General features: G+C 40.0%; 53 protein-coding genes (1 of these 53 running past the window's edge). 18 read left to right on the top strand and 35 right to left on the bottom strand.

Going from position 1 to position 57,671, the window contains the following annotated elements; all coding sequences use genetic code 11:
* Both F3D68_RS04025 and putA read right to left on the bottom strand, forming a co-directional pair.
* A protein-coding gene (locus tag F3D68_RS04025; protein WP_151193182.1) for a class II aldolase/adducin family protein crosses the window boundary here: on the bottom strand, positions 1-646 show its 5' portion. 65 nt of this gene lie to the left of the window's left edge; 646 of the gene's 711 nt are visible here — the first part of the coding sequence; the start codon lies at positions 644-646; its stop codon lies off the left edge, out of view.
* 15 nt (positions 647-661) lie between these two features.
* A complete protein-coding gene (gene putA / locus F3D68_RS04020; RefSeq protein WP_151193181.1) occupies positions 662-4,123 on the bottom strand; it encodes a bifunctional proline dehydrogenase/L-glutamate gamma-semialdehyde dehydrogenase PutA in 3,462 nt (1,153 codons plus the stop codon).
* A gap of 188 nt (positions 4,124-4,311) precedes the next feature.
* Between putA and cls the strand changes: the two genes are divergently transcribed.
* Both cls and F3D68_RS04010 read left to right on the top strand, forming a co-directional pair.
* On the top strand, positions 4,312-5,703 hold the full coding sequence (cls, locus tag F3D68_RS04015; protein ID WP_151193180.1) for a cardiolipin synthase: 1,392 nt from the start codon (positions 4,312-4,314) through the stop codon (positions 5,701-5,703).
* 2 nt (positions 5,704-5,705) lie between these two features.
* Positions 5,706-6,455, top strand: a complete 750-nt coding sequence (locus F3D68_RS04010; RefSeq protein WP_151193179.1) for an endonuclease/exonuclease/phosphatase family protein — start codon at positions 5,706-5,708, stop codon at positions 6,453-6,455.
* Between the two features lie 199 nt (positions 6,456-6,654).
* On the opposite strand, the gene rpmE is transcribed toward F3D68_RS04010, so the two are convergent.
* From rpmE to F3D68_RS03990, 4 genes are all read right to left on the bottom strand, one after another.
* Positions 6,655-6,873, bottom strand: a complete 219-nt coding sequence (gene rpmE, locus F3D68_RS04005; RefSeq protein WP_117003200.1) for a 50S ribosomal protein L31 — start codon at positions 6,871-6,873, stop codon at positions 6,655-6,657.
* Between the two features lie 308 nt (positions 6,874-7,181).
* Positions 7,182-7,919, bottom strand: coding sequence for an FAD-binding oxidoreductase (locus F3D68_RS04000; protein WP_151193178.1), 738 nt, complete (start codon positions 7,917-7,919; stop codon positions 7,182-7,184).
* A 65-nt stretch (positions 7,920-7,984) separates the two neighbouring features.
* Positions 7,985-8,554: a Maf family protein gene (locus F3D68_RS03995; RefSeq protein ID WP_151193177.1), complete on the bottom strand. Its 570-nt coding sequence runs from the start codon at positions 8,552-8,554 to the stop codon at positions 7,985-7,987.
* Positions 8,555-9,310 (bottom strand): VacJ family lipoprotein, encoded by a 756-nt coding sequence (locus tag F3D68_RS03990; protein ID WP_151193176.1) that lies wholly within the window; start codon positions 9,308-9,310, stop codon positions 8,555-8,557.
* A gap of 203 nt (positions 9,311-9,513) precedes the next feature.
* Here F3D68_RS03990 and F3D68_RS03985 point away from each other — a divergent pair, with 203 nt between their 5' ends.
* Positions 9,514-11,040 carry a DHA2 family efflux MFS transporter permease subunit gene (locus F3D68_RS03985; protein ID WP_151193175.1) on the top strand — a complete coding sequence of 509 codons (1,527 nt, stop codon included), beginning with the start codon at positions 9,514-9,516 and terminating at the stop codon, positions 11,038-11,040.
* 140 nt (positions 11,041-11,180) lie between these two features.
* On the opposite strand, the gene F3D68_RS03980 is transcribed toward F3D68_RS03985, so the two are convergent.
* The 6 genes from F3D68_RS03980 to F3D68_RS03955 form a co-directional block, all read right to left on the bottom strand.
* Positions 11,181-12,434, bottom strand: a complete 1,254-nt coding sequence (locus tag F3D68_RS03980) for an MFS transporter (RefSeq protein WP_151193174.1) — start codon at positions 12,432-12,434, stop codon at positions 11,181-11,183.
* Between the two features lie 19 nt (positions 12,435-12,453).
* Positions 12,454-14,625 (bottom strand): AMP-binding protein, encoded by a 2,172-nt coding sequence (locus F3D68_RS03975; RefSeq protein WP_151193173.1) that lies wholly within the window; start codon positions 14,623-14,625, stop codon positions 12,454-12,456.
* Between the two features lie 86 nt (positions 14,626-14,711).
* A complete protein-coding gene (gene radA, locus F3D68_RS03970; RefSeq protein WP_151193172.1) occupies positions 14,712-16,067 on the bottom strand; it encodes a DNA repair protein RadA in 1,356 nt (451 codons plus the stop codon).
* Between the two features lie 42 nt (positions 16,068-16,109).
* Positions 16,110-16,418, bottom strand: coding sequence for a PilZ domain-containing protein (locus F3D68_RS03965; protein ID WP_151193171.1), 309 nt, complete (start codon positions 16,416-16,418; stop codon positions 16,110-16,112).
* A gap of 1 nt (position 16,419) precedes the next feature.
* Positions 16,420-17,055, bottom strand: a complete 636-nt coding sequence (locus F3D68_RS03960) for a DedA family protein (protein ID WP_151193170.1) — start codon at positions 17,053-17,055, stop codon at positions 16,420-16,422.
* A gap of 154 nt (positions 17,056-17,209) precedes the next feature.
* Positions 17,210-17,851, bottom strand: a complete 642-nt coding sequence (locus F3D68_RS03955) for a LysE family translocator (RefSeq protein WP_151193169.1) — start codon at positions 17,849-17,851, stop codon at positions 17,210-17,212.
* Between the two features lie 196 nt (positions 17,852-18,047).
* Here F3D68_RS03955 and F3D68_RS03950 point away from each other — a divergent pair, with 196 nt between their 5' ends.
* Both F3D68_RS03950 and F3D68_RS03945 read left to right on the top strand, forming a co-directional pair.
* Positions 18,048-19,100, top strand: coding sequence for a methionine ABC transporter ATP-binding protein (locus F3D68_RS03950; RefSeq protein ID WP_151193168.1), 1,053 nt, complete (start codon positions 18,048-18,050; stop codon positions 19,098-19,100).
* A complete protein-coding gene (locus tag F3D68_RS03945; protein WP_151193167.1) occupies positions 19,078-20,535 on the top strand; it encodes a MetQ/NlpA family ABC transporter substrate-binding protein in 1,458 nt (485 codons plus the stop codon). The genes F3D68_RS03950 and F3D68_RS03945 overlap by 23 nt, the downstream gene beginning before the upstream one ends.
* A 107-nt stretch (positions 20,536-20,642) precedes the next feature.
* Here F3D68_RS03945 and F3D68_RS03940 read toward each other — a convergent pair whose 3' ends face one another.
* A complete protein-coding gene (locus tag F3D68_RS03940) occupies positions 20,643-21,362 on the bottom strand; it encodes a hypothetical protein (protein ID WP_151193166.1) in 720 nt (239 codons plus the stop codon).
* A 6-nt stretch (positions 21,363-21,368) separates the two neighbouring features.
* Positions 21,369-22,388 carry a tryptophan--tRNA ligase gene (locus F3D68_RS03935; protein ID WP_151193165.1) on the bottom strand — a complete coding sequence of 340 codons (1,020 nt, stop codon included), beginning with the start codon at positions 22,386-22,388 and terminating at the stop codon, positions 21,369-21,371.
* Between the two features lie 139 nt (positions 22,389-22,527).
* On the opposite strand from F3D68_RS03935, the gene accD reads away from it, so the two are divergent.
* Together accD and F3D68_RS03925 are read left to right on the top strand one after the other, a co-directional pair.
* Entirely contained in the window at positions 22,528-23,391 is an 864-nt protein-coding gene (accD, locus tag F3D68_RS03930; protein WP_117003185.1) for an acetyl-CoA carboxylase, carboxyltransferase subunit beta, read from the top strand.
* A 2-nt stretch (positions 23,392-23,393) separates the two neighbouring features.
* Positions 23,394-24,614 (top strand): bifunctional folylpolyglutamate synthase/dihydrofolate synthase, encoded by a 1,221-nt coding sequence (locus F3D68_RS03925; RefSeq protein WP_151193164.1) that lies wholly within the window; start codon positions 23,394-23,396, stop codon positions 24,612-24,614.
* 153 nt (positions 24,615-24,767) lie between these two features.
* On the opposite strand, the gene F3D68_RS03920 is transcribed toward F3D68_RS03925, so the two are convergent.
* Entirely contained in the window at positions 24,768-25,091 is a 324-nt protein-coding gene (locus F3D68_RS03920) for a DUF4286 family protein (protein ID WP_151193163.1), read from the bottom strand.
* A gap of 153 nt (positions 25,092-25,244) precedes the next feature.
* Between F3D68_RS03920 and tsaE the strand changes: the two genes are divergently transcribed.
* Entirely contained in the window at positions 25,245-25,679 is a 435-nt protein-coding gene (tsaE, locus tag F3D68_RS03915; RefSeq protein WP_224728224.1) for a tRNA (adenosine(37)-N6)-threonylcarbamoyltransferase complex ATPase subunit type 1 TsaE, read from the top strand.
* On the opposite strand, the gene F3D68_RS03910 is transcribed toward tsaE, so the two are convergent.
* Together F3D68_RS03910 and F3D68_RS03905 are read right to left on the bottom strand one after the other, a co-directional pair.
* On the bottom strand, positions 25,676-26,299 hold the full coding sequence (locus tag F3D68_RS03910) for an NAD(P)H-dependent oxidoreductase (protein WP_151193162.1): 624 nt from the start codon (positions 26,297-26,299) through the stop codon (positions 25,676-25,678). The two genes, tsaE and F3D68_RS03910, sit on opposite strands and share 4 nt — an antisense overlap.
* A gap of 119 nt (positions 26,300-26,418) precedes the next feature.
* On the bottom strand, positions 26,419-26,817 hold the full coding sequence (locus F3D68_RS03905) for an RrF2 family transcriptional regulator (RefSeq protein ID WP_151193161.1): 399 nt from the start codon (positions 26,815-26,817) through the stop codon (positions 26,419-26,421).
* Between the two features lie 116 nt (positions 26,818-26,933).
* On the opposite strand from F3D68_RS03905, the gene hmpA reads away from it, so the two are divergent.
* From hmpA to rsfS, 7 genes are all read left to right on the top strand, one after another.
* A complete protein-coding gene (gene hmpA, locus F3D68_RS03900; protein WP_151193160.1) occupies positions 26,934-28,145 on the top strand; it encodes an NO-inducible flavohemoprotein in 1,212 nt (403 codons plus the stop codon).
* Between the two features lie 49 nt (positions 28,146-28,194).
* Positions 28,195-28,371 carry a hypothetical protein gene (locus F3D68_RS11195; RefSeq protein ID WP_191092693.1) on the top strand — a complete coding sequence of 59 codons (177 nt, stop codon included), beginning with the start codon at positions 28,195-28,197 and terminating at the stop codon, positions 28,369-28,371.
* Positions 28,372-28,452: 81 nt separating this feature from the next.
* Positions 28,453-29,625 (top strand): D-alanyl-D-alanine carboxypeptidase family protein, encoded by a 1,173-nt coding sequence (locus F3D68_RS03895; RefSeq protein ID WP_151193159.1) that lies wholly within the window; start codon positions 28,453-28,455, stop codon positions 29,623-29,625.
* Between the two features lie 64 nt (positions 29,626-29,689).
* The gene (locus tag F3D68_RS03890; RefSeq protein WP_151193158.1) at positions 29,690-29,968 is read left to right on the top strand and encodes a hypothetical protein; all 279 of its coding nucleotides are present in this window, start codon (positions 29,690-29,692) and stop codon (positions 29,966-29,968) included.
* Between the two features lie 108 nt (positions 29,969-30,076).
* On the top strand, positions 30,077-30,679 hold the full coding sequence (locus F3D68_RS03885) for a TetR/AcrR family transcriptional regulator (protein ID WP_151193157.1): 603 nt from the start codon (positions 30,077-30,079) through the stop codon (positions 30,677-30,679).
* A 66-nt stretch (positions 30,680-30,745) separates the two neighbouring features.
* Positions 30,746-31,891, top strand: a complete 1,146-nt coding sequence (nhaA, locus tag F3D68_RS03880; RefSeq protein WP_151193156.1) for a Na+/H+ antiporter NhaA — start codon at positions 30,746-30,748, stop codon at positions 31,889-31,891.
* A gap of 138 nt (positions 31,892-32,029) precedes the next feature.
* Entirely contained in the window at positions 32,030-32,374 is a 345-nt protein-coding gene (rsfS, locus tag F3D68_RS03875) for a ribosome silencing factor (RefSeq protein ID WP_151193155.1), read from the top strand.
* A 15-nt stretch (positions 32,375-32,389) separates the two neighbouring features.
* Here the strand turns inward: rsfS and F3D68_RS03870 are convergent, their stop codons facing one another.
* Complete coding sequence (locus F3D68_RS03870; RefSeq protein WP_151193154.1) at positions 32,390-32,659, bottom strand: hypothetical protein; 270 nt, start codon at positions 32,657-32,659, stop codon at positions 32,390-32,392.
* A gap of 173 nt (positions 32,660-32,832) precedes the next feature.
* Between F3D68_RS03870 and rsgA the strand changes: the two genes are divergently transcribed.
* Positions 32,833-33,813, top strand: a complete 981-nt coding sequence (rsgA, locus tag F3D68_RS03865) for a ribosome small subunit-dependent GTPase A (protein ID WP_191092692.1) — start codon at positions 32,833-32,835, stop codon at positions 33,811-33,813.
* Here the strand turns inward: rsgA and odhB are convergent.
* The 16 genes from odhB to ligA all read right to left on the bottom strand — a co-directional run bounded on the left by odhB (position 33,810) and on the right by ligA (position 50,524).
* Complete coding sequence (odhB, locus tag F3D68_RS03860) at positions 33,810-35,306, bottom strand: 2-oxoglutarate dehydrogenase complex dihydrolipoyllysine-residue succinyltransferase (protein WP_151193152.1); 1,497 nt, start codon at positions 35,304-35,306, stop codon at positions 33,810-33,812. The genes rsgA and odhB overlap by 4 nt on opposite strands.
* Before the next feature lie 92 nt (positions 35,307-35,398).
* Positions 35,399-38,251: a 2-oxoglutarate dehydrogenase E1 component gene (locus F3D68_RS03855; protein WP_151193151.1), complete on the bottom strand. Its 2,853-nt coding sequence runs from the start codon at positions 38,249-38,251 to the stop codon at positions 35,399-35,401.
* A gap of 90 nt (positions 38,252-38,341) precedes the next feature.
* Positions 38,342-39,046 carry a succinate dehydrogenase iron-sulfur subunit gene (locus tag F3D68_RS03850; protein WP_117003296.1) on the bottom strand — a complete coding sequence of 235 codons (705 nt, stop codon included), beginning with the start codon at positions 39,044-39,046 and terminating at the stop codon, positions 38,342-38,344.
* Between the two features lie 10 nt (positions 39,047-39,056).
* Positions 39,057-40,844 (bottom strand): succinate dehydrogenase flavoprotein subunit, encoded by a 1,788-nt coding sequence (sdhA, locus tag F3D68_RS03845; RefSeq protein WP_151193150.1) that lies wholly within the window; start codon positions 40,842-40,844, stop codon positions 39,057-39,059.
* 12 nt (positions 40,845-40,856) lie between these two features.
* Entirely contained in the window at positions 40,857-41,198 is a 342-nt protein-coding gene (gene sdhD, locus F3D68_RS03840) for a succinate dehydrogenase, hydrophobic membrane anchor protein (RefSeq protein ID WP_117003294.1), read from the bottom strand.
* The gene (gene sdhC / locus F3D68_RS03835) at positions 41,186-41,575 is read right to left on the bottom strand and encodes a succinate dehydrogenase, cytochrome b556 subunit (RefSeq protein ID WP_151193149.1); all 390 of its coding nucleotides are present in this window, start codon (positions 41,573-41,575) and stop codon (positions 41,186-41,188) included. The genes sdhD and sdhC overlap by 13 nt, the downstream gene beginning before the upstream one ends.
* Before the next feature lie 172 nt (positions 41,576-41,747).
* Complete coding sequence (locus tag F3D68_RS03830; protein ID WP_151193148.1) at positions 41,748-42,716, bottom strand: DUF6929 family protein; 969 nt, start codon at positions 42,714-42,716, stop codon at positions 41,748-41,750.
* A 26-nt stretch (positions 42,717-42,742) separates the two neighbouring features.
* Positions 42,743-43,174, bottom strand: coding sequence for a DNA polymerase III subunit chi (locus F3D68_RS03825; RefSeq protein ID WP_191092691.1), 432 nt, complete (start codon positions 43,172-43,174; stop codon positions 42,743-42,745).
* A gap of 74 nt (positions 43,175-43,248) precedes the next feature.
* Positions 43,249-43,689: a DUF29 domain-containing protein gene (locus F3D68_RS03820; protein WP_151193146.1), complete on the bottom strand. Its 441-nt coding sequence runs from the start codon at positions 43,687-43,689 to the stop codon at positions 43,249-43,251.
* 130 nt (positions 43,690-43,819) lie between these two features.
* A complete protein-coding gene (locus tag F3D68_RS03815) occupies positions 43,820-44,530 on the bottom strand; it encodes an SIMPL domain-containing protein (protein ID WP_151193145.1) in 711 nt (236 codons plus the stop codon).
* Positions 44,530-45,234 carry a carbonate dehydratase gene (can, locus tag F3D68_RS03810; RefSeq protein ID WP_117003289.1) on the bottom strand — a complete coding sequence of 235 codons (705 nt, stop codon included), beginning with the start codon at positions 45,232-45,234 and terminating at the stop codon, positions 44,530-44,532. The genes F3D68_RS03815 and can overlap by 1 nt, the downstream gene beginning before the upstream one ends.
* Positions 45,231-46,262 (bottom strand): asparaginase, encoded by a 1,032-nt coding sequence (gene ansA, locus F3D68_RS03805; RefSeq protein WP_191092696.1) that lies wholly within the window; start codon positions 46,260-46,262, stop codon positions 45,231-45,233. The genes can and ansA overlap by 4 nt, the downstream gene beginning before the upstream one ends.
* Positions 46,249-46,728, bottom strand: a complete 480-nt coding sequence (rnhA, locus tag F3D68_RS03800) for a ribonuclease HI (RefSeq protein ID WP_151193144.1) — start codon at positions 46,726-46,728, stop codon at positions 46,249-46,251. Before rnhA ends, ansA begins: the two co-directional genes overlap by 14 nt.
* Positions 46,729-46,775: 47 nt before the next feature.
* The gene (msrA, locus tag F3D68_RS03795) at positions 46,776-47,276 is read right to left on the bottom strand and encodes a peptide-methionine (S)-S-oxide reductase MsrA (RefSeq protein WP_151193143.1); all 501 of its coding nucleotides are present in this window, start codon (positions 47,274-47,276) and stop codon (positions 46,776-46,778) included.
* Positions 47,277-48,362, bottom strand: coding sequence for a 5-(carboxyamino)imidazole ribonucleotide synthase (locus F3D68_RS03790; RefSeq protein WP_151193142.1), 1,086 nt, complete (start codon positions 48,360-48,362; stop codon positions 47,277-47,279).
* 107 nt (positions 48,363-48,469) lie between these two features.
* Positions 48,470-50,524 (bottom strand): NAD-dependent DNA ligase LigA, encoded by a 2,055-nt coding sequence (gene ligA / locus F3D68_RS03785; RefSeq protein ID WP_151193141.1) that lies wholly within the window; start codon positions 50,522-50,524, stop codon positions 48,470-48,472.
* 182 nt (positions 50,525-50,706) lie between these two features.
* Between ligA and purT the strand changes: the two genes are divergently transcribed.
* The gene (gene purT / locus F3D68_RS03780; RefSeq protein WP_151193140.1) at positions 50,707-51,909 is read left to right on the top strand and encodes a formate-dependent phosphoribosylglycinamide formyltransferase; all 1,203 of its coding nucleotides are present in this window, start codon (positions 50,707-50,709) and stop codon (positions 51,907-51,909) included.
* On the opposite strand, the gene F3D68_RS03775 is transcribed toward purT, so the two are convergent.
* Positions 51,881-53,134: a glycoside hydrolase family 5 protein gene (locus F3D68_RS03775; protein WP_151193139.1), complete on the bottom strand. Its 1,254-nt coding sequence runs from the start codon at positions 53,132-53,134 to the stop codon at positions 51,881-51,883. The two genes, purT and F3D68_RS03775, sit on opposite strands and share 29 nt — an antisense overlap.
* Positions 53,135-53,521: 387 nt before the next feature.
* Between F3D68_RS03775 and purL the strand changes: the two genes are divergently transcribed.
* Positions 53,522-57,409, top strand: a complete 3,888-nt coding sequence (gene purL, locus F3D68_RS03770) for a phosphoribosylformylglycinamidine synthase (RefSeq protein ID WP_151193138.1) — start codon at positions 53,522-53,524, stop codon at positions 57,407-57,409.
* Positions 57,410-57,671 lie beyond the last annotated feature (262 nt).

Below are 57,671 nucleotides of genomic sequence, written 5' to 3'. Positions count from 1 at the left end.
AAATACGCTCGAACTGCGCCTTAGTTTTTAGGCACACTGTTTCATCTAATTCAATCAGTGAGTCGTTTACACTTTGCAATTTAATTTGCAACTCGCACACTTTCTCTAGGTAATAGAGCAAGTAAAGCGCCTCATAGATAGTTTTGCCGGTTGTTAATAAACCATGATTACGTAAAATCATGACTTTTTTATCCTGCAAACTTTGAACGATTTCATGCCCTTCATTTGCTAATGCAAGACCATTGTAATCATGATAGGCAACATCATTATAAAAGCGTAACGCCTGCTGATTACAAAATAGCAAACCTGATTTCAGCGATGATACAGCAACACCATAGGTACTATGGGTATGCATCGCACTATGAATACTGCTACTTGCTTTGTAAATCTCAGCATGAATATTAAATGCTTGAGGCATGACCGTATAACCGTTTTGTGATAAAACTCGTCCATTTAGATCAACTTTAACCAGATTATCCGCGCTCACTTCTTCAAAGGGGACATTATGTGGCGTAATCAACACCGCATTTGATTGTGGTATACGCACACTTAGGTGCGTTGCCAATAAATCATCCCAACCATAGTGGTAGACTATATGGTGACTTACCGCGAGATCCTCACGCAGTTGTTGCTCTAAATCAGTCATTTTAAAGCGTTATCCTTATTGTTCTAAGCTCATCAACGATGCATTGCCACCTGACGCGGTGGTATCAATGCTAATCGTGCGCTCAACAGCCAAACGATGTAAGTAGAAAGGACCCCCAGCTTTAGGTCCTGTACCGGATAAACCTTGACCACCAAAAGGTTGCACACCAACAACCGCACCAACAATATTGCGATTAACATAAATATTGCCAACACGAATATGCTTTTTAAAGAAATTAACAGTTTCCTGAATGCGACTGTGCACACCAAATGTTAAACCATAACCAGTTGAGTTAATATCTTTAGCAACCTTTTCAAGTTCAGTCGCTTTAAAGCGCACAATATGAAGAACTGGACCAAATACTTCACGTTTAAGCGCATGAATACTATCGATTTCAAACACGACAGGGTAAATATAGTTGCCTTTCTCAAGTGATTTATCTTCACTAATCTCATGCACAAGCTTTTCTGATTGGCGCATGTTGTTGATATGTGCTTTAAGATTAGCTTTTGCTTCCTGATCGATCACAGGACCAATATCGGTTTCAATGAATGCCGGATCATGAACCTTTAATTCATCCATAGCACCCTTTAGCATGGTGATGACATTATCCGCAATATCTTCTTGTAGATATAAAACGCGCAAAGCAGAGCAACGTTGTCCTGCGCTATCGAAAGCCGAGGATATCACATCACGCACTACCTGCTCAGGTAAGGATGATGAATCAACAACCATCACGTTTTGACCACCTGTTTCTGCAATAAATGGTACAATCGCACCTTCTTTGGCTGATAGCGTTTGCTGAATGATTTTGGCTACTTCAGTGGATCCTGTAAAGATCACACCAGCAACACGTGGGTCTTGCGTTAACGTACTACCAACCTCTTCACCTGTACCTGGTACAAATTGTAATACCTCTTCAGGAATACCTGCTTGGTGCAGTAATTTAATCGCTTCATAGGCAATAATAGGTGTTTGCTCAGCTGGTTTAGCAACAACTGTATTTCCAGCAGCTAAGGCGGCTGTTACTTCGCCCAAGAAAATAGCTAAAGGAAAGTTCCACGGACTGATACATACTATAGCACCGCGACCATGTAGGCTAATTTGATTAAGCTCGCCTGTAGGACCCGCTAAGGTTTTAGGTGCTGCAAATTCAGCACGCGCTTGTGCCGCATAATACCGACAAAAATCAACTGCTTCACGAATCTCATTAACCGCATTTGCCAAGGTTTTACCGGCTTCACGCACAGCAATTGCCATAAATTTTGGCATATTTTCTTCTAATAAATCCGCACACTTATCCAAGGCTTCAGCACGCTTTTCAGCTTCAACTAGACTCCACGCGTCAAATGCATTATGCGCAACTTCCATTGCTTTTTCAGCCATTGCTTTATCCGCATGATAGACTTTGCCAAATACTTGATTATTCGCTGGGTTAAAAATATTTTCCGCGGTAAGTTTTGAGGTATCAACACCTTTTATTAATGGCTTAGCAACATAATCATCACGATCAAATTGACTCATTTGTAGTGCTAGTTTTTCTAATGTGCGGGTGTCATTTAAGTCATAACTTTTTGAATTCATTCTTTCTTCTCCAAACATATTCACAGGTAACGCAATTTGCGGATGCGCTTTAAAGCCTAGACGCTTTGCTTTTTCAACAGGATCTTCAACCAAGCTTTCAATTGGTGTTTGCTCATCGACAATACGATGAACAAAAGATGAATTGGCGCCATTTTCTAATAGTCGTCTAACCAAGTAAGGTAGTAGATGCTTATACGTCCCCACTGGCGCGTAAATACGACATGGGATATTGAAATTATCCTTGCCCACAACGTGATCATATAGTGCATCGCCCATTCCATGTAAACACTGGAACTCATAATCACGATAATCTCCTGCTAATTGCATAACCAATGCCGTTGTATACGCATTATGCGTCGCAAATTGTGGGTAAATATGTTTGCTATTAGCAAAGAGCTTTTTAATGCACGCTTGATACGACACATCGGTATAACATTTTTGGGTAAATACCGGATAACCCTCTAGTCCTTCAACTTGTGCATGCTTAATCTCAGAATCCCAATAAGCCCCTTTGACTAAACGAATCATAAATCGATGCCCTGTGCGCTCTGCCAAGTCAATCAAGTAATCAAGTACAAAACTGGCACGTTTTTGATATGCCTGAACGACAATACCAATCCCTTCAAAGCCTTGTAACGAGGTCTCATGCGCTAAACGGCTCACCAATTCAAGCGACAACTCTAAGCGCTCAGTTTCCTCAGCATCAATGTTTAAGCCAATATTATAGCGTTGTGCTAACTCAACTAATTTTAATAACTTAGGATACATCTCAGCGTGTACACGATCTGCTTGTGCTACTTCATAACGTGGATGCAAGGCAGATAATTTAACTGAAATCCCAGGGTTTGTGCGCACACTGTTTTTGGTGGCTGCAAATCCAATGGCATCAATCGCCTGACGGTACTCATTATAGTAATATTCAGCATCGGCTTTAGTCGTTGCCGCCTCACCCAACATATCATACGAATAGGTAAAGCCCATCGCTTCTTTTTCTTGAGCGCGCTTTAACGCTTTATCAATCGTTTCACCCATGACATATTGCTGACCAAGAACTTTCATCGCGTGCATTACCGCGCGACGCACAACCGGGCGTGAGCGCTTATCTAAGAAGCCTTTTAGTACGCCCTTGAACTTATTTTGATATTGACCTGGCTTTAATATCTTACCAGTTAACATCAAACACCAAGTAGCCGCATTCACAAATAGATACTCACTATCACCAACATGTTCATGCCAATTAGCACTCGTTAATTTATCTTTAATGAGTTTATCTGCCGTATGCTTATCTGGAATACGCAATAAGGCTTCTGCCAAACACATCAGCACAATCCCTTCATCACTTGAAAGGTCATACTTAGTCATAAAAGCATCTAATCCGCTTTTACTTAAGCGTGTTTCACGTACATTTGCGACCAAACCACTGGCAATATCCTGCACAGATAAACGCTCTTTATCTGTGAGTGCCGCTTGCTTGGCAAGCTTCTCTACAATCATTTGTTCATCACACAACCAGTGCTTTGATATTTCTTGCATCAAGACAGATTGATCAAACTTGTTATTTCTATCTAAAATCATCGTTAATTCCTGAGAAGGCAAACTTGTATTGTTTGCTTGCTGTTGAGCTATTTGTTTTTTGACTAACAAAATTTTATCAACCATCATTTGATGAGCATCATCTGCTGGTTTTGATTTAATAAACCAATTAAAAAGATCCTGATCTTCGCATTTAAGCAATGCATGAAATGCCTCTTTTTCAGCTTGTGGTGCTGCTAGATAAGCGAACTCTATATATGGCGAAAGAATAAGGTCTAATTCAAGCATCCCTCTTCTTGCTGCCCAGCGCAGGCGTGACAAGACTTCTTGATCCGTCACATTTTCATTTTCAACAATCATCGTTCTTTCCCCTTAATCACAGCAAAGATGGCGGCTATACTAGCATAAAAGATAAAAAAAACGTAAAGAAAACTAGCGATTCAAAATGCTTGTAATTTTTATCAAGCTTTGACACTGTCCATTTATCAAAGCCATGCTATTATTGTTACAGAACTTGCCAAGCCTCATCTAAGGATAGAAGGAAATAAATGAGTATTTTTAATTTTCTAGAGCTACATACATTTTTAGTTATTTGCGAGATTTTAATTTTAATCGTTGTCGTACGCATGGTTGCTGAGAAACAAAAACCAACCAGTATGATGGCATGGCTTTTAGCGATTATCTTGCTACCTTATGTTGCCGTACCTTTTTACTTTATTTTTGGCATTCGCAAACGTAAGCGCAAACGCCATAAACATGAGTTTAACTTACGTAAAATCGATCATATTGATACTTTCAACCCACACCCTATTCGCACAGTGCTCATTAATCAGGATATTCCAGCACCCACCAGCAACAATCACTTTGAGCTTTATCTTGATGGCATTCATGCCTATGAGGCACTGATTAATCAAATTCACCAAGCCAAAACAAGCATTTATATTAGCACCTATGTTTTTCAAAATGATCATGTAACTTTAAGACTTCTTGCCGCATTAACTGAAAAAGCTAAGCAAGGTGTCACCGTTAAGCTTCTTATTGACTCGCTAGGCTCCTATCGCGTGTACTTCAATCAGCGTATTTTTAAACGCTTGCGCAAAGCCGGAGGCAAAGTATCTTTCTTTATGCCGATTATTCAAATGCCTTTTCGTAATTATATTAACTTTAGAAATCATCGAAAAATCTACTTATTCGATAATTACACTGTACTGACAGGTGGTATGAATTTAGGCAACGAGTACATGGGGCCCACCCCTTGCAATAAACGCTGGGATGACATTTTGTTTAAAATCCAAGGTCATGCAATTTGTCACTTCCACAATATTTTCGCCTCTGATTGGGAGTATTCGGCAAAAGAGCACCTTGATCATATGACCGAAGTTTGTTTGAAAAAAGACTATGGTCAAAACTTAATTCAAGTAGCTCCCTCAGGTCCTGATATCCCTAATGATGCTTTATATGACTCACTTATTGCCGGCATTTATGCCGCACAGACACGCATCTGGATTGTGACTCCCTATTTTGTGCCATCTGACTCATTGCTTGAAGCGCTACAAATTGCCTATCATCGTGGTGTTGATGTCAAACTCATCACCCCAAAAGTGTCCAATCATTTGATTGCTGATTTAGCGCGTAGTAATTTTATGCGCCAACTTGCAAAAACAGGTATTGAAATCGCTTTATTTGACAAGAAGATGATTCACGCAAAAGCCGTGTTATTTGATGATAAAGCCGTTATGCTTGGTTCAGTAAATCTTGATAATAGAAGTTTATTTTTAAATTATGAAGTCGTGACCTATGCTTATGAGGCAAGCATTATCCAACAAGTGAATGAGTGGATGAACGAATTTCTAAAAGATGCTGGCAAGACATTGCCAGCACCATCAAAAGCACGTAAGTTAGGGGAAAGTATGGTTAAAGTCTTATCCCCTTTATTATAGTTATGTTTAAGCCACCGCAAATTACCCTAAGCTGTGAAAATCAGGTTAAATCTGCTTTTGTCCCTGATTTTTTTAGCATTTTGAGTTGGAACATTTACAAGATTAATCATAAAGATCCTGTTGAGTTTCAACATTTTATCAAGAGTTTACAACAAGCCTATAACCTCGGATTTTACTGCCTGCAAGAAGCAAAACACAGCGATAGTGCAAGCTTTCCATTGGATGACTTTTGCTTGCACTTTGCACCTAATCTGCAACTTAAATCGCATGCCTACGGTGTGATGACCGCAAGCAGCATTATGAGTCATAAAGCACAGCAAATCTTATCCAAGAAAACAGAAATTTTATTTAAAACACATAAGTCAAGTCTTGCCAATCACTACGTATTTGCTGACAACACACCACTGATCATCATCAACGTACATGCGATTAATTTTAATAACTCACGTATCTATGCTGAAGAAATTCTACAACTGCATGACTATCTTACCAACTATCAAGAAGCTGCCGTTATTATTGCTGGTGACTTTAACAGCTGGAATAAAAAACGTAATTCGCTGATCCATGAGTTCTGCCGCGCACTAAACTTAACGCAAGCACAATTTGAAGAAGATAAACATATCAAACGCTTTGCCAAGCATCCGCTTGATCTTGTCATGTATCGTAACCTTAATTGCCAATACGCCACGGCAATCGATAGTCGTAAAATTTCAGATCACAATCCATTATTACTTAAATTTCGTCGGGGTTAATGACTATGAATGAAAAAAACAAATTGTATTGCAATTACCCCCTCACCTGCGCAGCGTAAGCTGCACGGCCTCTCCCGCAAGGGGCGAGGCGCTAGCTGATACAACTTATTTTCCCACCATTTCTATGGATATAAAAAAAGCACCCTTAGGTGCCCTTTTTATTATCAAAATTGCTCATCAATTTGAGCAATGCTACAGCTTATAGTTTACGAGACTTTAAGCTGCCAAAACGCTTCTGGAAGCTATCCACACGTCCAGCTGTATCAACCACACGTTGCTTACCAGTATAGAATGGGTGACACATTGAGCACACATCCAATTGAATATCTTGACACTTCGTTGAACGCGTTTCAAATGTATTGCCACAGCTACAGCTTACTGAAACTTTTTCATACTTTGGTTGAATCTCTAAATTCATCTTTATTTACCTCTTTAAATATATTCTTGCCGCCACCTAAGCCCATCTTAAGCACCGCAGAGTAAAAACGTTGCACATCATAGCGCAAAGCGTATCATCTCTCAAGCTTTTAGCTTGATTAAATTAATGAATTCACTAATTCGGCTATAATCATATTCCTGACCACTTTGATTGTGTAAGCGTTGGCTGAGCATAACTCGAAGCCTCTATGAAGTATGATTACCCACTTCGACTGATGCTCAGTGCATCGCTTCGACTTACGCTCAGGGTACGGTGAGCACTTGTGGGTGAATATTTAGTCTTAGCCACTAATTCGATGAAATATACTTCTCACGGCGCACACGCTTAGCATCAAAGCCACTCTCTGTTAATAGAGCAAACGCATCATCGATCATATTTGGATTACCACATAGGTAGACAACGTCTTCTTGAGGCATTAAATCCAATTGGTCAAACACATGCTGCACATAGCCTTTTTGCTCGTCAATAGCTAAAGTTTCTTGTTCACGAGATAAACATGCTTTGAAGTATAGCGAATTTATCTTTTTTGCATACTGACGGAAATCTTCTGCATAAATCGCATCTGCCTTATACTGCACACCAAGCAATATATGAACCTCTTTGACATCTTCAGCTAAAGCTTTTTCAATCGTTGGCAACATCGCACGATATGGCGCAATACCCGTGCCAGTGCCTACCAAAATAAGCTTACGGATTTTCTCGCCATCCTTTAATACTAGGCGCCCGGCAGGACCCATAGCATTGAACTTATCACCCACGCCCATGTTAAATAATTGCTCTGAAGCAATACCACCATCAACATAAGAAATGGCGATTTCAATCAAGTCCGTATCTTTAGGAATACTTGCGACACTGTAGCTACGGCGCCTTACTTTGCCATCTTCATGATCAAATAAGAAGGTAATAAACTGCCCAGGAACAAAGTTAAATGCACTGCCATCTGCTTTTTTAAATGTCAGGTGTTTAACATTGGGTGCAATCTCTTTTGATTCAACTAACTCTGCTTCAAATTTTTCAATTGCCATAAAATTTAGAATGATCATTTATCAATAATGGGCAACAGTTTACGAGTGTTATTATCAATAATCCATTACTTTGTATGCGGAAATGTAAATTTGGCTAAGACTTTTTTGACCTCTTTAACTGGCAAGCCAACGACATTGTCAAAATCACCTTTTATCTCTTTGACAAAGCGCTGACCAATTCCTTGAATGGCGTATCCACCGGCTTTATCACATGGTTCATTCGTCTGCCAATAATCCTTTATTTCCTCATCAATCAATGATGCAAACAGTACATCGGTTATTCTATATTCATAACATACTGACTCGCCATCACCAACGGCAAAACCAGTAATTACTTGATGCCAGCATCCACTTAACTTATGCATATATTCACAAAACACCTCAAAATTTATCGGTTTTTGCAATATTTCTTCATCAATCACAACAATGGTATCAGCAACTAAAACAGGTATATCTAGTGACCTTATGCTTAACGCCGCCTTAAGCTTTGCCTTCACGACTCGCTCTAGATACATCAACGGCTTTTCATTAGCTAACGAAGATTCATCAATATCTACAGAAAACTTGCTAAACTCAATGGATTCACGACGCAGCAATTCTGCCCGCCTTGGAGATTGTGATGCTAAATAAATCATTTAGTTACTCGGTTGATCAAGAAGATCTAAAACTTCTGCATCGCTATCAAAATGTTGAGTTTTTGCAGTATTGCTTGGCTTAATTTGCAAGGTTTTATCCAAGTTATAATCATAATTTTGTAAGTACGCATTACGTGCCGCGACATACGGGTCAATTGAGCTATTCATTAATTTTTCATATAAAGATAGGTATTGAACACCTTCGTTTGCCTTATACACACCATAAGCACTCCAACTAACCAGCCTTGGCGCAACAGCATTATAACTTAATGGATTAAAAACAGTATCAACAAGATCGCCTGCTGAACCACCAAAAGTGTTAGGCCCTAAAATTGGCACCACAAAATAAGGCGAGTAACGATAGCCCCACTTTGCCATCGTGAAACCAAAGTTTTGTACGCGACGTGGTAATCCCATATTTTTAGCAACATCAAACAAACCAAATACACCAAAAATGGTATTGGCGACAAAGCGCGCGGTATCGCGCCATACATAGTCAAAATTCCACTGTAATAGGTCATTTGCAATGCGTCCAGGCTCAAGAATATTATTATAGGTATTATCAATCCCTAACTGTACCGGATCAGGCACAACATAATCATAGCCTTTTGCCATTGGAATTAAGGCATAATCATAAGTCACTTGGTTAAATTTAAAGACAGCACGGTTATAACCTTCCCAAGGATCCCGATTCTGTTGGGTGGCACAGCCACTTAAAACGACGACTGCTAAAAGAGCAATTACTTTATATTTCATTTTTTATATATTTTTTTCCTGTTGCAGAAGAGTATAGCGAATTTTTCAAAAAGACGTCAGTAGTTGTTTAAACAAAAGCAAACATGCTTGTTATAAGCTTTAAGTTCAATAAATTTTGTTTTTTTAATTAACATGCTCCATGCTATACAACAAGAATAAAGCACTTTACAATAAAGTCTGATTTTTGATTTAAGCTAATACCCATGACACAAACCACACAACAAACAATCTCTCCTACAACCAAATGGTTAATTACGATTACCGTGATGCTCGCAGCAATGATTGAGATTATTGATACAACCATTGTTAACGTCGCCCTACCCGACATGGCAGGATCTCTTGGTGCGAGCACTGAAGAAATATCCTGGGTTGTGACTTCTTATATCGTATCTTCTGCGATTTGCATGCCACTTACTGGGTTTTTCGTGCGCACTATTGGACGGCGGCGACTGCTTTTGATCAACATCATTGGGTTTTTGATTTTCTCAATACTCTGCGGTCTATCAAGTTCTCTTGGCGAGATGGTATTTTTTAGAATTATGCAAGGAATCTTTGGCGCCTCTTTAGTCCCTCTATCGCAATATGTCTTACGTGACACTTTCCCACCTAAAGAGCAAGTTAAAGCCATGGCAGTTTGGGGTGTTGGCATTATGGCAGCGCCTGTATTGGGTCCCACATTAGGGGGATACATTACTGACTGGATTAATTGGCGCTGGATTTTTTATATTAACGTTCCTGTATGTCTTATCGCAATCGTTATGGCACTGATGTTTATTCGTGAAACAAAGCGGGAGAAACTGAATATTGACTGGGTCGGTCTTGGGCTTATGGCATTAACCATTGCCGCCTTACAGATCTTTCTTGATCGCGGTAACAACGACGGTTGGCTATCATCACACTTTATTCTTGCCATGCTAATATTTTGGGTTATTACGGGTCTAATTTTCATTATCCGTGGTTGGTTTAATCCAAAAAACATCTTAAACCTTCATTTATTTAAAGATCGTAACTATGCGGCATCTTGTATGTTATTAGTTTTTTACACTGCAAGTATATTTGGTCTTATGACCGTACAACCATTAGTAATGCAGGGGTTTATGAACTACTCGGCATCGCTCTCAGGTGAATTAATGATGCCTCGCGGTCTTGCCGCAGCAGCAGCGATGATGTTGATAGCTCCCTTAGCAAAACGCATTGATTTACGCATTATCATTTTACTGGGCATTATTTTTACCGCTTATGGCAACTATCTATATGGTCAGATTCCGCTAATGAGTGATCCGTGGAATTTAACCTACCCTGGCATTATCCAAGGTATTGGCATGGGCTTTTTCTTTGTGCCCGTTTCAACAATGGCTTTGCAAACCTTACACCCTCAAGATCTCGCCGAAGGCAGTGGTATGTTTAGTTTCTTTAGAAATTTAGGTACATCTGTTGGCACATCCGTAATGATTACCGTACTAAGCCAGCAAGCGCAAGTCGCTTGGAATAATATGATAAAGAATATTAATCCCGCCAATCCAAATTATCAAACTTGGTTACAAAATACCGGCTGGCACGCGCAAGACCCAACGACATTAGGCGTTGTCGCACAAACAATCAACACACAGGCAAACATTATTGCCTTTAATGACGTCGCTTATTTATCTTATCTATTGCTCGCCATTTCAATTCCATTTATTTTGCTCCTAAGCAAGCCAGCTAATACAGGGCTTAGCATGGATCATTAATGCACTCATTGATTATCATTAAAAAATAGCAACCATTCTCTGAGCGAAGTCGAAGGGAAATTTAGTGGCAGTAAACGGCTTCGACTCACGCTCAGCCAACGCTTACGCAATAAAGCTCGTAAAAAAAATACAATCATCACTTACTTTTTCAAAGGAAACATCACAAATCCTGCTTTGACATTGGTTAGTATCAGCAAGATCAAACTTAAGAAAAGAGGCAACAACAGCACTAAAAAAGCACCGGTAAAAACGTTTGGGTTATGAATTTCTTTTAAATCGCCACCATTAATCCACATACTGACATAATCAACCAGATGCTGGAAAAGGGCAGCTGACAAGCCAATCGTCATATTGACCACCGCCAGAACAGTACCATGCACTTTACTTGGGAAAATATCATCGACAACAGCAAAGGCTAGTAGCATGCTTGAGACAAAAAAACCAAGTAAAAAATAAAGCACATAAAGCATGCTGATACTAAAAACATCAGGCAGTAATACAATCAGACTAAAGACAATAATCGTCATGACATTTGTGATAACCATCCATGCTTTTTTTGAATTTGTCAGACGGGCAACAATGCCATGCGTGGGACCGCCCACGGCAATACCAATAAAAATCATTGCACTGATCGATGCTGCAGTCGTTGCATCAAACTGATAGGTATATTGTAAAAACACCACATCATAAAGCTCTGAGAAAGCATTAACTACAGTGCCAACCATAATGCCAGCATAAATGGCGATTAACCATAGATCTTTAGACTTTAGTACGTATAAATGCGCTTTTGAGAGTTTTCTTGAGATTGCCTTGTGTGTTACAAACTCACGTGGGCGCACAAAAAGATAAATCACCAATGAAAACATCACACCAATATAGCCAATCAGCCATAATGCACCTTCCCAAGTAAGCTTTTCAATCCAGTAAGCCAGTAATACCTGACCAAAAATCCCACCTAATACCCCGATCGTATTTGTTAAACCGACTGCAATCGGGAAAACATTATTCGGTAACACATCAGATGCGACTTTAAGAGCACCTAAAAAAGCAAATGCCGAGCCAATCGCTATCAATATCCGTCCTACCCACATCATGCTAAGGGATTGATCCCAGATAAATACCAAAATTCCAAGACTCATGACAAGACAGGATAATGATAATGTCCATTTACAACCAAAGCGATCAAGCATCAATCCCGCAGGAATTTGGGCGATCGCATAAATCGGAAAATAAATTGCCATCACCGAAACGACTTGATTGACATCTAAGTTAAGTGAATGTGCAATTGGTGCCAGAAGCACACTAGGTGCGGTATGCTGGAAATAATCTAGCGCATAGAATATTGCTGCAACAAGCCATATAAGCCATGCAACAGTCAGTGTTTTTGCTTTCATTAGCTCTCCATTTTTAAGACTACCTTAATAGCTCCAATACTTTGTGTTTTGCCGCACTAAAATCAGTTTTGCCTGAACCTAACTTTGGAATGGCATCGACTTGGAAATAGTTTTGTGGCTTCAATAAATTATTTATCTTAGCGCTATTGACTTGCTGCTTAATATCGCTAGCGTCCATTGCCATGGTATATAAAAGCGATATACATTCTCCTTTTTTCTGATCAGGTGTAGCCACAGCTAATATCTCATTCTCTTCATTATCCGCACCTAACAATGACATAACCTCTTCTTCAACTGCAGATAAACTGACCATCTCGCCACCGAGTTTAGCAAAACGTGAATAACGATCCAAAATCGTCAAATAGCCCTCTTCATCAAGCATGCCTTTGTCACCTGTTTGATACCAACGAATGCGATGACGCTTAAAAATAACCTCTGCTGTTTTTTGTGGGTTATGCAAGTAACCCTCCATAACATTAACCCCACCAAAAGTAATCATACCCGCCTCACCAATCGGCAACTCTTCTTTTGACTCAGGATCAATGATCATAAAGCGCCCACCAGGCACTGAACTACCGACAGTACCAATTTTATTATTCATCTTATCGCCTTCATTTGGCTGATTAACACTTGCCACGGGACTTAACTCAGTTGTGCCGTACCCTTCGTAAATAATCTTGTCAAACTTTTTCTCAAACATAGCTCTGACTTCAGGTAAAAGCTTTTCAGCTCCTGCAACAACGAAGTTTAATGATGAGAATTGCTCAGCTGTCAACTGACGTGCTTTTGAGTAAATTCTAAAGAATGTTGATGTGCCACAGAGAATCGTGGGTTTATATTTATCTGCTAATTCACCCAACATCGCCGCATCGGTAGGATCTGGATGACAAACCATAAACACGCCTTCAAGCAACGGTAAAATCGTTGTTGCTGTTAATCCAAAAGCATGGAAAATCGGCAGAATACTTAAAATAGAGTCATCCGATTTAGCACCTAAGATAATCATTGATTGTTTGACATTGCCTAGAATATTTTTATGACTTAACACGACACCTTTAGGTTTGCCCTCACTGCCACTACTAAACAAAATCGCTGCGGTGTGATCCGTTGCCACGCGTGTAACATAGTGATTAATCAACTGCTCGGCAGAGGATAGTTTCACATGCAATAAAGTCTTCAATAAAGTAAATTTATCTAGTTGCTGACGCATGTCTTCTAAAAGAATAATTTTTGAGTTACTAAATACTTCCTCTAAGAAAAAGCCTTTTTTCTTTAACTGCTCAATAAAGCGCCCTGAGGTGATAATCGTTTTGATATTGGACTCAGAAATAGCCGCATCAAGTGCTGATTTAGACGCTGTATAATTTAAATTAACCAGTGTTTTACCAAGTACAAAGCCACTCATTAATGCCATTGCCCCACCAACACTCGGAGGCAAGCAGATACCGACACGCTCCTGTTCACGTAAAATTGGCTCAAGTAATTTTGATAGCGCAAGCGTTGCAACCAATAAACGCTCAGAACTTAATTCAACACCTGTTGAATCGGCAATGACTTTTTTACCCTTACGTGCCTTTGCTTGCTTAATCCAAACCTCTGGAATCGATGGCATCAGGGAAATGTAACGCTCCCAGGCATAGATATTTTTCTCTGCTAAAAGATCCGATAACTCTTTTTTAGTCAGCGCGATACCAATTGGCTCAAAGAAGCTTAAATGCAGCCACTGCGGCACATTACGCCCACGCGTATATTTAATGCATTCAAAGCCACACACCTGCATGGGGATAATTTCATTGTTGAGCTTTATTACATCCGCATAAAGTTCTTGAGATACCAAAAGCACCCCTTCTTTATTCCATGAGGTCAAAAAGGATTGTGAAATAATCGTAACACCCGTTCTTTTTAACAAATAATCCACTAACTTTGACGGCGGGTTTTGGCATTCCATGACCACTGTTACTGTTTGTCGCGCAATTCGCTGCAATAAAACCGCTAGAAATAAATTAACATTATTACTAATAACCACCGCCGGTTTGAAATTCGGCACATAGTTGATATGGTGGAAGTTACACATATAACGCTGACGCTCTTTCAACTGCATAACGGCAATTAAGGTTTTATTCGACCAAATATATAATGAGCCTAAAACAATTAGTATCAGTAGAATGATTACACCTAGTATTATTAACATCTATGCCACCTCATCATTGGCGATTTTCCATTTATATGCAGAAAACAGTATAGTAAAAAAAATGCCTTAAAAAGTCTAATGATGATTTATAACAAAACTGCCTTCAACTCATCAAGCTTCTTAATGGCTTGCACTTCAATTCCAATATCTTTTTTTGGCATATTGCCCTGTGGCACAATCGCATGCTTAAAGCCATGCTTTTGTGCTTCACTTAAGCGCTCTTGACCATAGGGAATCGCACGTATCTCTCCTGAGAGCCCTACTTCGCCTAAGATAATCCAGTCTTTGGCAATCGGTCGGTTATATAAGCTTGAGAGAATAACGGCAATAATCGCCAAATCAATACTGGGTTCATTGACCTTAATACCACCAACGATATTGATAAAGACATCGTGATCACTTAATTGCACGCTTAAATGACGCTGCATAATTGCTAATAACATCGCTAAGCGATTAGGATCAAGTCCTAATGCCAAACGCTTAGGCTGAGCGTAGCCGTTTTCACTAACAAGCGCCTGAACCTCAACAAGTATCGGACGCGTGCCCTCCCATATTGCAATAATAACACTGCCTGAGATATCATCCTCAGCGCGATTAAGAAAGATTGCTGATGGGTTTTTAACCTCGCGCATACCCTTATCAGTCATCGCAAAAACACCGAGTTCATTTACCGCGCCAAAGCGATTTTTCATCGCCCTGACCATACGATAACGCCCATCGGTTTGCCCTTCGATAAAAATGACACTATCAACAATATGCTCAAGCACTCGAGGACCTGCAACTTCACCTGATTTGGTCACATGCCCAACCAAAAAAACCGCGCAATTTAAGCGTTTAGCCGTTTGCGTTAATAAGCTAGCTGATTCACGGACTTGAGCGACACCACCGGCAGCTGATTGCAAAACTTCAATCTGCATGGTTTGAATCGAGTCAACAACGACTAATTGCGGGCGATGCGTCTCGATATACTGACAAATCACTTCTACATTGGTTTCGCTCATCAACAGTAGTTTATCATTAGGTAATTGCATGCGTTGCGCACGCAGTGCAACTTGCTCGAGTGATTCCTCACCTGTGATATAAAGCGCTGTGTGAGTCTGTGATAACACCGTCATAATTTGCAATAAAATCGATGATTTGCCAATTCCTGGATCACCACCAATTAAGGTTACAGAGCCCGGCACAATACCGCCACCCATCACCCGATCAAATTCTGCAAATGGACTATGAATGCGTGGATAATCGGCTAAAGCAACCTCATTGAGCTTTTGTACTTTTGCCTCAACAGCGGCATAGCCCACTTTGTTGGTTATTGATTTTTTGATGCTTATTTGAGTTTCAACTAAAGTATTCCATTCCAAGCAATCAGGGCATTGTCCTTGCCACTTTGGTGATCTTGCACCGCACGATTGGCAGACATAATTTGTTTTTGGCTTTGCCATGCACACACCTTTATTTATCTGAGTGGAACTATCTTACTTGCCTTATTCGTCATGCTTTATCATACCCACCAAATAATTCTCAAGTATCTGGTTGATTTCAAAGCCAGCATCACCCAATAGCTGAAAGCCATATTTTTTGTCATTTTGGTAGTCATCTGCCGAAATCCAGATCACTTTTGATTTACAGGTTAACTCTTGTTTTAACTCAGGCAAACGCACTACAAGCTCGGTCTCTTGCCCAAAATCAAGCGCATTACTATGATAAACAGTTAGTGCACCTTGCTTAACAAAAGGTAAGTAACTTTCTAATGCTGCCTGCTTGGAGGCTAAGGTGATTTCAATTGCTGGCATATTATACTTCCATATCAAGTTTTAATTGTTTACTTTGCTTTTCTTGCTTCTTACGTGCACGCCTTTTCCTTAGCCTTACCAGTAAAAAGCTCACCGTAAATAGAACGAGGAACAAGAGAATAATTGAGATATGCCAATACTCTTTCACTAAATGTGTGAGCGATAGTTTATGCAGTATAACCTCAAGTGCATTACCAAAGTAATAGCCTCCTAGTAAAAACACCAGCACCCAGATAATGGCACCAATGGTATCAAACACCATAAACTTAATATTGCTAATCTTACTCATGCCCAAAGCAAAAGGAATAATCGTTCTTAAGCCATAAGCAAAGCGAAAGCCTAAAATGAGCCAAAAATTATATTTATCAATCATCAGGCTAATACGATCAATCTTCGGTTGCCAATTGGGTTTACGCTTTAAAATCTTAGGACCCAAATAGCGCCCTAAATAAAACAAGAAACAATCATGGATCAAGCAGCCAATAATCGATAAGAGGATAATCCAGCCCAAATCAAGCATACCAGCGGCGGCGGCAACACCCCCTAGCACTAAAAAAGTTTCACCTTCGATAATTGCCGCACCAAACATAAGCCAATAGCCCCATTGTTGAATTAGTGCAATATGTTCTGGTGACATGTAAACCTCATTTATTTTTATTTACTGGAGTGACTTACTCAATTTTCCTCAATACGGCTAAATTCTAACGTATCAATGCCATATATGCCAAAGTGAAACAGCTAAATAACGGAATTAACCTAAATAAGTCAGTAGTTTGCTTATTACATCATCACTACAAAATCACTGACTCTACAAACGAGTAAACAAGCAACAATGCAAAAATCGTTAAAATGACTGAGAAGATAATTTCAAGCTTTGCCATATGTTTAACAAAGATATTTCTAACGCGCTGTGAACCCATGACATAAGCAACAAAACTAAACCAAATCCACGTACTTAAAAACATCACAACAAGAATGCTTAAGTGATACCAAAGCGCTGAGGACTTCAAAACAAACAACGGCAACAAACTAACAAAGAACACAATCACTTTGGGATTAGATAAATTGCACAAAAAGCCCGTAAGCCATAAATGACGCTTTGATATTTTAACCACTTCACTGACATTTGCTTCTAATGAGTGTTTGCCTTTGGATGCCTTAAAGCAGTTATACGCGATATACAATAAATAACATCCACCAAACAAGGCAATCCAATGCACAATAATCAAAAAGTTATCACTCAGATAATCCAATAAAAGCACCACAAGGGTTGCATAAAATAGCACCCCAGTAGCAATCCCAAGTGCGACAAGTACTGCAGGATTTCGCCCATACCGAATCGATGATCTTAATACCATAAAAAAATCAGGACCTGGTAACATCAACCCTAACAATTGCAATAATAGCAAACTTAATAACGCAGCAATCAACATCTAATAACAACTCACTTTGATAGAAAATAGAGCAAAAATTCTATCACATAGGCTTTAAAAGCAAACTAAAGAATTGATTTTTCATACGTTTGAATTCAATCCAATGAAACTTACGCAAAGTGATTTACGAGTGGCAGAAAATATTGTTACTATATTTTTTCTGATGCATTACTGCACTAAGAGTGGGAACAATAATATGATTGAGATTCAGAACCTCAAAAAAGAGTATCTATCAAAGCATGCTCGCCATATTGCCCTAAAGAACCTCAATCTTTCGATTAAAGATGGTGAGATTTTTGGCATTATCGGCAAAAGTGGTGCGGGCAAAAGCACGCTTATTCGCTGCATTAATTTACTAGAGCAGCCAACCGAGGGGCATATTTTCATTAATGATGACGATATTACCAAGCTTTCTCAAGACAAGCTAAGAAAGGCGCGCCAGAAAATTGGCATGATTTTTCAACATTTCAATTTACTCTCATCGCGTACGGTGTTTGATAACATTGCTTTCCCGCTGGAATTACAACACGCCAGCAAAGCCAAAATCCAAACTAAAGTCAATGAGCTACTAAATCTTGTTGGATTAGAGCAAAAAGCGCAAGCCTATCCTGATGAGTTAAGCGGTGGGCAAAAGCAGCGTGTGGCTATCGCACGTGCTTTGGCGTGTGATCCCGTGGCATTACTGTGTGATGAGGCAACGTCTGCTCTTGATCCTGAGACCACTGATCAGATATTGCAGTTATTAAAAGAACTCAATCACAAACTGAATCTGACGATTATTTTGATTACCCATGAGATGGATGTAATTCGCAAGATCTGTGATCAAGTGGCAATTATCGACGATGGTTTGATTCAAGAAACAGGCACAGTCACTGAGCTATTCTTAAATCCAAAAACAACCATTGCCAAAAGCTTTACTGAAAAAAGCATGCATTTAAATCTACCGGATGAAATAAAAGATAAATTGCACAAAGATCCATATACCGCGCCGCATCTGACCCCTGTCATTAAAATGACTTTTTTAGGCGACAGTATTACCACACCTGTGATTGCTGAGCTTAATAGCAAATTCAAAGTGGCTTGCAATATTATCCAAGCCAACATTGAGCGTATTCAGGCACAATCCGTTGGGGTCACCATTTGCCACATGCTTGGCGAGAAAGAACACTGGGAAAAAGCATTAAGCTTCTTACATCAACAACAAATTAAAATTGAGGTGATCGGTTATGCTGCAATCGATGCTTTCTAATCTAGCACTCGCCACATGGCAAACAATCTACATGGTATTTATCGCAACAGTGATTGCGGTTATTGGTGGTTTGATTTTGGGTGTATTGCTACATCTATCGCATAACCAAAAAAACCTTGGTATAAGACTTTTTAATCAAGTTGTGGGCTTCATTGTCAATGTCACCCGATCTATTCCTTATATTATCTTGCTGATTTTGCTTTACCCGCTGACCAAGATTCTTGTGGGTACGACCATTGGCACCACGGCATCGATTGTCCCTCTTGCCATTGCCGCTTTACCTTTTTATGCGCGTCTCGCGGAATCAGCAATCTCAGAAGTCGATAAAGGCTTGATTGAGGCAGCTAATGCCATGGGTGCGACAAAGTGGCAGATTATCTTTAAGGTATTATTACCTGAAGCCAAAACCTTATTGGTGGATGCTGCGACCTTGACGACAATTGGTCTTATTGGCTATTCAGCCATGGCAGGTATCGTTGGCGGTGGCGGTCTTGGCGATCTGACCTACTTCCAAGGCTATAACAACGGCAACTACTTCCTACTTTACGGTGGCGTTGTATTGTTAATCATCTTAGTACAACTATGCCAATCCTATGGCAAGTATCTAAGTGGCAGCAAAAAAATCACCAGCATTTGGGCATTGGTCGTTATTTTAGTGGCAGGATCGGCAGCTCAAGTGACGTATAACACTTATGAAGCAAGTCAAAATACCAATATGATTACCGTGGGTTATACCCAGTCGCCTGAACAGCAGAAAATCATGCAAATGGCGCAGGAAGTTGCCAAAGAGGAATACGGGCTTAATGTTAAGCTTATTTCCTTTGGTGATTATAATCTGCCGAATCGCGCGCTAAACAATGGTGATATCGATGCCAACGTTTTCCAACATATTCCATTTTTAGAAAATCAAATCAAAGAATTTGGCTACAAAATCATGGAAATTGGTAAGACATTTATATATCCGATGGGGATTTTCTCTACGAAAATTAAATCGCTTAAAGAAACACCAATCGGTGCTAAAATTGCAATTCCAAATGATCCTACCAATCGTGGACGTGCTTTGATGATTTTAGCGGATGCGGGTTTAATAAAATTAAAGCCGGGTGTCACTTGGAAAGCGACATTAAACGATATCATTGATAATCCACTTAAATTACAAATCATTCCACTGCAAGCAGATCAGATTCCTAACAATCTCGATAGTGTCACCCTTGCGGTGATTAATAATGACTTTTTGCCTAAAGCACATATGACCTTAAAGCAAGCCTTATTTGCTGAGCCAAAAGACTCTCCTTTTGCCAATATTATTGTTGTTCGCGATAATGACAAAAACAATCCGTTATTACTGAAGTTTGTCAAAGCGTATCAATCACCACAAGTGGCAAAACTGGCTGAGAAATTATACCCTGATGATGCGGCTATTCCTGCGTGGTAAACACAAGTTTAATCACCCCTCACCCGTACAGCTTCTGCTCCACAACCTCTCCCACAAGGGGAGAGGTAAAGCGTCGTGTAACTTATTTCTTCATCATAACTAAACACCTATAACCCGCAGCCATAATCCCAGCTGCAGGTCTTGGCAAACTCATCATAATAGTTTGTGTTTTTTTTGAGAGTCGTTAAATATTCAACAAAGTTTTTATCAAACATCGTCTGTCCAATATCTTGCTCAAGCTCAACCGTACGCTTGATATCATCTTCTGACAAAGTGACAACATCTCTTTTGGTTAGGTGTATACATGGCTGACATTCAAGTGATCGATGATGTAGAGGTATTTTAAAGGGTGTTTTAGCAATCAAATCATCACGCCTACTTTCATCGCAATCTGCTAATAAGTAACATACTTCTCGGTCATCATAACGTTCAGACTCCAAGATACTATCAGGTAAATCAGTCTGTGCTTTGCTCATTGCACGACGATTTGCTAATAGCACAACGGCCTCAAGGTCTTCATCATTCGCCTCAAGCCAATTTAAAATCGCCATACCCTTTAGAAAGCCCGCGCACCAATGAAACTGTTGTGATGGAAATTGCTTGCGTGCCCTAACCAATGCACTAAAATCATGCTCAGGCTTTAAATGTACGGAGTCAAATCCAAGCTCATGAACCCATGACCGCGCGCTATCAACACGCGCCTGCCAAGCACTTGCCTGCCAACCTGTATCAACAGACAAGACAATCACCTCTTCTAAGCCAAGCTCATAAACTTGCTGAATGAGTGCGACACTATCATCACCAAAGTTTGCAATAATACAGTACATCGTAAATTACATACCAATTTGTTGCTTAAGCTTATCCAATAACTGCTTTGCTTCAACGCGCGCTTTGTTGGCACCCTTTGCCAAGTATTCATCAATAATATGCTTATTCGCTAACAAATAGTCATACTTCTCACGCATTGGCGTTAATACTTCATCCATTTTTTCAAACAATGTTTGTTTGGCTTCACCCCAACCAATACCCTGCTGGTAGCGTTCAGCCAATGCTGCTACCTCAGATTCATTTGCAAAGTGCTTATATAATGCAAACACCGTACACTCTGTTGTATCTTTAGGCTCTTCAGGTAGTTGAGAGTTGGTCACGATCTTCATCACCTGCTTTCTTAATTGCTTGCTTGGTGCAAATAGCTGAATCGTATTGTTATAACTTTTGGACATCTTACGCCCATCTAAACCTGGAATTGTTTGCGTTTCTTTATCAACCATCGCTTCAGGCGCTTTAAGCAAATTGCACTTGTAGATATGATTTAAACGATTAGCAATATCGCGCGCGATTTCAATATGCTGAATCTGATCTCTACCAACAGGTACCAAATCCGCATTAAACATAATAATATCCGCTGCCATCAACATCGGATAATTAAAAAGCCCCATGGTGATACCTGCTTCCTCATCTTTTTCACCTTCAGCAATATTGGCATCTACTGCTGCCTTATAGGCATGCGCACGATTCAACAACCCTTTGGCAGTCACTGAAGTTAATATCCAATTAAGCTCCATAATTTCAGGAATATCTGACTGGCGATAAAACATGACATGCTCAGGATCAAGTCCCAAAGCCAACCAAGTGGCTGCAATTTCATAGATATATTGCTGTCTTAGCTTACTGTCCCACAATTTAATCAGTGAGTGATAATCGGCAATAAAAAAACAGGCATCAAACTCAGGATTTTTTGCCATTTCAAGCGCGGGTTTAATCGCACCAATATAATTACCTATATGCGGCGTGCCTGATGGCGTAATACCTGTTAAAACGATCTTTTTTGATTGATTATTTGCTTTATTCATATTTTCTATAACTAAATACTAAAATGAGGCACTAGTGTAACAGAAAACCGCCTTCAAACTAAATAAACACTGGTAAATTCGCATGACTGTAGTATAAAATGATGCGTTATGTGTAAGCACCAAGGTAATAAACCACACCATGAGTTGGCTAACGAAAATTATTCCACAATTACGCTCAGATTCACAAAAGAAAGAGCTTCCTGAAGGCGTATGGCACAAGTGCCCTTCTTGTAATGCCGTTTTGTATTTACCCGATTTGATTGAAAACATGTTGGTTTGTTCTAACTGCGAACATCATATGCGTTTAAATGCGCGTCAACGTGCGAGCTATTTCTTTGATAAAGATAGTGCCGTTGAATATTTCAATGATGTTAAACCCAAAGATGTTTTAAAATTCAAAGACACCAAATCCTATAAAGATCGCTTATCTGCAGCGCAAAAGAAAACCAAAGAAAATGATGCCCTTTTAGTGTTTGAAGGTTTAGTTCAAGGTAAAGCTGCCGTTGCTGCTATTTTTGACTTCAGCTTCCTAGGTGGCTCAATGGGCTCGGTTGTTGGCGAGAAATTTGTACGTGCTGTTGATCTTGCCATTGAAAAGAAAGAACCACTTATTTGCTTTACCGCCAGTGGTGGTGCGCGCATGCAAGAGTCACTGTTTTCATTAATGCAAATGGCAAAGACCAGTGCAGCTCTTGCCAAATTAGCAGCACATAAACTGCCATATATCGTGGTATTAACAGACCCAACCACCGGTGGTGTTTCAGCATCTTTGGCAATGCTTGGTGATATCCATATTGCTGAGCCTAATGCATTGATTGGTTTTGCTGGCCCCCGAGTCATTGAACAAACCGTGCGTGAGAAGCTACCTGAAGGCTTTCAGCGCAGTGAGTTTTTGCTTGAAAAAGGTATGGTTGATCGCATTGTTCACCGTCATCACTTGCCACAAGACATTAGTCACCTATTGGATAAATTGCTGCCAACGCAGCATAACCACGCGGGTTAACCGTGGACAACGGCATTGTAGATACTCAATTATCTCAGCGTATTGAACAAACTATTGATCAAATTACTTCTTTAGATTTTCCGCAGGCAACACTTAATGATTTAAAACTTTTCCTTAAGCGCTTAAATATCAGCTATGTGCCGCATATTATTACTGTAACAGGCACCAATGGCAAAGGCTCAACCGTTGCCATCTTGTCACATATTTTTCAGCATAATGCCATTGATCATATTTGTCATACCTCGCCACATATTCGTTTTTTTAATGAACGCATTAGTCACAATCAACAATTCATTAATGATCACGACCTGCTAGACTACTTACAACAAATTTACACCTTGTGTTTAGCGCTTGAAATCAAACTGCATTACCACTTTATTAGCTTTGTGAGTACATGGCTTTATATTCAAACACAAAAACCAAAATGGGTGGTTCTTGAGGTTGGCGTTGGCGGCAGACTGGATCCAGCTAACCTATTTGATGCAGATATTGCCATCATTACTACTGTCGCGTTAGATCATTGTGAAATGCTTGGCAACACAATTGAGGAAATCGCACTTGAGAAAGCACATATTGCCAGAGCAAATAAGCCCATTATTATTAGTGATCATTTTCCTAAAAGTGCCCTTAGTTATTTACACCAGATTAGTGCTAAAGTTATCTACGCCAAGCATAACAACAATATAAATAATGCGTTTATTCATCCTAACAGCATGAACTGTGCATTAACTGCCATTAGGCACTTTGACAATACCCTCTTGCTACCTAATGACTTAGGATCTTATCGCGTTGCTGGGCGCTTTCAGATAATCCAAGACAAGCCCTTAATGATTGCTGATGTTGCGCATAATCCACAGGCGGTGGCGCACTTTTTCACTCAGGTTAAACCCTTATTAATGCATACACCCAAAACACGCGTGCTTGCTATTTTTAGCGCCAATCAGCATAAAGATATAACAAATATTCTTGAATGCGGGAAAGGATTTGTTAATCAATGGCTTATTCCTGATTTAAGCACAATCGATCCGCGTTTTTCGCCATTAACTAATCAACATAAAAATAAGCTTTTTCCACATAACAGCACATTCTTTAATAACGCTACTGCTGCATTTGATTACATTACAATAAATGCCCACTCTGATGATCTTGTTATTGTTTTTGGGTCATTTGTATTAATTGGCGAACTCAATAAATATATGGATAAAATCACGGTCTCTCAATAACTGAAGTATGGCTATGATCATATTCCCGCCCACTTTGATTGCATAAGCGTTGGCTGAGCGTAAGTCGAAGCCTCTGTGATGTGTAACTTTCCTAAGTTTACCCTTCGACTTATGCTCAGGGTACGGTGAGCACTTATGGATGAATACTTAGTCTTAGACTGAAGTATTAGCAATTAGCTCTTCCTCTAGAGCCAAAACTCGCCTTGTTGCACTAAATTTATCTCCAAACTTTCGCACGCCATCTTCACGCATAGCTTGTGCATGATTTTTCAAATAGTCATCTAAATACTCTAGCGTTTCAAGCTCATAGCAGGCAACGAATACCTTGTTATTATCTTTACACTCAAGTTGCTGATACAGTTTCGCACTGACAAATCCGTTATATTTCAACATCTCGGCAGCATGCTGCTCTAACCATTGAAAAAATTCAGTATCAATTTCCTTACTAACATAAAGGGTTACTTCATATTTGATCACGCTAAATCCTTAAATTACCAACAAATGATAGGCAAATATTACCACTTTCATCTTAATGTTTAAAATAACTCAGTGCGTTTATTGCAGCTTTAAAGTAGCTGGCGCATAATGCCATATAATTGATAGTCACCATAATCGAGCCATTTAAACACTATGACGATAGAGCAAAACAAAGCCAAACAGCATGTTATTGAAAATGAACTTGAAATGCTTAAGTTTGGCAAACAAATTAGTCAAAGCTTAAACAAGGGGGATGTTATCTATCTTCATGGTGACCTAGGTGCGGGAAAGACCACCTTAACCAAAGGCATTTTACAAGGCTTAGGCTTCACCGGAAGTGTCAAGAGTCCTACTTATACGTTAGTTGAAACTTACCCTATTAATGGCATCACCCTTCAGCATTTTGATTTATATCGTTTAAGCGATCCTGAAGAACTGGAATGGATCGGTATTCGTGATTACTTTACCAATGACACAATATCACTCATTGAATGGCCACAAAAAGGTGGCGACTTTTTACCGCGTCCGAGTAAGGAAATTTATATTCAGTATGCTGATACTGGACGCTCTATTACAATTTCAGATTAATATTCTAAAGCAACATTTTGAGATGCTTGTACACATTCTAAAGAAAAGAGCTTATCCAAATGCTTTTTATAACGATCAACATCGCTAATAACCTGAGGGTCTTTAATCACATCATTGCTCATAAAGGTTGGCAAGGCTTGCATGCCCAAAAATTGATTTGCCTTGTGCACCGGTAAATAAACACCATCAACCCCTGCCCCCTCAAAAAACTGCTTAGGATCTTCAAAGGCTTCAGTTGGGGCATTCCAAGTCACTGATAGCATATATTTTTTACCATGCAACAATCCACCCGAGCCATATTTTTTAGATAGATCAGCTCGACTGCGACCATCATTAACATAAAGCCTGCCATGACCATATGTAAAAACTTCATCAATATATTTTTTAACGGTCCATGGTGGCCCCATCCACCAGGCAGGCATTTGATAAATAACAACATCTGCCCATAAAATATGATTGATTTCATCTTCGATATTATAGCCATCCTCAACTACAGTTACGCGAACCTCATGCCCTAAAGACCTAAGATGTGACTGAGCGATATCAGACATATGTTGATTTAATGCCCCCTTAGAATGCCCAAAATGCTTTTTGGCATTAATAATTAGAATTTTTTTCATTGATTTTCCCAGTGAGAAATAGTTTGCATAGTATACAGCAATTTCCTGCGTGCACTAAATAGCCAAAATAGCAAAATTTAGCAAACAGCTTGATCCGCCCTTTTTCAGCACAGTCAATGCTATTTTATAACATCCGCTAAAGTATGTTGATTTAACTCATTAAAGAATGCTTGAAGCGCATTACCTAAAACGCTTTTTAACTTACAGTCAGGCAGTAAAACACAATTTTTCAGTGATTGATTGAAACATTCTGCCATATAAAAATTTGGCTCCAATTTAGCAATTAATTCACCAATATTAATCTCTTTAGGTGCTTGCGCTAAGGCAATGCCTCCACCTTTACCCTTTGATGAGTTAATAACACCGAGTTTTGCTAGATTATGCACGATCTTAACCATGTGGTTTTGTGAGATCTGATAAAACTCAGCAACTTCTTTTGCTGTGCATAGTCGTTGTTGGTGCATGGCTAAGTACACCAAAGTGCGCAATGAATAATCCGTAAAGCTCGTTAGTTGCATATTATTGATATTTCTCAACTTTTATTAAACTTTTGCTAATATGCTTTTGACATGCATATTTGTAAATATGTATATTTATCACATATTTAATTTCACACGTTAAAAAAGGAGCATATATGCTATCTCAACAAACTATTAACATCGTTAAAGCAACTGCGCCAATCTTAGCTGATAAAGGTCTTGAGATTACTCAAACCATGTATAAAAACCTCTTTGCCAATGAGCCTGAGATCAAAATGCTTTTTAATCAGTCACATCAACGCTCAGGTGCGCAGCCTAAAGCTTTAGCTAATGCTATTTATGCCTATGCGCAAAACATCGATAATCTTACTGTTTTATCACAAGCCGTTGACATGATGGTTACTAAACATGTTGCCAACCATGTTAAAGCAGAACACTATCCAATCATTGCTAAATACCTTATTGCAGCAATCACTGAAGTTTTAAACCCAGGGGATGACGTGCTCAATGCATGGGCTGAAGCCTATGGCTTTTTAGCTAATTTGTTGATTCAAAAAGAAAGTGAATTGTATGCCAAGCAGGCAAATGAAACGGGTACATGGCAAGGGTTTAAGTCTTTTATTATTGATCGAAAAGTCACTGAAAACAGTGATGTAACTTCTTTTTATCTTAAGCCTCAAGATGGCAAGCGCCTAGCACCTTCCCTAGCTGGGCAATATATCACAGTCAAAATCAATCATCCGCAAAATGGTCAGATGATGCGTCAATACAGCTTATCTGCTGCCGATGAAAACGCTTATCGGATAACCGTGAAAAAAGAACAACGCAATGCCACACATCCAGGGATTGTGTCGAATTTCCTACATCAACATATCAATGAGCAGGATGAAATTGCTATCAGTGCACCGACGGGCAGTTTTCTATTAAACCCACAAGAAATAGCTAAACCCATTGTGTTAATTTCAGCAGGTGTTGGTATCACTCCTATGCTTAATATGCTTAATTTTCTACATCAATCTGGTACAACACAGCCGGTGTATTTTATCCACGCAACACAAAATAGTCAGTCGCAAATTTTAGCCCATGAAGTTGACGATATTGCCAATAGAATGCCTAATTTAGCAGTTTTTTACTGCTATAGCTTACCGCAAAATGAGGATATGCAAAATATGCGCGCACATCGCCATGGTTATGTAACACAAGATTGGTTAGATGAGATATTACCAACTAAAGAATGTGATTATTACTTCTGCGGACCTCGCGGGTTTATGCAGCATACCTACCAGATTCTAAAAAACTGGAAAATAAAACCTGAGCACATTAACTATGAGTTCTTTGGTCCAGAGGAGATTTTAGAAAACGCATGATAAAGCATATGCCGATATCAAGCCAACCTTAGACAAAATTAAAGCGAACATGCTGGCAGAAGAAAAAGCACAAACAGCAAAAATAGCAAAAGCGGCAAAGACCACCAATGTAACGCCAACGGCTAACAGCAAGGACAGTAAAGATAACAAGGTTAGTAATGCTGCTGCAACAAGTTCTTCATCAGTAAAAGCAGGAAAAACAGCAAATACGGCGAATACAAAATAAGCTTTCGCTATAAGCCCTTGAAATAGCTAAGACTCATTGCTATCTTTCTAGCATTGTCATGAGAAATGGAAACCCCTTGTAATGCAATTAACCTACTTTAAAAAAATACTCTTTGGTACCTTTATCGCAACATTTGCTTTTGCCGGAACACCAGCACTTTCAATTGCTAACACACTAGGCAGTCCACCTGTTATTATTATCAAACCACATCCAATTCAACTCAATGCTGCGAGTTGGTTGCTGATGGATTTTGAAACAGGTGACATTATTGCCGATCACAACATGCATGAAAAACGCGCGCCGGCAAGTCTTACCAAGATCATGACGGCTTATATTATCGCAGGTGAGTTAAACCAAGGCACATTAAAACTAGATCAAACAGTGAAAATAAGTGAAACCGCCGCAAAGACACCTGGCTCTAAAATGTTTGTCAAGCAAGGCTCGCGTGTTAGCGTTGATGATTTATTAAAAGGAATGATTATTCAATCTGGCAATGATGCTGCCGTTGCACTGGCTGAATTCATTGCCGGTTCTGATAGTAATTTTGTTAATCTTATGAACAAAACTGCCAAAGCGCTTGGCATGAACGACACCAATTTTGCCACGGTTGATGGATTGCCTGGGGATAATCAATACACCACCGCCTATGACATGGCGATTTTAGCGCGCAGCTTTATTGAGCATTACCCTAAAGTTTATAAGCTCTATTCTGAAAAAACGTTTACGTTTAATGGCATTATTCAACATAATCGCAATAAGCTCCTGCGTACGTTTGAAGGAACCGATGGCATCAAAACAGGTTATACCGAGAAAGCAGGTTATAATTTGGTTGCCTCTGCTGTACAGAATAACCAGCGCTATATCAGTGTGATTCTTGGCTCACCTAGCGCTTATGTGCGCGAGCAGGAATCTGAAAAGCTGTTGAATTTTGGTTTTAGCAAGTTTGTCGATCAACTACTATACACTAAAGATAGTGTTATTTCACTTGATGACACTGCTATTACCGATGCCACGAAAGATGCTAAACTCACCGTCATTGGCAAAGAGACCATCACCAAAACAATTCCTAAATCGTTTGTTAATCACTTGACTCAAAAAATCGTACTCCTACCGGGGCTTAAAGCACCCATCAATAAAGGACAAAAAGTAGGCACACTTGTCATTAGTGCGGGAGAATACCAAGTGATTGAAATTCCTATTTATGCTAATAGCAGCATTGAACGCGCTGGATTTTTTAGTCGCTGGTTTGGCTAGTCTCGCTTTTTTGGCATTGTGCTCTATACTCTAGTTATCTTTAAGTTGAATCAAGGATGAAACAATGCCCTTTTATTATAATGCAGCAGACTCTAAAAATAGTGCACGAGATTTTATTGCCGTCACAATTTACACCCATAAGTACATTGTCAAAGGCGAAATATCTGTACGTGTTGGTGTGCGCCTAACTGATCATATCAATAGCGAGACCAGCGGCAAGTTTATTGCACTGCGCAATGTCAAGATTCACACGGACATAAACGCACAAGCAATTAGCGAGTGCACCTTTATGAATATTAATCTTGAAAACATTCTTTTTCTGCACCCTGATGGTGATGAGTGATTTTGTAAAATGATTTGTGAGCGGTATATACACAACTCGGCTAGGAAAGTCTGTAAAATAGCGTACAAGCGGTATATAATGCCACAGCATTAACATAAGGAGCCCTGTGTGACAGAGAAGCAAAAAGGTCAAAAGAAAATCGTCAATGCCGCCAAAAAATTATTTGTCAAAAAAGGCTTTGATGGCACATCTCTACGCGATATTGCGACCAAAGCAAATGTTCCTGTTTCTTTGATCTATCATTACTTTGAGAATAAGGTTCACTTATGGCAAGAGGTCAAAGTTAGTCTCTTGATTGATAGTGGCTGGATGGGCGATCACAACCTGGATAAAGACCGTAATTTTGCTGAATTTCTAGAACACTTTATCAATATGCGCTTGCAATTATTATATGCGAACCCTGATATTGTAAGACTTTTTGATTGGCAACGCCTTGAAAGTGGTAAAAATCAGCTGTTTGGTCTGGGTAACGCACCAGAAGGTAGTAAATGGAAAACGCTCTTAGATTACTTAGAGATTTATCGCAATAAAGGTCAGATTACCAGCACACTTAGTGATGAGGCGGTAACCAGCATGGTATTTGGTCTTATTTTGGGTCCATTCGTGCGCACAGGTCAGGCGTATTTTAAAAACAACGATGAATATTCCATTTATAAAGACACCATCACATCAACACTTATTCAAACACTTGCTATAAAGCGCATTGAGTAATTTTCAAAACACTCTACCATAAAGAGCAGTTTAAAAAATCCGAAAACAAGAAGGGGAAAATCATTCATGAGCAAAGAGAGAAAGCTCAGCATTGAGGTCATTGGTGGTATTATTTTATTTACCGCGGCAGTTGCTGCTATTGTTGTCAATAACTCATGGCTTAGTCCGTATTATCATATGTTAGAAACCGTTTATGCTGGCGTATCCATTGGTAATTTTGCTTTACAGAAAAATCTAGTCCATTGGATTAATGATGGATTTATGGCGCTTTACTTCTTATTAGTTGGCTTAGAAATAAAACGCGAGTTTGTTGGTGGTACACTTTCCAGTAAGTCCAATATTATCATTCCTGCTATTGTTGCTTTATTTGGCTTATTGGTACCTGCACTTATCTACTTTCTCATCAACCAGCATAATCCAAATTATATCGATGGTTGGGCAATTCCAACAGCCACAGATATTGCCTTTACTTTAGGGATATTAGCACTGCTTGGTTCGCGCATTCCGACATCACTTAAAATACTCGTAACGACTATTGCTATCTTTGATGATATTGCCGCGATTGTGATTATTGCCGTATTCTACACCAGCAACTTGTCGCTTATATCACTATTTGCCGCTATTATCTGTATTGTGGTACTTATTTGCATGAATCGCTTAGGCGTTAGAAAACTTGCGCCATTTATGATTGTTGGTGTCATTATGTGGTTGTGTGTTTTACAATCAGGCGTACATGCTACCCTTGCAGGTGTCGCTTTGGCACTCACCATTCCACACACTGAGAAAAACTCCCCGCTGTTAAAACTTGAGCATAGTCTAAATCCGTGGATCATCTTCATGGTTTTACCATTATTTGCCTTTGCCAACGCAGGAATTAGTTTTAGTGGCATGAATTTATCTCATTTAGTTCATCCGGTATCACTTGGGATTATCTTAGGATTATTCTTAGGAAAACAAATCGGAATATTTATTAGTCTTTATCTCTTTAGCAAAACCAAATATTTCACAATTGGACGCCAACTCTCTATGGGGCAACTATACGGCATTGGCTTGGTTTGTGGGATTGGCTTTACCATGAGCCTTTTTATCGGCACACTCGCCTTTGCAACACCAGAGCTTATGAATATGGTCAAAGTTGGTGTTTTAGGTGGTTCATTAATTTCAGGATTTGCCGGCTATCTTGTGCTTAGAAAATACTGTAAAGCAGCTTGAAAATGATAGCCCTAAATGTTTGAAACAGGATATATTTTAAATACGCATCCGCACCAGTAAAATATACTCCTTGCTTGTCTTCCCAACTTCGACTAAACTGCTATGCTTTGAAAATAGACAAAAAATCCTACTAAAACTATGGAAACAAAAGAAATTCTAGATCTCGCCGTCAGTGCCTTAGAAGATGTCAAAGCTGAAAACATCACTGTAATGAATGTGGAGCATTTAACTGAATTGATGAGCTATGTTGTGGTTTGTACTGCAAACTCTGGCACTCACGCCAAAGCGTTAGCCAATAATCTTGAGATGACTGCCAAGAAGAATAATGTCACTATTTTGGGTGTCGAAGGTGAAGCTAAGAGCGACTGGGTACTTGTTGATCTTGCGGATATTGTTGTCCATATTATGAAAGAAGACACCAGAGAATTCTATCAGCTAGAAAAGTTATGGGATATCAAACCAAACTCACCTAAAGCAGTTTAAGGTCTATTGTTAAGGTTACACACTGCTTAATAACAGTTTCATCTCCTCAGGGGATACAAACCCCGCTAGACGCTTGGTGCCCTTGCGAATCTCAGTCACCGGTAACACCATATGACATAGTCGCTCTAAGAACATGCCGCTTGATTTGCACCCTCGTGCTGCAGCTAATTTCATAATATAGCGCAAACGCTCAAGTGTCTTCTTATCTTTACTGGCAGCTTGGTTAAATGATTTAAAATAATTTACAACCCAATCAAAGGTGAGTAAAAATTTTCCTTTTAACATGCGAACTCCTTACTTGATCCTTAAGTTCATATCCGCTTAAATAATGGCTTGAAGATTAAACAATTTCAAGATTTACCAGCAAATTAATAGACATTAATCAACAATCTACGCTGTATTATTTTATGTCAATGGCTATAATCCATTGCAACACTCTTTGAAGATTAAGAATACCATTGGCAAAACGTAATTTAACTAAACAACAGCTGCGCAATATCAAAGAACATAAAGCATCTCATGATGATTTATCACATGCTTTGTCAGCGCTTGTGATATCACATCGCGGCAAACTCATTGAGCTTGAAAGCCAAATAGGTGAGATTATTTTTTGCCAATACCGTCAAAACCTAGGCGCTATTGTTGCAGGGGACAACGTGCTTTATCTGCCGCAAGACAACAGTGAGTATGGTGTTATCTGCCAAATCTTACCTCGAAGTAATGCGCTCATTCGTCCTAGTAAACTCGCACACAACCACAAAACGATGGCAGCAAATATTGATCAGCTGATTATTATGCTTGCCGTTAACCCACCGCCAATTGAGCATTATATCGATCGTTATCTCGTCGCTGCACATCATATGAATGTCAAACCGATTATTGTGCTCAACAAAATGGATTTATTTGATGATGCTGACAATAAGGCACAGCTAGAGGCAATTATTCATCTTTATCGCGGATTAGATTATGAACTAATTACTTGTTCTGCTTTATGTCATAAAAATCTTCAAGCCCTTAAGACGCTTTTACAGCACAAAACATCGATTATTGTTGGTCAATCAGGTGTTGGAAAATCTGAGATGCTTAATGCCTTATTTGGCACGAATATAACGCTTACAGGTGAGATTTCCGAGCAAAACAGTCGCGGCAAACACACCACAACCAGTGCGCGATTATTTCATCTAGATCAAGATACTAACATCATCGACTCACCAGGCATTCGTGAATTTGGTATTTGGCATTTGGATAAAGCAGATATTTTTGCAGGATTTAAAGAGTTCACACAATTAGAAAATGAGTGCAAATTTAGAAACTGTGAACACATTGAAAATACAAAAGGTTGTGCCATCAATGAAGCCGTTGCCGCTGATAAAATCAGCAAGCAACGCTTTATCAATTATCATCGCTTAATTCACGAATATTTAGAGTATAAAAATTAGATTTCCAACAACATTCTAGCTGGATCTTCAATCAACTCTTTAATAGTCTTTAAGAATTTAACCGACACACTACCGTCAATAATTCTGTGATCATACGACAATGCCAAATACATAATCGGACGAATCACGATTTCACCATTCACAACGACTGGGCGCTCAACGATATTGTGCATTCCTAAAATCGCGCTTTGTGGTGCATTAATAATTGGCGTTGACAGCATTGAGCCATAGGTACCACCATTGGTGATTGTGAATGTACCACCTTGCATCTCTTCTAATGACAATTTGCCATCGCGTGCTTTAATGGCCTTCTCGATGATTTCATTCTCAATCTTAGCAAAAGACTTTTGATCTGCATTGCGAATAACAGGAACGACTAAACCTCGATCTGAGCCAACTGCCACACCGATATCAAAGAAACCATGATAGACAACATCTGTGCCATCTATTGATGCATTAACCTCAGGGAAACGCTTTAGCGCCTCTGTAGCTGCTTTTAAGAAAAATGACATAAAGCCAAGTTTCGCATCATGTGTCTTTTGGAAAAGATCTTTATATTGTTTTCTTAAATCCATCACAGGCTTCATATCAACTTCGTTAAACGTCGTTAAAATCGCGTTGGTATGTTGTACTTCAACCAAACGTTTTGCAATCGTTTGACGCAAACGAGTCATGCGCACACGCTTCTCAGAACGATCACCTTCAAAGCTCATCACATCAGCCGCTTGCGCTACTGGTGATTGTTTTGCCGCTTGTGTAGATACAGGCGCACTGACCACATCTTGCTTGGTAATGCGACCATTTTTACCTGTACCTTGTACGTTATTCACATCAACGTCATTAGCCTTAACTGCGCGACGCACAGCAGGTGATAAATGATCTTGTGATTGAGCTTCTTTTACATCTGCTGCCACTGGCGCAACTGCTGCTGCATTGCTCACGCTACCTGCACCAATCTTAGCAACCGCTTCAGCGCTTAGCACCGTGTCACCTTCATTTTTAAGTTTTTCAACCAATACACCACTTTGCGCTGCTGGCACTTCCATCATCACTTTATCAGTTTCAATCTCAACTAATGTTTCACCTTCTTCAACCTGATCACCAACATTTTTATGCCATGTTGCTACCGTACCTTCAGCAATTGACTCAGGGAAAGTTGGCGCATTAACCGTAACAGCTTCGCCAGTTGATGAAGCTGCCGAAGTTGCTGCTGGCACTGCTTCAGCAGACTGATCAGCAGCTGGGGCATCACTTGCCACACCAGCCGTAATTGAGCCAATCGTTTCTTGAGAAAGAACCGTATCACCTTCGTGCTTAGTAATCTCACCCATTGTACCAGCTGTCATTGCTGGGACTTCCATTACCACTTTATCTGTTTCAATCTCTGCCAATACATCGCCTTCTTCAACACGATCACCTGGCTTTTTATGCCATGTTGCGATTGTACCTTCTGCGATTGATTCCGGAAAAACAGGAACTTTTACCTCTGTCATGGTTCACCCTTAACTTTTTTATTTTACTTATTTTACTTAGTTTTTTATCAACGTTAGTTAATTTGTTATCTTTTAAAACAGCAAAAACAGCCCTATTTATCTAACTTTAATGCTTTAGCAACTAACTCACTCTGTTGTGCATGAAATAATGACGGATAGCCTACTGCAGGTGCCGCCGCTGCTTTTCTGCCAACATAAGATAAATTCTGGTCTTTACGCAATACTTTACGCAATTCGTGCTGAATCATCCACCAAGCCCCTTGGTTTTCAGGCTCTTCTTGTACCCATACGATATCATTAACCGCTTCATAAGGTGCTAACACTTTATCAAGATCCGCTTGCGGGAATGGATAAAGCTGCTCAACACGCACAATCGCAATATCTTTGACTTCTTTCTCACTACGCTCGGCAAGCAAATCATAATAGACCTTACCTGAGCAGAGAATCACGCGTGATACCGATTGTGGTTTGATATCTTCAACTTCAGCAATAACGTTATAAAATTGTCCATCGGCTAATTCATCCAGTGTTGAATGCACCATCGGGTGACGCAACAAACTCTTAGGCGACATCACAATCAATGGCTTGCGATAAGGACGCAACATCTGACGACGCAACATATGGAACATTTGCGCAGGTGTCGTTGGCACACATACCTGCATATTATCATGCGCGCATAGTTGTAAGAAACGCTCTAATCTTGCCGATGAATGCTCAGCTCCTTGCCCTTCTTGACCATGCGGCAAAAGCATCACCAGACCTGATAAAATACCCCATTTCTCTTCTGCAGCTGCAATAAACTGATCAATAACGACTTGTGCAGTATTGGCAAAATCACCAAACTGCGCTTCCCATAAGGTCAATGTTTTAGGTGCCGAACAGCTATAACCATAATCAAACCCAAGCACGGCATACTCTGATAACACCGAGTCAATGATATGACATTGTGCCTTGTCATTAATATGTTGTAATGGCGTATAATCTGGCAATTCTGTTTTACTGTAATCATAGTTATGTAACACCGCATGGCGATGTGAGAACGTACCACGACCACAGTCTTCACCTGATAAACGAATGTTATAACCCTCTGCTAATAACGTAGCATAGGCTAAATTCTCAGCAAAGCCCCAGTTTCCAGGGATTTCACCCGCTGCCATTTTAATGCGATCATCAATCGCTTTCTTAACTTGGGGTTGCAACGTCAAATCAGCAGGTAAATCATTTAAGCTTCGAGCTAATTTCAGCAATTTTGCTTTATCAATACGCGTATCGACTGCTTGATCCCATTTTTGATTAACATACGGGCGCCAATCAGCGACACACTTACTATGGCGATCATGCTTACCAGTAATAATATCAGCAACTACTTCGCCTTTTTGTAAACGATCACGATATGCTTTTGCCATTTGATCAGCTTGCGCTTTTGACACAACACCTTCACTTTCAAGTTTATCCGCATAAATGGAACGTGTTGTTGGGAGTTTCTTAATAATACTATACATCAATGGCTGTGTGCCTGAAGGCTCATCCGCTTCATTATGTCCATGACGACGATAGCACACTAAGTCAATGACGATATCCTTGCCAAACATCATGCGATAATCCATCGCAAGACCCGCAACACGCAGTACTGCCTCAGGGTCATCACCATTGACATGTAAAACAGGCGCTTCAACCACTTTGGCAATATCAGTACAGTATAAGCTGCTTCTATTATCTTGTATCTTATCCGTGGTGAAACCCACTTGGTTATTAATCACGATATGAATCGTACCACCGGTGCCATAGTATCTGGTTTGTGATAAGGCAAAGGTTTCCATCACCACACCTTGACCACAAAATGCAGAATCGCCATGGATTAAAATTGGTACAACTTTACCATGCGGATTATCATCCCCAAAACATTCTTGTTTGGCTCTGACGGCACCTTCAACAACTGGATCAACGGTCTCTAAATGTGATGGGTTAAATGCCAGTGCTAAACGCACTTCCTCTTTCGGGGTCTTATGCCAAGAAGCAAAGCCCATGTGATATTTGACATCTCCTGATAAGAACTTCTTATCCTGTGAGCCCTCAAATTCTTTAAATAAATTCTCAGGTGATTTACCCATAATATTGACAAGCACATTTAAACGTCCGCGATGTGCCATACCAAGACCAATCTCTTCAACGGCAACCTCGCCGGCTTTATTGATCATCTCATTAAGAGCTGGAATCATCGACTCGCCACCTTCTAATGAGAAGCGCTTTTGACCGACGTATTTCATGCCAAGGTATTTCTCTAACCCTTCAGCAGCTGTTAGACGATCTAGCAACCACGTTTTGCGCTCAGCTGATAAATTAGGAATCTGCTTTTCAACACGCTGCCTAAACCATAACTTCTCAGCCATATTGTTTAAGTGCATAAATTCATAACCAATACTGCCAGTATAAACATGCTGCAATTTAGCAATGATTTCTTTGAGTGGTAAGGCTTGATAGTCAGAGAAAACACCGACATTAAATTGTTCATTTAAGTTAGCGTTATTAAGTCCATGAAAATCAAGCTCAAGCTCGGGTGTTTCTTCAGACCTTTTGAGCTTCAGTGGATCTAAATTCGAAACCTTGTGACCAATGCTGCGATACATGTAAACAAGATCCATCACCGCTGAAACCTTATCGCCACCATCAGGATAATTCCCTGAATCAACAACCACCCCTTGTGGCGTTGTCAGCGCAAAGCGAAATGGATTTTTACTTAAAGCAATAAAGTCTTCACGAACTTGCGCATGCGAGACTTCATGTTTATTGTCACGAATCGCGTCAAAATACTGGCGCCAACTACTATCTATCGAATTAGGGTCTTGTAAATAATCCTCATAAATAGCATCCAAGTATGCGCTACTACTACCAGATAGTTGCGAAGACTGCCACCATGAAGACATTGATTCTTGGGTTTCACTCATAGTTTCTACTCTTTTACTTTGTTTTTACTTTTTACTTTTTTGCTAGTTCAAACAAAAAAGCACTGGAATTCCAGCGCTTGATTTTCTTAACTACACGTTATTTTTTAACATCATCGATCTGAGTTTGCCGATCGCTTTGGTTGGGTTAAGCCCTTTTGGACAAACGCTGACACAATTCATGATTGTGCGACATCTAAAGACACTAAACGGATCTTGTAATGCATCTAAACGTTCTTGTGTTGCGCCATCGCGTGAATCAATCACAAAACGGTAAGCTTGTAATAAGCCTGATGGTCCAATGAACTTATCTGGGTTCCACCAGAATGATGGGCATGAGGTTGTGCAGCATGCACATAAGATACACTCGTATAAACCATCAAGCTTCGCACGATCTTCTGGCGATTGCAGACGCTCTTTGACTGGCATATCACCCTCAGCTGGGATCAAATACGGCTTAACTTTCTCATAGTTTTTGTAAAACTGGTTCATATCAACCACTAAGTCACGAATCACTGGCAAGCCTGGCAAAGGTTGCAGCTTAATCGGTTGTGATACCTCACCAATCGAGGTAATACATGCCAAACGGTTTTTGCCATTGATATTCATACCATCTGAACCACAAACACCCTCACGACATGAGCGACGCACAGCCAATGTTGGGTCTTGTTGTTTAATGAGCTCAATCGCTGTTAGCACTTTTGTGCCCTCATTTTCAACCGTCACTGTGTAGTCTTTATAGTAAGGCTTTTTATCGACTTCAGGATTATAGCGATAAACTTTAAATTTAACTTCCACCGTTATCTCCTTAGTAGCTTCTTACTTTTGGTTGGAATGGTTCTAATTTTAATGGTTTCATATTCACATCACGCGTTGACGGACGATCTCCCTCTAGGAAATAAAGCGTATGCTTCAACCACTTCTCATCATCACGCTCAGGATAATCTTCACGTGAATGCGCACCACGCGACTCTTTGCGCGTCAATGCAAGAACAGCAGTTGCCATCGCAGTTTCCATGAGATTATCAAGCTCAAGCGCTTCGATTCTCGCGGTATTAAATACGTGTGAATGATCTGCTAACGATGCTTTTTGCACACGCTCACGCAATGATTTCAAACGCTCTAAACCATCTTGCATTTGTTGTTCTGTTCTAAATACTGAGAAATCAACCTGCATTGCTTTTTGCAATTCAGCACGCAGCTCAGCAACGCCTTCACCACCTTTGTTATTTTCCCAACGGTTATAACGCACCATCGCTTGATCCAATGCTTCATCGGTTACATCACGTTGCTGCATACCAGCACGCAATGCTTCTTCTGCATGCATACCTGCAGCACGTCCAAATACTACTAAATCCAGTAATGAGTTAGAGCCTAAACGATTCGCGCCATGTACAGAAACGCTAGCACACTCACCAACAGCATATAAGCCATCGATAATCACATCTTCGCCACTGGCATTTTGTGTTAATGCTTGACCGTGTTTATTAGTAGGAATGCCCCCCATCATATAGTGACAGGTTGGCACCACAGGGATTGGCGCTTTTAATGGATCAACACCAGCAAAAGTCATTGCCAATTCACGAATACCTGGAAGACGCTCTTTAATCACACTTTCATCTAAATGCGTTAAATCTAAGTGAACACAGTCAACGCCAGCAAACTTAAGTCCTCTGCCTTCATTGATTTCTTGTTGTGATGCACGTGATACTACGTCACGCGATGCCAAATCTTTGGCATTTGGCGCATAACGCTCCATAAAGCGCTCACCATTTTTATTACGTAGAATTCCACCTTCACCACGGCAACCCTCGGTTACTAACACCCCGGCACCCGCGATACCTGTTGGGTGGAATTGCCAGAACTCCATATCTTGTAATGGAATGCCAGCTCTTAACGCCATACCGACACCATCACCGGTATTGATATGCGCATTAGTGCTTGATTCGTAAATACGTCCCGCGCCACCTGTGGCTAGGATCGTTACTTTTGACTGGAAGAACACGATTTCACCGGTCTCCATATTCATCGCCAACACACCAGCAATTGCGTGTTCTGAAGACTTCACTAAATCAAGCGCATACCACTCGTTAAAAAATTTAGTTTCATGCTTTAAATTACCTTGATAAAGCGTGTGCAATAACGCATGCCCTGTTCTATCAGAGGCTGCACATGTTCTTTTGGCAATATTGCCCACATCATAATTGCGTGACATCCCACCAAAAGCACGTTGGTAAATTTTGCCGTTTTCTAAACGTGAGAACGGCATACCCATATGCTCAAGCTCAATAATTGCTTGTGGTGCATTCTCACACATAAACTCAATTGCTTCTTGATCACCGATATAATCAGAACCTTTAACCGTATCATAGGTATGCCATTTCCAATCATCCGATGGGAGACCATCATCATATTCAACATTACCTAATGCCGCGGCAATTCCGCCTTGAGCTGATACTGTATGCGAGCGCGTTGGAAAAACTTTTGAAATCGCTGCGGTTTTAAACCCAGATTGAGCTAATTGAAATGCTGCCTGCATTCCAGCGCCACCGGCACCAACAACGATTGCATCAAATTGTTGTACTGCAATTTTCATTATCAATACCCCTTAAAATAAAATACAAATAAGCCAAATAAAACACGCAAGATAACCAACAATTGCAGCTACTTGCAAGAATCCGCGAATGCATGCGCACGTCACATAATCAGTGAAAATCGTCCACATACCAATCCACGCATGCGCCATTAATGACAAAAACGCTAAAATCGTAAATATTTTTACCCACGTGTTTTGGAAAATCGCAAGCCATGTATGATATGAACCATCACCGGATAGTGTTAAGACAACAATCACGACAAAGATTGCATATAACATAATAATGATTGCGGTAACACGTTGTAAAAACCAGTCTTTCAAGCCTGAACGTGTGCATGAAGTTACATTACCCATAACCAAAGCCCCCAGAAAATTGTTACTAATACACCCAGCACTAAAACAGCGATTGAAGAAGCTTTAGCAGTACACATTTCTTCACCAAATCCTAAATCCATAATCAAGTGGCGAATGCCCGCGATCACATGATATGACACCGCTGATATAAAGATCCAAGCGACAATACTCCATGGTGAATGAATCAACAGATCCTGTACATAATAAAAGTCGCCACCACAGCGCATTGACAAACTAAAACCCCATATTAAAAACGGCAATAACACGACCATTAACACACCGGTGATCCGGTGAATAATCGAGCTTATTGCCGTAATAGGGAACGAATAGGACTTTATTGAGCCAAGCCCTATATTTCGTGGTCCTTGATGTTTCATTGCTTTCTCCTGCTTATCAAGAAAATTAACGTGTTAAACACAAAATCTTGCGTATTCTAGCACAAATAAATTGAAGTGCTACCGTGAAGAAGCAAGCAATCAGAATTAATCTAAGCCTAACAAAAACAAGGTTTAAATTCAGGCATTGAAGTGTTTTTTAAGATCAAATTATTTAATATATTTCAACTTGGTAAAATTCAGAAGGTTTGCCATCATTATCACTGACTAAAAATGCATTAACTCCTTTGTCAGATTTCTCACTAAAGATAATTGATTCTATTTTTGTTTGAATAACGCCATGCTCATCAAATAAGAGTTGACTATAGTTTGTTAAATCAACATTATTCTTTAGCTTATCCAGCGCGATTTTTCCAACAAAGCTACCTAAAACCAATCCATCATGATAAGCATCATCTGTTAACTCAATGGATGTGGTGAATAAAAGTGAGTTATCATCTGCATCATAATCCAAACCTGAAAAAGTAGAAGCATAGCGCCCTATTTGTGGCATGCTAGGTGTAACAACCTGAATATCTGCCTCTTTGTTACTTGACTTTGTCGCATTTAATAACTGCCAAAACACATCTTTTGGCAACACAAAAATAATGTCCTTATGGGCATTACCGCGATTTGCGATATATACCTTATCTTGTGTTATCGCAAAACCCTCAATATTAATCTTGGCATCTTTAGCCAAATTCACGTGCATCTTTAATACCTGATATAAAGATTGCAAATCAACCGTTTTAATCTGCTGATTTTTTAAATTATAAATATAACCAAAATAGCGATTCTTTTTTGAACCCGAACTTAGAGCAATCAAAAGCGGCTCATCATTAAAGTTGCCAATCGCCATTGATTCAAGGTCTTTCTTCTGTGATTTTTCAATAGGTGCGTTAAGCTTAGACTGCTCTTTTTCAAGTGGTATTAGTTGTAAAACTTTAAACTCACTATTAACAACTGCCATACTCATACTATCATCACTAATGACATAGTATTTATCACCCCACTTTTCTATTCCTGATGCAGCACTTATTGTCTGATTGAGCGCCCCATGGCGCTTGATATCAACATTAATATCCGCCCATGAATAGCTAAACAAACAACTCAATAAACTAATTGCCAACAAACGATATCTCATATTACCTCCTTGATATTCAATAGCTTTTATATCTTATGTACATTAATGGTAAAGCCTTGTTGCTGTAACGCCTTATAATAACGCCTTGAAGCCTGTAGTCTTGAAGGCTCTTGATCAACAATTTTGATTAAATGCTTCACTTCACTATGAACTGGCATGTTACTCAACGTTAGATCAATCAATATGTCTTTGTTAATACCTTTAAGAGAGGCCGCTTCACTCACAAGCACCACCGGTAGCTTTGCATAATCTGGTGACACCTCAGCCATATAGGCGTGTGGCAAAAAATCATCCTCACCATTAAACCATAACCTAGCATCTAGCTCTTTACACAATAGGTCTTCTGCATAGATCACAGCAGTTTTCCCTGCTGCATAATAGGATTTAACCTGTGTGCTCACAAACTGATAAAACTGCTCATCATCTTGAGTGGGCAATATAAAAAAATCAATATTCAAAAAAAACCAACCCTTAGCATTTATCGCACCCTGAGCGTCAGTTGAAGGGTACGTTTAGAAATATATTGCTTATATTATTCAGGATAAAACTCATCATCTAATACCTGATCAAAACTATAACGACAGACCTCCGGTACTTCAGCCTTTTTAGGATCAATGCCCGTTTCATTTTCAAAATCCAATAATGCTAACTTATAAGATTTAGGAAGCGTTTCATCAATTTTACTTTTCAAGCTAGGGTTATCCTGTATGAGATCCTTTAAATCATCCCTTTGCGCAATAATCGTATTTTCCCAACTTCTACTTCTATACGAAGGTTGATATTGCCACTTAAGCAGGTGCATTAAAAGAACACGCAGCCTACTTTTTAATGCGTGCTTTTGACTTGCACCCATACTTTCCAACTCCTCTGTTAAGTGCTCAATATCAACTTTATTAAATGCTTTAGCTCTTAACGCTTGAACGGTCTGAATCGTCCAAGCATAAAAATCTCTTTCATAAAGTGGCTTTGCCATATTGATAACTCCAAACTTAGGTTAAATATTAATACGCAGCATAAAAATGCTAGCAGAAACAATGGTTAATAGCCAATCATTATCCACATGTCAGTTTATAAAAGGGTAACCAAGTGAATGCACTATTATTTTATTTCAAAAAATACTCTGAACTTACCACAACACGCACCAGTTTATAGGGATCACCATCCCCATAAGAGGCATCTTGATTACTAATCGTAAAGGCACCTTGTGATGCTTGACGAATGCTGCCTAACGCAGTTTGCGCATTTTTAGCAAATTGTAATGCCGCTGTTTTAGCATTTTGCGTGGCATCTTCGAGCATCTTTGGTTTAATACTATTAAGCCCTGTATATTTATAGGCGACATTACTACTACTAACGACAACACCTTTGGCAACCAAATCACTGGTTTTTTGTGCTAAACCTTGCACTAAATCCACTTTATCTGTCGTAATCGTCATACTGCCATATGCACTGTAATTTGAGGTATTAACCTGATCCTTGCTGTGTGAATTTTGATTTAGCGAAATACTACCATATTGTAATGCCTTGGCATCCACACCCGCTTGACTTATAAAGTTTTTTACTGCTAACTGATCTTGATCAACCTTCTGATAGACTTCTTTTAAGCTATTGGCATTAACAGTATAACTGATACTCCAAATCGCTTTATCCGCTTTAACCGTTTGCTCTGCCAAACCTTTAACCGCAATATAGCGATTAAATGCATGAAAGTTCAAAATCCCATACGATATAAAACCACCAGCTAACGCTATACCAACACCAATACTGAAGTAGCCAAAAAACTTTACTTTATCAATATACTTTTGCTCAGTCATCACATTTTCGCCTTATATAAATTACGCTGAATACTCGTTAGCGCTTTATCATAAAAATCTTCAATTTCATCATTATCTGCCACGCCAAAAGCAATCTGCTGCAACAATCCATTCGATAACGCATAAACACAAGCATGAACCATCACTTTTTGCCCTCGCTGCCACGCATCTTGGATCACCGTGGTTTTGGCAACGTTAATGACCTGCTCAACCACATTAAGCTCACACATCACAGCATGTTTTTGCTCTTTGCAATCGATCCCTTGTGCTAAAGCCTCACATTCACCGTGATCGAAGGGTTTTAATAACTCCTTATGCTTATAATGCACATCTTGGACATGCCTTAACCAGTTATCAATCAGTCCATGTGATTCATTTAACGTAGCTGCTTTAATACCCCCACAACCATAATGACCACAGACAAGAATATGCTTGACCTTCAATACATCTACCGCATATTGCAATACCGATAAAAAATTCAAATCAGAATGAACGACAACATTAGCCACATTGCGATGCACAAAAATATCACCCGGCAACAAACCCAAGATTTGATTTGCCGGCACACGGCTATCCGAGCAGCCAATCCATAAATACTCTGGATTTTGCTGCTTTGATAAATTTTCAAAGAAGCCGGGCTTTTCTTTATTTGTATCTTCAACCCATTGACGGTTTTGCTCCATCAACTTCGTTAAATATTTCATAGCGTTATTTCTCCTCGCAAATCTTTATGTAGTGCTAATTTCACTTCATCTTGTGTTAAACCCGGAATACTTAAAAGATAAAATAATTTCGTCAATGCCGCCTCATCGGTCATATCATGCCCTGAGATGACCCCTGCATTCACAAGACCAACACCTGCCTCATATGCTCCCATCTTGACACTGCCCTTTACACATTGTGTGCAGTTAATGATAATCACACCTCGCTGACATGCCTCGATAAGCTCATGTAGAATCTCAGGCGAGTTCATAATATTACCCGCACCATAGGTCTTTAAAATCAATCCTTGCAATGGTGGCTGTAATACTTTTTTTAAGATATTTGCATCCATGCCTGGGAAAATTGATAACACTGCAATCTTAGGCACGCCTAAGGTTTTAAACTCAATCTCAGCTGGCTCACTGTGATCACACGGATACAGATAGGCTTCATTTAATTCAATATCAATGCCCACTTGCCCTAATGGCGGATAATTAGGTGAGTTAAATGCATCCATTCCTGAAGCATTAACCTTGACCGAGCGATTACCTCGTAATAGCTGCTTATTAAAATACACACAAACCTCAGCAATACGCTCATCCGCTGCTAAAATCAAACTATGCAATATATTATCTGAGGCATCTGATCTTAGCTCAGAAATCGGAATCTGTGAGCCTGTACAAATCACCGGTTTGTTTAAGTTCTTCAACATAAATGACAGACTCGATGCGGTATATGCCAACGTATCTGTGCCATGTAATACCACAAAGCCATCATATTGTTCGTAATGATCGACAATATCCAATGCGATGGTGATCCAATCCTCTGGTTTGATATTTGCCGAATCGATCAATTGCGGATATTCATTGATCTTAAAATCGGGCACATCATTATGATAAAAGTCTTTGATCGTTTTAATTTTATCCAACAAATAGCCTTGCTTTGGTGCATAACCTTTGTCGGTTTTGACCATGCCAATCGTGCCACCGGTATAGATTACATAGATCTTTTTATCTTTAATGGATTTCATGTTCACTGTGCACTACCCCTTTATTGGCTAACTCATCGGCGCGTTCATTTAATGGGTGACCGTTATGCCCTTTAACCCAACACCATTTCACCTGATGTTTATGGCGTAACTGATCAAGCATCTGCCATAAATCTTGATTTTTCACCGCTTGCTTATTTGCCGTTTTCCAACCACGCTGTATCCAACCATCAAGCCATTCATTGACACCTTGCTGCACATATTTGGAATCGGTGTAAAGCTCGACATCACACCTCTCTTTTAATAGCTGTAATGCTTTAATCGCTGCTAATAACTCCATGCGGTTATTGGTGGTATTATCCTCACCACCATAAACCTCCTTGGTCTTGGCTTTGTATTGCAAAATCGCACCCCAACCACCGCGTCCAGGATTGCCCTTACACGCGCCATCGGTATAAATGACAATTTTTTTTAATTTATTTACTTCGTTGTTTGTTTGAGTATTCATCTATTTATTTGTATCTTCTTTTTTACCACTTACGCTTTTTTACTAGCCTAATCAAATCGTTTCACACGTCGATGACAGACATGCAAGTGCGCGTGTTTATTAAAATATTGTTGATGATAGTCTTCAGCCAACCAAAATGGGTGGAGATTGGCATCAATTAATTGTGTTGCAATCGTTAAACCTTGTGCTTCAAGGCAATCAATTACTTGTTGGCAAGTCATTTTTTCCGTGTCATTTGTATATAAAATAGCACTTAAATATTGCGAACCAATATCAACACCTTGACCATTTTTCTGTGTTGGATCATGAATTTCAAAAAAGAGTTTCACTAAGGTTTCATAACTCACAAACTTGCGATCATACTCAACTTTAACGACTTCCAGATGCTCAGTTTGCCCTGTTTTCACGTCATGATAAGTAGGATTCAGCGTTTTGCCCGCCATATAACCAACTGCCGTTTTAACCACGCCTTTTTCTTTGGCAAAGTAATGCTCGACACCCCAAAAGCACCCTGCCGCAAAATAAGCAACATTTAGCTGATCTGACACTTAAAACTCCTCCAAGCACGGTTTTGCTTTAATATTTTGATAGATCATATTAACACTATTGATAAATGTTTCTAGCTCATTATCAACAATATTAATGTGCCCCATCTTGCGTCCTGCTCTTAAGCTCTTGCCATAACTTTTGGCATAGCTATTAACAGGTAGCTGTATATCTGGCACATTTTCAGCAATCAGATTAATCATTAATATGTGTTGCGCTAATGTTTTGATAACCACAACATTTTCACCGCTGATCGCTCGCATATGGTTTTCAAATTGGCTGACATTAGCACCATTGATTGACCAGTGTCCCGAATTATGCACGCGTGGCGCCATTTCATTGACAAAAAGCTGATTATTTTTCACAAAAAACTCAACCGCAAATGTGCCGACATAATCAAAGTGCTCAAGCAAACGCTTCACTGCTTCTTGCGCGTCAATACTTAGTTCATTTTTCTCTATCAACACATGTGTTTCTCGTAAAATGCCATCGCGATGCTCATTTCTAACCAAAGGATAAAAGGCAATATGCCCAAACTGATCACGTGAGGCAATTTGTGAGACTTCATAATCAAATGGTACGAAACTCTCCGCAATCAGTGGATATTCACCCAAAGCCTCCCACGCTTTTTCTAAACACTCCGGCGTTTTAATAACATACTGCCCCTTGCCATCATAGCCAAAGCGCCTTGTCTTAATAATAAACGGTAAGCTTAATAACTTGGCAGCCTTTTGAAGTTCAGCGAAAGAATCTACCGCCATATAATCATTGGTATTAATATCTAGTTGTTTAAAGTTGTCTTTCTCCAATAGCCGATCTTGCGCAACACTTAAGGCCTCAATCGCTGGAAAGACACGCGTTTTATGTGATATTGCCTGCAGCAGGTCAACTGATATATTTTCAATCTCATAAGTCACGATATCATAGCTCTGAAGCTTCTCCTGCCAACGATTTATTTCCTCTGGAGTGCTCTTACCATAGCGATCAATCTCTGGCAAAGGATACGTATCAATACTTATATTTAAATCTCGAGCATTTTCAATCATCATCTGTGCCAGCTGTCCATTTCCTAATATTGCGATTTTCATTTTTTATTACCCTAAGTTTATTCCACAAAGTAATGACCTAATCACCTCTCCCCTTGCGGGAGAGGTCGCATTGTGTAGCAATGCGGGTGAGGGGGATATCTTACTAATCAGTTTACTTGTAGCTCATCTTCAGTTATCACTTTAATACCAAGCGCTTGCGCCTTGGCTAATTTGGAACCGGCCTTTTCCCCTGCAATGAGAAAATCAGTTTTGCTTGATACACTGCCACTACACTTAGCACCCAATGCTTCAAGCTTCTCTTTAAGCTCATCGCGCGTAAACTCAGTAAAGCTACCAGTAATTACAACGGTTTTACCAAAAAATGGATTATCAACAGCAGTTTCTGCTACTTCAGCCGCAACTTTTTTGGGCTCAATGATCGTAATGCCTGCAGCAATCAGTGCATCAACAAGTTCAATATTTAAAGAATCCTGCCAAAAAGCTTTGACATGATTTGCCATCACCTCACCGATATCATGAATCGATATCATCTCTTCAAGTGTGGCATTTTTAATCGCCTCTAGTGACCCAAAGTGATTAGCAAGTGCTTTAGCACTCACCTCACCGATATCTTTAATACCTAAAGCATAGATAAAACGATGCAATAGCACGGTTTTGCTTTTCTCTAAAGCCTCTAATAAGTTTAATGATGACTTACGTCCCATACGCTCCAACTGCCTTAAAACAGGCAAATTTAAAGCATACAAATCAGCTGGCGTTTTTATTATCTCTTTATCGACTAGCTGTTCAACGATTTTATCGCCCATTCCATCGATATCCATCGCCTTGCGTGAAGCAAAGTGCTTAATGCGTTCTTTGCGTTGTGCCCGACAATGCCATCCGCCTGTACAACGCGCAATCGCCTGATCGTTAATATATTCAATACTTGATTGGCACACAGGACACACTTTGGGCATCACGATCTCTTGTGTTGTATTAGCATCGCGATACTCAAGCAATGAACGCACCACCTCAGGGATGACATCTCCCGCGCGCCGCACAATTACGCGATCATGCATTTTAATATCTTTGCGCTTGATTTCATCGATATTATGTAATGTTGCATTTGAAACAATCACGCCACCTACGGCAACTGGCTTTAACCTTGCCACCGGAGTCACTGCGCCCGTGCGCCCGACTTGAAAATCAACGGCTAAAATTTCTGACTCGACTTCTTCAGCGGGGAATTTATGCGCCAGTGCCCAACGTGGTGCTTTGGCAATAAAGCCTGCTTTAGTTTGCAAATCCAAACGATTTAATTTATAGACCAAACCATCAATATCATAAGGCAAATCAGCACGCTTATGACTCATACGTTGGTAATAATCAAGTAAGCCCTCTTCTCCGTCAACCACTTCAACCTCATCGGTTAATTGAAAACCCCAGAGCTTTAATTGTTGCATTAACTCATATTGAGTTTGGGGTAAGTTAAATCCACTATACGCACCAACGCCATAAGCATACATCTTTAATTTACGCTTGGCAGCAATGCGCGAATCAAGTTGCCTCACACTGCCCGCTGCAGCATTTCTAGGATTGGCAAAGACCTTTTCATCACGCGTTTCAGCGATTTGATTAAGTGCTAGAAAATCCTGCTTATTAATAATAATTTCACCACGCACTTCAATCTCTTTGGGCAAATTATCACCTTTCAATTGCAGTGGTACATTACGAATCGTTTTGATATTCTCAGTTACCTTTTCACCCTCGACACCATCGCCGCGAGTTACCGCATAGTCTAATCGACCATTTTTATAATGAATACTAATTGCCAAGCCATCTAACTTGGGCTCACATTCAAAACTTAACTCATGCGTTTGTGTAAGCTCTGTTAGACGCTTATAAAAACTCGCGATATCCTCATCATCAAAGCCATTGGATAGTGATAACATCGGCACCTTATGAGCAATGACCTCAAAGGCCGTTAACGGCTTGCTGCCAACACGCTTTGTTGGTGATAATGAAGTATCTAAAATATCCTGATATTGCGACTCTAGCTCAACAAGTGCTTGATACGCCTTGTCATATACTTGATCACTCACTAAAGGCGCATCTAAAGTATGATAAGCGTAATTATAACGATTAATCTCTTCACATAGATTTTGGTAATATTCTTGAATTTCAATATGGTTGTTATTTTTTTTAAAAGATAAATCAGACATGTCAAAAAGGACTTATACAGCATGCGCCCATCATACTAAAAGGGGAATAAGATGAAAAGCAAAAGCCCATCACTTCACATAGCTAATCATACTTGCGTTTAATAAAATTCATAGCAAATCGTCTTAAGCCTTTGTTATCATACTCACACATCATTGACAGAAAACTGTTTGAAGGAATCAAAATGACGATATTAGGTACTGCCTTAACCAAATCACAAACCAAGATCATGCTTTTAGGTGCAGGTGAGCTTGGCAAGGAACTCGCCATTAGCGCACAACGCCTTGGCATTTATGTTATCGCTGTTGATCGCTATAAAAACGCACCCGCCATGCATATCGCTCACGAGGCACATGTAATTAATATGCAAGATGCCAAAGCGCTACATGCTTTGATCCAAGAGAAATCACCTGATTATATCGTGCCCGAGATTGAAGCCATTGCTACGGATGAGCTTATCAATCTTGAAAAACAAGGATTTAATATTGTACCTTGCGCTAAAGCCACCAAACTGACCATGGATCGCCAAGGCATTCGCTCACTTGCAGCTGATGAGCTTAAGCTCCCTACTTCAAAATTTGCCTTTGCTGATAGCAAAGAAGATTGCCTAATCAAAGCACAAGCAATTGGTGTGCCATGCGTTGTAAAACCTGTGATGAGCTCTTCTGGCAAGGGTCAGTCAATTGTTAGATCATTTGATGAGATTGAAGCTGCTTGGGAGTATGCACAAAGTGGCTCACGCGGTAATAGTGGCGATGTGCAAAAAGTGATTATTGAGGAGTTTATTACTTTTGATTATGAGATCACTTTACTCACCGTGCGTCACAATAAAGGCACATCGTTTTGTGATCCCATTGGTCATATTCAACAAGACGGTGATTATCGATTATCATGGCAACCACATGCGATGAGTGATGCTTTACTATATCAAGCGCAACATATTGCTAAAACCATCACCGATGCTTTAGGTGGGCATGGCATTTTTGGTGTTGAGCTCTTTATCAAAGGTGATGAAGTGTATTTTAATGAAGTATCCCCACGACCACATGATACGGGTATGGTAACACTGATCTCGCAAAATTTATCCGAGTTTGACCTGCACTTACGTGCTATTTTAGGATTACCAATTCCCAATATCGAGACACGCATGCCAAGCGCTTCAGCGGCGATTTTACTTGAAGGGCAATCACAAGCACCAAGCTTTACTGGTTTAAATGAAGGTTTATCCCAGATTAATACGGATATTCGCTTATTTGCCAAGCCTGAAATCTCCGGCAAACGCCGCATTGGGGTTGCTTTAGCCTATGATACAGACATTGAAACAGCTAAAGCGCGTGCTCAATTTGCTGCAAATAGCATTAAGATCCATGCTTCATCGTCCCAATAACCGCATGCCACAATGGGTTGTTTTTATCATAGACATAATACTTGTTAGCTTTACCATAAGTAAGACTGGGGAAAAGATTGGTTTTTTCTTCATCCTTCCAGAATTGCCATTTCATTGGCTTTACGCCTAGCTCATAGTTCATACCTGTCCACTCATCGCCACGATAATTGTAAAATGCCCAATGCCAGTTATTTTTATTAGCAATATTCACAATATCCTTGAGGTATTGAGTGGCTCCTTTTGTCATACGATCAACACCAAACTCCTCCAAAATAATCTGCTGACTAGGAATATGATAGCGCTTTTGAAAGTTCACAATCGGTTGTAAAAACTTCTCAAGGGTTGCCTTATTCCAATCACTAAATTGATCATTCCCCGTCGCTATTTTTCCTGGATAAACATACTTGCCATTGTTAATTTTACGCGTGGTGTAAATATATGGCTCATACATGTGAAAAGCATAAAGAATATTTTTCGCATCAATGGGTTTAAGATAATCTGCAGCAGGAGGTTCAGCGTACCAACCAGCATCAACAATAATCGGTGTATCAGGATCAACATGACGAATACGTTTAACCATGTATTCGTAAAAGGCATTTAAATCCTCACTTGTGCCAACCACTTTTTTGTAGTAGCTCGTAAAATCCACGTTAAAAATTGCACTATTATTGTTTTTAAGTTTTAAAACTTCAGGATGTGGCTCATTGAGAATATTATACGCAACAACATTTGGATTCGCTTTATAACGCTTGGCAACAGCAGCCCAAAAATTCCCCGCTGCCTGCCAATGTTTTTTATCTTGCCACAATCTTAAATCATCATGATTACCATGTTGCTGATTCCACACTGAAAAAGGCAGTGATAAGAAGCTCAAAATAATCGGAATACCTGTGATCTTCGCATCTTTTAAGTTTTGATCAAAACTTTTTATTTCAAACGCGGTTAGTTGGGTAATATTATCTAGCTTAACCGGATAACCCAGATAGGCATCTATCGGAATGCGGAAAAACTCAATCCCCACTTGCTTAGCATCTTGCCAATCTTTAAGTGATGCCGGATGTTGCCTAAAAAAATTCGCGCCTTTCTTTTGTGTTTGCCAAAAACCATCCGTCATCGCATTGTTTGCAACAACGTTGGCAAAAGAAGATTGTATCGACATAGCGCTAATTGCTACTGCTACTATCGTTTGCAACCCAGTTACCCATTGTTGTTTTTTATTATTCACCACAGTTCATCCCCCTTTTGATAAAGACAATAGTTAAACGCATAAATGATATCGCTTTACACATACAAACACATCCCAAATTCATATTATTTTTAGCCCGAGTTTATAACAAACAACAGCGGCTAAGATTAAATATTCACTCATCAGTCGAAGCGATGCACTGAGCATCACTTGAAGTGGCTAAGCTTGGGAAATCGTGCTTCTAGAGGCTTCGACTTATGCTCAGCCAACGCTTACATAATCAACATGGGCTAGAATATAGTCATGACCACAAAAACATTGCTCATTTATCGTTCTAGATCGCAAATAAAGTCACATTTTACACTTTATAAATTGCAACAAATCTATCAGAATATGGGCACACAAACCTTCTGCATGAGTGGAAAGATGTTACAACTTTTTGGCAATGACGCATTATCTTCGTTTGATCAACAAAAAATCTTAGCTAAATTACAGGACATTGATCCTCGTATTGAGATGGTTCAAGCGGAATATATTCACTTTATTGAGCACAGTGATGCATTAAACGATGATGAGTTAAATAAACTCTCAGCTTTATTAAACTATGGTGATAAAGGGCAGCTTACTGATAAACAAGGGCAAGCCATTATCATCACACCACGTTTAGGCACAATCTCGCCGTGGTCATCAAAGGCAACGGATATTGCACACAATTGCGGATTGAACAAAGTCACACGTATTGAGCGCGGTATTGTTTATTATTTAAAAAGTCAAACATCCTTAGCACAGAACGATTTAAATCTATTAGCTGCTAAGTTACATGATCGTATGATGCAAACAGTTAGCTTCTTAATTGCAGATACCAATCCATTTATCAGCACCCACGCTGTTGGCACGCTGCAAACCATTCCACTATTAAGTGAAGGTCGTAGCGCTCTAGAGAAAATCAATCGTGAGCTTGGTTTGGCATTATCTGATGATGAAATTGATTATTTGCATGATGGCTTCATCAATCTTAATCGCGATCCTAATGATGTTGAACTGATGATGTTTGCACAAGCCAACTCAGAGCATTGTCGACATAAAATCTTCAGAGCTGATTGGATTATTGATGGCCAAGCGCAATCTCTTGGGCTATTTCCAATGATCAAAAACACCTATGAACATCACAAAGAAAATATCCTTTCAGCCTATCATGACAATGCCGCAGTTATTGCCGGCTATGCTGCTGAGCGTTTGCAGCGTGATGATAGTGGACTGTATCATTTTAAACGCGAGCCAATTCATATTCAGATCAAGGTTGAAACACATAACCACCCAACTGCCATCGCCCCGCATCCAGGCGCTGCCACTGGAGCCGGTGGCGAGATCCGTGATGAAGGTGCGACAGGGCGCGGCGCTAAACCCAAAGCAGGGCTGACTGGCTACACCGTATCGAATTTAAACCTCCCTCATGATATCCAGCCGTGGGAAACCCCTTACGGCAAACCAGAGCGCATTGCCTCGGCATTAGATATTATGATTGAAGCGCCTCTTGGGGGGGCTGCTTTTAACAATGAGTTTGGGCGTCCTAATCTATGCGGGTATTTTCGTAGTTTTGAGCAAAACGTAAATGGTGAAGTCTGGGGATACCATAAGCCGATTATGATCGCTGGTGGTTATGGCAATATTAAAGAAGAACATATCGAAAAACGCAAAATCCCTGTCGGTGCCAAAATTATCGTTTTAGGCGGTCCTGGGATGCTGATTGGTCTAGGCGGAGGTGCCGCCTCTTCCGTTAACTCTGGGCACTCTAACGAGGATCTTGATTTCGCCTCTGTGCAACGTGATAATGCTGAGATTGAACGTCGCGCACAGGAAGTGATTGATAGCTGTTGGTCAATGGGACTTAATAACCCCATCATTAGCATTCATGATGTTGGTGCGGGCGGTTTATCCAATGCATTACCTGAGCTGGTTGCTGACTGCGAGCGTGGCGCTATCTTTGATCTTAATAAAATTCAAGTGGCTGAAAAAGGTTTATCGCCCCTAGAGATCTGGTGCAATGAATCACAAGAGCGCTATGTACTTGCCATCGCTGAAAAGGACTTATCTGCCTTTGATAACATTGCCAAGCGCGAGCGTTGCCCTTATAGCATTGTTGGTGAAGCCACTGAAGAACAAGTTTTGATTTTAAAAGATGATAATTCGAGCGTTGATCCGATTAACATGCCATTATCATTGTTATTAGGTAAAGCACCCAAAACATTAAAAAATGTGACCACAACTGCTAATGCCTATAGTAATTGGGATTATAGTGGTATCGATTTACAAGATGCTGCCAAGCGCATTTTACGCTTACCCGCTGTTGGTAGTAAGAAGTTTCTAATTACCATTGGTGATCGCACAGTTGGTGGTATGACGCAACGCGATCAAATGGTCGGTCCATGGCAAGTGCCTGTTGCTGATGTTGCTGTAACTGCAACAAGTTTCACAGATTATCATGGCGAGGCAATGGCAATGGGTGAGCGCCCAATACTGGCGATGATGAATCCAGCGGCGGCGGCTAGAATCACCATTGGTGAGGCGATTACCAATATTGCTGCCGCGTACATCTATCACTTATCTGATGTCAAACTTTCCGCCAACTGGATGGCAGCATGCTCGCATCCTGGTGAAGATGCCAGACTCTATGAGATGGTAAAAACTGCTGGCATGGAGTTTTGTCCAGCACTGGATCTAACGATTCCTGTTGGCAAAGATTCCTTATCGATGAAAACCAAATGGCATGATGATAATCAAGAAAAATCGGTAACCTCCCCTGTTTCTCTTGTTGCTACCGCTTTTGCGCCTGTGCAGGATATTCGTCGCACATTAACCCCACAATTGCGCTTAGCATTTGAGACTGACCTTATTTTTATCGATCTAGGTGTAGGTAAAAATCGTTTAGGCGGCTCATCATTTGCGCAAAGTTATAATGAGCTTGGCAATGAAACACCTGATATTGAACCTGAGCTTTTGCAAAGCTTTTTTGCCGCCATCCATCAATTGGTTAAAGATGATAAGATTTGCGCTTATCATGATCGCTCAGATGGTGGCTTATTTACCACGCTATGCGAGATGATGTTTGCGGCTAAGTGTGGTTTAGATATTGACATTGATGCGCTTGGAGATGACGTTCATGCCGCACTCTTTAATGAAGAGCTAGGTGCGGTAATCCAAGTGAGAAACACTGATCGCAGCATTGTGATGCAAGTCCTTGCAAGCTTCCAGTTAAAAGCGCACGCGATTGGGCGACCTAATACCTCAACCGATGATGCCAAGCTCATTATTAGTCACGATATTGATGAAGTCTTCTGTATGACACGCGCTGAGCTGCAAACACTTTGGTCTGAAACCTCTTATCAGATTCAACGCATGCGTGATAATGCACTGTGCGCTGATCAAGAGCATGATTTGATTAATGGTCATAATGATCATGGACTTTTTGCCCAAGTATCGTTTAATTGCAAAGAGAATATTGCTAGTCCTTATCTTAATCTTGATAGCAAGCCCAAAGTAGCGATCTTACGCGAGCAAGGGGTCAATAGTAATAATGAGATGGCAGCAGCCTTTACGCTAAGTGGCTTTGATGCCATTGATGTGCATATGACAGATTTACAAAATAAGCGCATTAATCTCAATGACTTTAAAGGGCTAGCCGCATGTGGTGGCTTCTCTTATGGCGATGTACTGGGTGCTGGTGGCGGTTGGGCAAAATCCATTTTATTTGATCCAAACCTTTTAGAGCAATTTGCACAATTTTTCGCACGCACGGATACTTTCACCGTTGGCATGTGTAATGGCTGTCAGATGCTCTCACAACTAAAGGATATTATTCCAGGTGCCACACACTGGCCACGCTTTGTGCGTAACCTTTCTGAGCAATTTGAAGGCCGCTTGTCGATGGTTGAAGTATTAAAAAACCCATCGATTATCTTTGAAGATATGGCAGGCTTAAAGATGCCTATTGTTGTCTCTCATGGCGAAGGTCGTACACAGTATCAACACCAAGATGACTTACAGCATTTAATTGCCAACGAGCAAACAGCCATGCGCTATATCGACAGTCATAGTAAGCCAACTGAGCATTATCCATTAAATCCAAATGGCTCAGAGGGTGGCTTCACGAGTTTCACATCACTTGATGGACGTGCCACCATTATGATGCCACATCCAGAGCGTGCCTTTAGGCTCGTTCAAATGTCATGGTATCCTGCGGATTGGAAGAATAAAGATATTGAATACTCACCATGGATGCGCTTGTTTATGAATGCGCGCAGGTGGGTTGGTTAAACTTGAACTAGCAAGCCCCATTACCATTAGTAACGCTATTGATTTCTTTAGTAAATTCATCATCTATTCCTTTATATCTGAAAAACACACTATTGAGTCTAGAAAAGAAGCAATTATTTGCCAGCTGTTTATTATCCCTTATACCCAAGTTGGTAAATTTTTGATTACAAAGCATTCAAATCGAACTTTTTTTGCAATTTCATGCCCCTCAAACCCTTATTCCTACGTTCATTTTATGTCAAAATCACTTTTGTAGTGCCAT

It is taken from the genome of Cysteiniphilum sp. JM-1 (genome assembly GCF_008711525.1).
GTDB lineage: Bacteria > Pseudomonadota > Gammaproteobacteria > Francisellales > Francisellaceae > Caedibacter.
The sequence above is the reverse complement of the archived record's forward strand: the minus strand, read 5'-3'. Positions and strand labels throughout refer to the sequence as shown.

What these genes read in the sequence shown, in the direction of transcription:
- F3D68_RS03790 (WP_151193142.1), bottom strand. Translation starts at nt 48,362, where the DNA reads ATGAAAATCGCAATATTAGGAAATGGACAGCTGGCACAGATGATGATT.
- rsfS (WP_151193155.1), top strand. Translation starts at nt 32,030, where the DNA reads ATGGAAACAAAAGAAATTCTAGATCTCGCCGTCAGTGCCTTAGAAGAT.
- F3D68_RS03905 (WP_151193161.1), bottom strand. Translation starts at nt 26,817, where the DNA reads ATGCAACTAACGAGCTTTACGGATTATTCATTGCGCACTTTGGTGTAC.
- F3D68_RS03940 (WP_151193166.1), bottom strand. Translation starts at nt 21,362, where the DNA reads ATGTACTGTATTATTGCAAACTTTGGTGATGATAGTGTCGCACTCATT.
- tsaE (WP_224728224.1), top strand. Translation starts at nt 25,245, where the DNA reads ATGACGATAGAGCAAAACAAAGCCAAACAGCATGTTATTGAAAATGAA.
- F3D68_RS03910 (WP_151193162.1), bottom strand. Translation starts at nt 26,299, where the DNA reads ATGAAAAAAATTCTAATTATTAATGCCAAAAAGCATTTTGGGCATTCT.
- sdhA (WP_151193150.1), bottom strand. Translation starts at nt 40,844, where the DNA reads ATGAAAATTGCAGTACAACAATTTGATGCAATCGTTGTTGGTGCCGGT.
- F3D68_RS03870 (WP_151193154.1), bottom strand. Translation starts at nt 32,659, where the DNA reads ATGTTAAAAGGAAAATTTTTACTCACCTTTGATTGGGTTGTAAATTAT.
- purL (WP_151193138.1), top strand. Translation starts at nt 53,522, where the DNA reads ATGTTACAACTTTTTGGCAATGACGCATTATCTTCGTTTGATCAACAA.
- rpmE (WP_117003200.1), bottom strand. Translation starts at nt 6,873, where the DNA reads ATGAATTTAGAGATTCAACCAAAGTATGAAAAAGTTTCAGTAAGCTGT.
- hmpA (WP_151193160.1), top strand. Translation starts at nt 26,934, where the DNA reads ATGCTATCTCAACAAACTATTAACATCGTTAAAGCAACTGCGCCAATC.
- F3D68_RS03965 (WP_151193171.1), bottom strand. Translation starts at nt 16,418, where the DNA reads ATGCCAGCAATTGAAATCACCTTAGCCTCCAAGCAGGCAGCATTAGAA.
- F3D68_RS03955 (WP_151193169.1), bottom strand. Translation starts at nt 17,851, where the DNA reads ATGTTGATTGCTGCGTTATTAAGTTTGCTATTATTGCAATTGTTAGGG.
- F3D68_RS03855 (WP_151193151.1), bottom strand. Translation starts at nt 38,251, where the DNA reads ATGAGTGAAACCCAAGAATCAATGTCTTCATGGTGGCAGTCTTCGCAA.
- F3D68_RS03975 (WP_151193173.1), bottom strand. Translation starts at nt 14,625, where the DNA reads ATGTTAATAATACTAGGTGTAATCATTCTACTGATACTAATTGTTTTA.
- F3D68_RS03985 (WP_151193175.1), top strand. Translation starts at nt 9,514, where the DNA reads ATGACACAAACCACACAACAAACAATCTCTCCTACAACCAAATGGTTA.
- F3D68_RS03990 (WP_151193176.1), bottom strand. Translation starts at nt 9,310, where the DNA reads ATGAAATATAAAGTAATTGCTCTTTTAGCAGTCGTCGTTTTAAGTGGC.
- F3D68_RS03950 (WP_151193168.1), top strand. Translation starts at nt 18,048, where the DNA reads ATGATTGAGATTCAGAACCTCAAAAAAGAGTATCTATCAAAGCATGCT.
- F3D68_RS03815 (WP_151193145.1), bottom strand. Translation starts at nt 44,530, where the DNA reads ATGACTGAGCAAAAGTATATTGATAAAGTAAAGTTTTTTGGCTACTTC.
- rnhA (WP_151193144.1), bottom strand. Translation starts at nt 46,728, where the DNA reads ATGAATACTCAAACAAACAACGAAGTAAATAAATTAAAAAAAATTGTC.
- sdhC (WP_151193149.1), bottom strand. Translation starts at nt 41,575, where the DNA reads ATGAAACATCAAGGACCACGAAATATAGGGCTTGGCTCAATAAAGTCC.
- F3D68_RS03945 (WP_151193167.1), top strand. Translation starts at nt 19,078, where the DNA reads ATGCTGCAATCGATGCTTTCTAATCTAGCACTCGCCACATGGCAAACA.
- putA (WP_151193181.1), bottom strand. Translation starts at nt 4,123, where the DNA reads ATGATTGTTGAAAATGAAAATGTGACGGATCAAGAAGTCTTGTCACGC.
- F3D68_RS03960 (WP_151193170.1), bottom strand. Translation starts at nt 17,055, where the DNA reads ATGTCACCAGAACATATTGCACTAATTCAACAATGGGGCTATTGGCTT.
- F3D68_RS03935 (WP_151193165.1), bottom strand. Translation starts at nt 22,388, where the DNA reads ATGAATAAAGCAAATAATCAATCAAAAAAGATCGTTTTAACAGGTATT.
- accD (WP_117003185.1), top strand. Translation starts at nt 22,528, where the DNA reads ATGAGTTGGCTAACGAAAATTATTCCACAATTACGCTCAGATTCACAA.
- sdhD (WP_117003294.1), bottom strand. Translation starts at nt 41,198, where the DNA reads ATGGGTAATGTAACTTCATGCACACGTTCAGGCTTGAAAGACTGGTTT.
- ansA (WP_191092696.1), bottom strand. Translation starts at nt 46,262, where the DNA reads ATGAAATCCATTAAAGATAAAAAGATCTATGTAATCTATACCGGTGGC.
- radA (WP_151193172.1), bottom strand. Translation starts at nt 16,067, where the DNA reads ATGGCAAAGCCAAAAACAAATTATGTCTGCCAATCGTGCGGTGCAAGA.
- F3D68_RS03820 (WP_151193146.1), bottom strand. Translation starts at nt 43,689, where the DNA reads ATGGCAAAGCCACTTTATGAAAGAGATTTTTATGCTTGGACGATTCAG.
- F3D68_RS04010 (WP_151193179.1), top strand. Translation starts at nt 5,706, where the DNA reads ATGTTTAAGCCACCGCAAATTACCCTAAGCTGTGAAAATCAGGTTAAA.
- F3D68_RS11195 (WP_191092693.1), top strand. Translation starts at nt 28,195, where the DNA reads ATGCTGGCAGAAGAAAAAGCACAAACAGCAAAAATAGCAAAAGCGGCA.
- F3D68_RS03980 (WP_151193174.1), bottom strand. Translation starts at nt 12,434, where the DNA reads ATGAAAGCAAAAACACTGACTGTTGCATGGCTTATATGGCTTGTTGCA.
- purT (WP_151193140.1), top strand. Translation starts at nt 50,707, where the DNA reads ATGACGATATTAGGTACTGCCTTAACCAAATCACAAACCAAGATCATG.
- can (WP_117003289.1), bottom strand. Translation starts at nt 45,234, where the DNA reads ATGAAATATTTAACGAAGTTGATGGAGCAAAACCGTCAATGGGTTGAA.
- ligA (WP_151193141.1), bottom strand. Translation starts at nt 50,524, where the DNA reads ATGTCTGATTTATCTTTTAAAAAAAATAACAACCATATTGAAATTCAA.
- F3D68_RS03995 (WP_151193177.1), bottom strand. Translation starts at nt 8,554, where the DNA reads ATGATTTATTTAGCATCACAATCTCCAAGGCGGGCAGAATTGCTGCGT.
- F3D68_RS03895 (WP_151193159.1), top strand. Translation starts at nt 28,453, where the DNA reads ATGCAATTAACCTACTTTAAAAAAATACTCTTTGGTACCTTTATCGCA.
- F3D68_RS03830 (WP_151193148.1), bottom strand. Translation starts at nt 42,716, where the DNA reads ATGAGATATCGTTTGTTGGCAATTAGTTTATTGAGTTGTTTGTTTAGC.
- nhaA (WP_151193156.1), top strand. Translation starts at nt 30,746, where the DNA reads ATGAGCAAAGAGAGAAAGCTCAGCATTGAGGTCATTGGTGGTATTATT.
- F3D68_RS04000 (WP_151193178.1), bottom strand. Translation starts at nt 7,919, where the DNA reads ATGGCAATTGAAAAATTTGAAGCAGAGTTAGTTGAATCAAAAGAGATT.
- cls (WP_151193180.1), top strand. Translation starts at nt 4,312, where the DNA reads ATGAGTATTTTTAATTTTCTAGAGCTACATACATTTTTAGTTATTTGC.
- odhB (WP_151193152.1), bottom strand. Translation starts at nt 35,306, where the DNA reads ATGACAGAGGTAAAAGTTCCTGTTTTTCCGGAATCAATCGCAGAAGGT.
- F3D68_RS03890 (WP_151193158.1), top strand. Translation starts at nt 29,690, where the DNA reads ATGCCCTTTTATTATAATGCAGCAGACTCTAAAAATAGTGCACGAGAT.